Here is a 57,671-nt window from a genome sequence, read left to right as displayed (position 1 = left end):
CCATGCTGGTCCGTGCCGGGTAGCCCCAGGACCGTACGGTGTCCAGCACCGACGTGACGAAGTCGTCGTTGCCGTTCGCCGGTGCGGGTCCCGTACCGGAAAGATCCGGGTCGAGGCCGCCCGCCTCGTGTTCCGCATGGTCCAGGTATGCCGCGAGTTGCCGTACGCCCTCGTTGTCCGATTCGGGAATGTCGCGGGACAGCACCGACGTCACGATCTCCACCCGGTGCCGGGCCCGGGTGATCGCCACGTTGAGCCGCCGCCAGCCGTTGGGACGGTTGAGGGCGCCGAAGTTCGCACTGAACCGGCCGGACTCGTCGTACCCGTAGCCGATCGAGAAGATCATGACGTCGCGCTCGTCGCCTTGGACCGATTCCAGGCTCTTGACGAAGAAGCCGTGCAGCCGATCGTCCGCCACCGCCCGCTCCAGCGCCGGATGCTCGCCGGCAATCCTGTCCAGGGCGCGTTCGATGGCATCGGCCTGGGCCACCGAGAACGTGACCACGCCGAGCGTGTGACCGGGCCGGGTGGTGAAGTGATGAACGATGCGCTCAGCGACGCGCTCGGCCTCGACCGGGTTGTCCCGGCTGGTCGAGCGCCGGTAGACGCCCGCGACCGGGAACAGTTCGACGCCGGCGTCCGGACCGCCTGCGGCCGGGGCGGGGAACATGTTGAGCCGCCCCTGATAGAACGCCTTGTTCGCGAACGCGACCAGGTCATGGTGCCGGCTGCGGTAGTGCCAGGTGAGGCTCATGTCGGGAAAGGCTCCGCAGGCTTTGGCCAACTCCAGCACGGACTGGTAGTCGAGCACATCGGTGTCCTGGCCGACGGCCGAGAAGGAGCGGTCGAAGAAGGACGTCGGTGGCAGCTGGCGGTCGTCGCCCGCGGTGATCAGCGAGCGGCCACGATAGATGCAGTTGATCGCCTCAGCCGGCGTGATCTGTGAGGCCTCGTCGAAGATGACCGTGTCGAAGCCGATGTCCGGAGGCAGTGACTGACTCACGGTCAGCGGTGAGGCGAGGACACAGGGGCGCAGGGCGAGGACGGCGTCCCGGGCGTACCCGATCAGGTCCCGGACCGGGAGCTGACGGTCGGCCTTCATCGCCTCACGCCGCAGCAGGCCGGTCGCCGTGCTCTCGGCCGGAGGCCGGCGTCCGTCGACCGCGGCGATGATCTCCCGTGCCGCGAGCCCCGCGAGTTTTCTGTCGGCCTGCCGGAATTCGGTGACCAGATGGTCGCGGTCCTCGGCCCGCCACGGTTTGAGCCGGCTGTCAGAGCGGACCACCGCGTCGGCCCAGCCGTGCAGCAGCGCCCGTTCCAGGACTGCGGGCACCTGTGTGCCTTCCAGGTTCTGGTCGGCGCAGAACTCCACGGCCGCGTCCAGCCCGTGACCGGTGAGGGCGTCGCGGGCGTCGAGGCAGGCGAACCATTCCTCCTGTCCGCTGCTGTCGTCGCGGAGCTGCCGCAGCAGGGTGCCCGCCCGCCGGTAGTCGCTGAGCGGTTCGCCCAGTTGTTCCTGCCGGTGCGGCGCGAACCCGGCCAGCACTGCCCGGCGAGCCTCGCCCCATTCCGCGGCCCGGCCGGCCAGACCGGGGACCGGCCGCAGATCGCGCAGAGCTTCGACCTGCGTCTCGGTGAGCGGTCCGCCGGCGAACTCCCGTGCGGCCGCGGCCCACGCGACGCACGCCGCGAGCGCCGCGGGATCAGCTTCGAGCAGGGGGTCGGCACGCTCCGTCGCTGTGGCCGCGGCTTGCTCCGCCGCGGCTCGCAGCTCGGCGATACGCATGGCCTCCGCGTAGTCGAGGTTTCGTCCGGTCGCCTGGTGGTAGGCCTGGACGGTCTCCGCCGTCGCGTGCAGCGCCGCGCTGTGCCTCCTCAACCACGTCACAGCGTCGGCGATCTGCCCCGTCACCAGTTCCGGCCGGGCGGCCGGGCTGGGCGCCGGGCGCAATGTCGCCTGCCAGCGCAGCAGCGCGTCGCGTGCCTCGGTCACCACCTGGATCGGTGACGGATCGGACACCGGTGCGCACACGTAGGTGAGCACCGCCTCCAGACCACCGGCCGGAACCGCCGCCAGGACGGTGGCGGCCACCGCGATCGCGTCGTCCAGAGCGGCGAAGTCGGTGCCGCGGCCCTGCCAGTAGCGGCCGAGCACGGTGGCGTAGGCGTGCTCGGCCGCTGCGAGCTCCTGCAGCGCCCGTTTCCAGGCGACCGCGGCGCCGATCCGGGTGATGGCGTCGCCGATGTGGACGTTCGGCAGCACGAATCCGGCCACCTGCCGTTTGTCGCGCCGGTAGGCGGACCCGAGCTTGCGCAGTCCCCGGTGCACGTTGGTGAACCGCTCGGCCAGGTCCTCGACCGGCTGCGCCAGGATGGCCTCGGAGAAGTACGGTCGTGCCTGCATCTCCGCGCCGACCAGGACCTCCAGCGCGCGGCGCAGCACGCCGGCGCCGGTCTGCACCGTGGCGAGCGTGCCCGGCCGGAACCAGAAGGGCTCCGGTTTGTGGGCTCGGGCGCCCAGCTCGACAATCATCGCCACGCGCGGAACGTCGCGGATGGTGGTCGCCGGTGGCAGCCCGAGTCGGGTGGTGACCCGGTCGACCGCGCGCTGATGCAGTTCGAGCTGATCGGCGGCCCGGGTGAAGGAGCGCGCCAGGTCGTCGGCCTCGGCGGCGGTCAGCGTTTCCAGGTCGACCGGTGCGGGAAGCCCGTCGAGCGACGGCACGGCAGGCAGGTCGGCGGCGGCGGGCAACAGAGTCCAGGCCACTCCGGCACGCTGTCTGACCGCGTCGGCGGCGTGCGCCGCGGCGGCGAGTTCGATGCCCCGGCGGTCGACGGCCTGTCGGATCGGTTCGAGGTCGTCGGCGGTCAGCCAGACGTCGGCGACCCCGTCGGGCCGGACGCCGGCATGGTCGGCGAGCCGCGCCAGCAATGCGGCGTCGGACGGCCCGTGCAGCCCGAATGCGCCGGCGGCCGGGCCGGCGATACGGGCGGTACGCGCCAGGGCGGCGAGCGCCTTCTCGGCTCGGCTGAGTTCCGGGTCGAGCGGTTCACGGACGACGACGCCACGCCAGAGGAAGTCGTCGTTGCCGGGCATTGCCCGCCAGCAGCGGGAGAGCTGGTCGGAGGCCTCCCGAACCTGGTTCATCATCTCGGGGGTGAGATCACCCGGGATGATCGCGGGGACGGGCGCGGCCGGCACCCCGGAGAGGGCTGCGCAGCGGCCGATGACCTCGTACAGGCTTGTGCCGAGGGGTAGGCGGGTCTCGTTCATGGCGGAGGCGAAGCCGGTCAGCCGTTCGCGGAGCCGTCGCAGCGCACCCCGGTCGACCGCCGTGCCCGTACCGGCCGGTTCCAGGGTCTCGTCGAGTGCGGCGGCGAGCAGGGTGGCGACTTCGCGGCGACCGGCCTTCTGCCCGTGCAGCTCCAGCAGGTAGCGGCCGAGTCCGGCTTCGGCGAGCCGGTTGTGGACCACATCCAGCGCCGCTACTTTCTCGGAGACGAAGAGCACCCGCTTGCCGGCGTGCAGCAGCGCCCCGATCATGTTGGCAACCGTCTGCGACTTACCCGTGCCGGGCGGTCCGTCCATCACGAAGCTGTGCCCGGCCAGTGCCGCGGCGACGCAGGCCCGCTGCGACGAGTCGGCGTCCAGCACCAGTGGAATGTCTTCGGGCGGCGCGAGCCGGTCCACCTCCCCGGGCATCATCGGGGTGAACCGGAACCGGTCGGTCTGTCGCCGATGATCGGTGATCGTCAGGGCGCGGACCACCGGATGAGCCAGGATGCGTTCCTCGTTCTCCTGCAGGTCCCGGTAGATGGCCTCCCGGTGGAAGGTGAGGCAGGTCAGGATGACGGCCGGCGCGATGTGCCAGCCGTGCCGGCCGGCCACGGTGTCGGTGAAGTCGGTCCAGTACCCGGACACGCTGAGCTCGGCGCCCGGCTCGAGGGTGGGGACGCTGATACCGGCTTGGCCGAGACGCAGTGCCAGAGCCGGATTGAGCACCGGCTCGGCGTCGCGGAGACGCAGCTGCGGCGGGCGGCCCTGCTCACCGGCGACGAGTTCGGCCGGCAGCAGCAACAGCGGGCTGGCGTAACTGGTCACCTCGCTGTCCGGGTCCTCGTTGTCCTCGGGCAGGCGCCAGTGCAGCAGCCCCAGTGTGAGGTGAAGTACGGCGACGCCGCGGTCGAGGTGTTCCTGCTGGGCGCGCCGCATCATCCGCCGTAGCAGCGGTCCGAGTGCGCGTTCGGTGAGCTCGGTCCCGAAGGTGTGGCCGGAGGGGGTGTCACTGCCGTCCGGCCCGGTCAGTGTGCACCGCGTGCCGCGGGTCAGCGTGGCGACCACCTGGTCCGGGTCCGGCGACGTGATGTGCACCAGGTCGGCGTTGCTGCCGGTGAAGTTGATGAGGCGGTTGTTGTCGCCGAGATCGATCAGGCTGTCGCGCCAGACGCGCAGTGCCGCGTGCACGCCTGCCCGGGCCGGCCTCGGCTCAGGCCGGTCGTCGTCACGCCGGGATTCCATGTACCCGATTGCAACAGCACGGGCGCCTTCGCGCTGGAGATTCGGGTTGTTCGCCGTTTGTCGGCTTCGGGGCGGCGGCCCGGAAGATCTTCACGCCTCGCGCGGCCGGCCGGCCGGAGCTTCGGTGACCGCGGGTGATCCGGCCGGCGGGCGAGTCGCGGAACCTGCGGCAGGGCGGTCGCATGTCGCGGCAAGTCGTTCGATGAGCACGGCGGTGTCGGCGCCCAGCGGGATGCGGTGCAGGTCGGCCGGGTCGAGGGGCGGTACTTCGACGTGGGAGATCAGTGGGTTGAAGGGCCGCCGGTCGGTCTCACCTTTGCCGAACAACGACTCCGCCAACTTCTCACCCGGTCGCAGGCCGGTGTACTTGATCGGGATCGACTTCCGGGACAGCGCCACCATCTGCATCGCCACCTCGGCGATCCGGACCGGGGCGCCCATCTCCAGGACGAGCGCTTCGCCGTCCATGCCGATCGCCGCGGCCTGGATCACGAGGTGGACGGCCTCCTGGGTGGTCATGAAGTAGCGGGTCACGTCGGGGTGGGTCACCGTGACCGGTCCGCCCTCGGCGATCTGGCTGTTGAAGGTGGTGATGACCGAGCCCCGGCTGCCCAGGACGTTACCGAAGCGGACGCTCAGGAACGTCCCCCGGCTGCGCCCGGCGGTCCATGCCGTCAGGCGCTCGGTGATTCGCTTCGAGTAGCCCAGCACGCTGGAGGGGTCGGCTGCCTTGTCCGTGGAGATGTTGACGAACCGCTCGACCGAGGAGGCGGCTCGCAGAACGTTCAGGGTTCCGAGCACGTTGGTCTTCACGGCCTCGGCCGGGTACCGCTGCAACAACGCCAGATGCTTGAGTGCTGCCGCGTGGAAGACCAGCTGTGGGCGGCGTTCCCGGAAGATGTCCCGCATCCGGCCGGCGTCGCGTACGTCGGCCAGGATCACCGAGGGATCGTCGAGGCGGCCCTGCGGGTCGATCGACAGCTGGACGGCCAGCAGCGAGGTCTCGTCCCGGTCCAGCATCATCAGCTCGGCCGGCCGGAAGTGGTGGATCTGCCGGCACAGCTCCGAGCCGATCGATCCGCCGGCGCCGGTCACCAGGACCCGTTTGCCGGTCAGATAGTCCCCGATCGTACTGAGGTCCATCTCGATCTGGTGACGTCCCAGCAGGTCGCTCACCTGCACCTCACGGATGTCCCCGACCTCCACGGGGTGATCCATCAGCTCGCTGACCGACGGCACCACCTTGAACGCCGCTCCCGCGGTCAGCGTGCGGTCGCGGATGTCGCGAACCAGCACCGCGTCGGCATTGGCCACCGCGAAGACCAGCATCCCCGCTCCGGTTGCGGCGAGTGCTTCGGCGATGTTGTCACGGCCCCCCAGGACCGGTACGCCCTGAATGCGCAGGCGACGTTTGCCGGGGTCGTCATCGAGCAGCCCGGCGGGAACGTATCGCCCTTTCGGGTCGTGCAGCATCGAGTCGAGGAGTACGGCCGCCGCCGTGCCCGCGCCGAACAGCACGACCGGAGCGGCGACACGGCGGTCCGGCCGCAGGCGGCGGATCAGACGGGCTCGCCAGGCGTAGCGGACGCCGAGCATCAGCACCAGCGCGACGGCGCCACCGATGGCGGGGACGCCCACCGGCACGGGAGGGCTGGACAGCATCACAATGCCGCCGGTCAGCACGAACCCGACCACCGCGGTGGTGGTGGCGACCGAGTTCACCTCGTCGAAGCTGGCGAACGGGGCGATCCCGCGATGCACTTGGCGGGCGTGATTGATCGTGACGTGCAGAAGGACGGCCAGGACGATCATGGTCAGGGCGCCGGCGAGCGGATGGAGACCGGGATCGAAGTCATACCGGGTGAGGACGGCGGCGAGCAGGCCGATCACCCATGCGGCGCCGTCCACGAGCGGTGGCAGCAGGCGAACGCCCCTCATGTTCGGCAGCGTATCAGAACGTTAATCATGATAAATTCTGACTTCGTGGCTATTCCGACAGTATTGCCTCTATAGCAGCGAATCGGGAGGCTCCGGATGGGCCTGCGGGAATACCTCCGTGTCGCCAGGCGGCACTGGTGGTTGCTGGCGGCCTCGGTGGCCCTGGCCCTCGTCGTGGCTCTGATCGTCAACTGGAACACCACACCGGTGTACGCCGCACGCGTCACCTTCTTCTTCTCCACTCCGATCGCCGGTGCCTCCGACCTCTACCCCGCCAGCATGTTCAACGTCAGCCGCCTGTCCACCTACGCCAAGCTCCTGACCAGTGACGAGGTCGCCACCCCGATCGCCGGGACACCGGGCGTCGACATGAATCCGCGGGAGGTTCGCGAGGCGATCTCCGCGGAGACCGTCGCCGACACGGTCATGATGGAGGTCACCGTGGAGGACCGGGACCGCAACCGCGCGATGCTGCTGCTCACGCGGGTCACGCTCCGTTTCGAGACCGCCGTCGAGGACCTGGAGCGCCCGGCACCGGCGCAGCCCTCGACGGTCAAGGTGACCGTCGTCTCCGGGCCGGCACTCGACGAGGACCCGGTGGCGCCGGACCTGCTGAACAACCTGGCCCTCGCCTTGGTCGTCGGGCTCGTCGTCGGCGCTGTCGGCTCGGTCGGGCGGGAGGTCGCCGACCACACCGTACGCACCGCCGAGGCGCTGCAGGCTCTCGCGTCGGCGCCGGTTCTGGCCCAGGTGCCGATGGACCAGGGCGCGCCGTTCGTCTCGCCCAGCGCCTCGGCACGAACAGAGGCGCTGCGCGAGATCCGTACGCAGGTGCAGTGCGCCGCCGCCGCCGCCTCGGTGAAGACGCTGGCGGTGACCAGCGCGGTTCCCGGAGAGGGCCGCTCGGCCACCGCCTGCGGGCTCGCGTGGCTGTTCGCCGAGGCCGGCCAGCGGGTCCTGGTCGTCGACGCCGAATTACGCCGCCCGCGACTCGCCGCGTTCCTGGGCCGCGAGGACTCTGCGGGCCTGAGCACAATCCTCGACGGCACCGCGGTCCTGGAGCAGGTACTGCAGCCATGGGGTGCCGGACTGTGGCTGCTGGCCAGCGGCCGGACCCCGCCGAACCCGAGCGAACTGCTCAGTTCGCCGCGCATGACCGAACTCGTCGACGAGGCGCGCAAGAAGTTCGACGTAGTGATCTTCGACTGCCCGCCCCTGCTCCCGGTCACCGACGCGGGCGTCGTGGCCGCCCGCACCGACGGCACGCTACTGGTGGTGCAGGCGAGAAGGACGACGGCGGCACAGGTCACCGGCGCGGTGCGAGTGCTGCACGCAGTCAACGCCACGCTGCTCGGCTGCGTGCTGAACATGGTCACCAACAAGGGACCGGACGCGGTGCCTACCTACGACGCGTACCTGTCCGGTGCGAAGCCGGCGCGCAAGGGCCGGGGCAGCTGGCGGAGACAGCCGTCATGATCACCGGCCTCGGCCGCGAACCGGCGCATGCCCCGCGGTGACCGGCCCGGCCTGCGGTCGCTGCTGCGCACGGTGCCCTCCGCGGTGCGACACGACTACGCCGCCACGTTTGCCATCCAGTGTTTCGTGCTCGGGACCGGGCTTCTTCTGTTTCACCTGGTCGCCCGCCGGGACAGCGTCGACGGATTCGCCTTCTACCAGATCGCCCGCGGCATGGTGACGACACTTCAGCCGGCACTGCTGCTCGGCCTCGGCGTCGGCCTGTACCGATACCTGCCGCGCGCCGAGCACCGCGGCCGCCGGCTCGCCCGCCAGGTCTGGTATCTCGAAGCGGCGCTGGTCACCGTCGTCACGCTGGCCGGCGCCGCGGCCGGTGAGCAGATCGCCGCCCTGCTGGGGTTACCCGGCGGGCGGTCCGCGGTCACCGCCGTTCTCATCATGCTGGGCGGCAACTGCCTGTGCACGATCACCCTGGCCGCGCTGCGCGGCAATCGTCAGGAGGCAGTCTCGAACGTGGCTCTCGGGGCCGGCTTCGGGTTGACACCACTGATCGCGTTCGCCGCGACGGACCGGCTCGAGGACTTCCTGATCGTCCAGGGACTGGGCACCGCGATGGTGGGCGTAGCCGGGTTGCTCGCGGTTCGGAGCGATCCCGCCCCCGCCGCGACGGCGGAGCCCGGCATCAGAACATTGATCTCGTACGGCGTACGCCGGATGCCGGGGGAATTGGCTCTTCCCGGCTTCTACACGCTGCCGACGCTCGCGGTGGCCGTGACGATGCCCGAGAGCCCGCAAGCGGGTTACGTCGGCTTCACCACCTCCGCGGTCACCCTGATCTGCTCCGTGTTCGCCATGCTCACACCGGTGCTGATGCCTCGGATCAGCCGGCTGTTCCATCGGCCCGAGGAGCACGGGACCGTACGGCAACTACTGACCGTGCTGCCGTTGCTGGCCGGCTCGGCCGCCGCCGTCCCCGCCGCCGTGATCGTGGCGTTCGCGCCGTTGATGGTGCGGGCGTTCCTCGGCCCGGAGTTCGGCGACGCGATCCCGGTGCTGCGGCTGGGCGTGCTGGCCGCCGTCCCACTCGCGATGTTCTACGCGGCCCGGCCGACGCTGGACACCCTGCTCGAGGCCAAGGTGGTGAGCCGGCTCCTGGTGGGGGTCCTCCTTCTGCAGTTCGTGGTGACCGGTATCGGCACGGTGTTCCTCGCGACACCGCACGCGGCGGTACTGGGATTGCTGGTGGCGGCTTTCGTGCTCGGGTGCCATGCGGCGGGTCTCGCCGCGTATGCCCTGCGGCGGCAGCGCTCATGACCGCCGCGGAACCGCAGCGACCCGGACTGGTCGTCCTGATCGCCTTCGTGGTGACCCTGTCCGGCCGCTTCACGCTGGACCGGGTCGGCCTCGACGTCCCGATCATCAACGACGTCCGAGTGCCCCTGTTCCTGGTGCTGCTCCTGGCGCTCGTTCTCGAGGCGCACCACGTCGGCGCACGCCCGGCCGAGGGTGGGCACGTCCTGCTCGGCATCCTGGCGCTGCTCGGCTATCAGGGGCTGTCGGTGCTGTGGGTGCCGCCCGGTGCGGTGACCGGCCCGGCCGTCGCCGATCTGTGCGCGGTCGGCGGGCTGCTGCTGGTCTACTTCACCCTGGCCGCATGGGACCGCGACCGGGTTACGGCCACGACCCTGAAGCTGTTCCACGCCGCGGCCTGGGTCTACTTCCTGGCCGCCGCGTCCGGTCAGGGCCACGAGACCAACGGCCGGTGGGCGGCGCTCGGTGGCGGCCCGAACGTCTTCGTCCGTGTCATGATCCTCGGTGCCATCACCTCGCTCTACCTGTACCTGCGCAGCGGTGAGAAGCTGATCTGGCTGGTTCCGATCCCGGCCTTCCTGTTCGGGGCGGTCGCCTCCGGCTCACGGGGCGGCATCGTCGCGCTCGGTATCACGATCGCCGTCGCGCTGCTGGCCATCCGGCCCAGGTTCGACGTCAACCGGATCGCCAAGCCACTCGCCCTGATCGCCGTGGTCGGCACGGTCCTGGTGATCACGACCGGTCCGCTCATAGCCGGGTTCGTGCAGCAACGGTTCGTCGACTCGACCATCGGTCAGGGGTACGCGTCCTCGCGTGACCTGCTGTTCCAGATGGCGTTACGGATCTTCCTGCAACGACCGATCCTCGGTACGGGTCTCAACGGTTTCCAGACGGTCGTCGATCTGGGATTCGCCGAGGAGTACGTGCACAACCTGCCGCTGTCGATCGCCGCCGAGGGCGGGTTCGTCGGACTGGCGCTCCTGGTGGTGGCGTGGCTGGGCCTGTGGCACGGCTACACCACCGTGCCGCTGCCCGAGCGCAGCCTGGAATGCCGGACAGCAGCCTACTGCGGCATCTTCATCGGGGCCGCCAGCCTGTTCTCCGGCGACTACTACGACGCTCGACTGATGTGGATCTTCCTACTGCTGGCCGCGGTCCGGCCGGCCCGGCCCGCCGCCCCGCTCCCCCGGTAGCCCGCCGCGTCGGACAGGACCCGCTCGAAGTCTTCGAAAAGCAGGTCGCGGTCGAATCGATCGCGCGCCAGCGCGTACGCCGCCGCCCCGGCCGCCCGGCATGCCGCGCGATCGCCGACGAAGCCGGCCACCGACACAGCCGCCGCCGCGGGATCGCGCGCGGGCAGCACCAGCCCGGCACCCGTCTCCGTGATCAGGTCGGCGATCCAGCCGCCGTGATTCACGGCAACCGGCCGGCCCGCGGCGAAGGCGTCGAAGACCTTGTTCGGCGAGTTGTTCCCCAGCTCCGGCACGTCGACGAACACGGAGGCCGCCAGGTCGCACGCGCCGAAGAACGCCACCACCTCGGCTTTGCTGACCGGCCCGAGCATGAACAGGTTCCGATTCAGCACGCCCGACTCGACGGCCAGATCCCGGATGCTGTCGCGCATCCGGCCGTCGCCGAGAATGGCGATCCGCACGTCGGGGGCGATGCCGGCGAGACTGGCGGCCAGGCGTACCAGGTAGTCCACGCCGTTCGCCGGTCCGAGCGTTCCGGCGTACAGCAGCAGTGGCCGGTCACCGAGCCATGGCGTCCGCTGCCGCAGCGACGCGCCCGCGCGGCCGGCCCCGGCGAACAGCTCGAGGTCGGAGCTGTTCGGCACCACGGTGACCGCGACGCCGGGAAAACGGCGCCGGATGCTGGCCGCCATGCCCGGGGACAGTGCGATGACATGAGCCGACCTGCGGTAGGCCCACGCCTCCAGCCGCTGGGCGGCCCAGCGGCTGACCGGCGACCGGAGCACACCCAGCGCGATCGGCAGTTCCGGCCACACGTCGCGGACCTCCAGCACCATCGGTGCACGTCGGCGCAGTGCCGCGTAGACGCCGGGGACAGCGACCGTCAGCGGTGTGCTGGTCGCCAGGACCAGGTCGTGCCGCAGACGGCCGGCCACCACCGCCGACCGGCGGACGAAGCCGAGAAACGCCACGATCCGGCGACGGTACGACATCGCGTTGCTGTAGGGCACCGGGAGCCAGTGCACCACGATCCCGGACTCCCTTGTCACCCGCTCGTGCCGGCTGTCCGGGTCGCCGGTGATCATGTGCACCTCGTGCCCCCGTTCGACCAGGCGCCGGGCGAACTCGTAGGAGCGCGTCCCACCGGACATCCCCGGTGTCTTGAAGTATTGGTGGATGTAGGTGATTCGCATGTGTCACCCTTCGCTACCCGGCCGGGACGCCCTTGACGACCCGGCCGGCGCCGACGTCACGTACGACGCACGCCCCGGCGCCCACCGTCGAGCCGTCTCCCACCGTCCGGCCCTGCAGCACGCAGGAGTTGGTGCCGATCAGCACCTCCCGGCCGATGCCGCAGTTGCCGGAGACCGCCGCGAGCGGGTTCACCTGGACGTAGTCGGCCAGAACGGAGTCATGGCCGACCGTGGCGTTCTGGTTGATGTGAACGTGCCGGCCCAGGGTCACGTTCGTCGTGATCCGGGCTCCGGCGAACAGCACGACCCCGTCGGCCACCTCGTTGTCCAAACCCAACGTCGCCGCGGGATGCACGATGACAGCCGCCGGCCGGCCGAACGGGTCGAGGCGCGCGGCGACCCCGGCACGGATCCGCGGGTCGCCGATGCCGATGACGTAGTGGGCGTCCAGACGTGACAACAGCTCGTTGGGCCCCAGCCAGGCGGCGCCGAGCCGGTCCACACCGCGCAGGTTGGCCTCCGACGGCGCGTCGTCGAGGAATCCCACCACCTTCCACGGATCGCCCGAACTGTCGTTGAGGGCCGCGATGATCCCGAAGATCTCGCGGCCGTGGCCGCCGCATCCGACGATGACGACCGGCTCAGACACTGTTCGCCTCCTGACCGCCGGGCCGCGGCGAACCGGTGAACAGCGGCATCGTGGCCGAGCCCGGCGCGGCGATGCCCACCCGCCGCATCAGCACCAGAACGGTTCGTACGCAGATCCGGGCGTTCAGGGCCAAGGAGCGGTGATCGACGTACCAGACGTCGAGCGCCAGCCGGTCCTCCCAGTTCAGCAGATTGCGTCCGCTCACCTGCGCGAGTCCGGTGACGCCCGGCCGTACGAGATGCCGGCGCGCCTGTTCGGCGGTGTACAGGTCGAGATACTGCATGAGCAGGGGCCGTGGTCCGACCAGGCTCATCTCGCCGCGCAGCACGTTCCACATCGTCGGCAGCTCGTCCAGGCTGGTGGCTCGCAGTGCGCGGCCCAGGCCGGTGAGCCGGTCGGCGTCGGTGACCCGGCCGCGGCTCTCGTCCACGTCGCGCATGGTGCGGAACTTGACCAGCGTGAACGGCCGTCCGTGAAGTCCGGGGCGCTGCTGGCGGAACAGCACGGGACGGCCGAGTCCCGCGGCCACCACAACGGCGACCCCGGCCATGACGGGTGCCGTGGCCACCAGCACGCTGCCGGCGAGAACGATGTCGATCGCCCGTTGCACGACGTCGGTGGTCCGGATGGACAGCCTCACCTTCGGCCGTCCAGGAATTCCGTGATGCCGTCGACGACTCTGCGGATCTGCCGGTCACCGAGTCCGGAGCCCCCCGGCAGAACGAGACCATGGGCGAACAGGGCCTCAGCGGAGCCGTTGAGGAACGCGCGCGCGCCGGCGAAGACCGGCTGGAGATGCATGGGCTTGAAGAGGGGCCGGGTTTCGACGTCACGCGCGGCAAGGAACGCGGCCAGGTCGCTCGCCCGCCAGCCGGTCCGCGCGGTATCGACGATGATCGGGGTGAGCCAGCAGTTCGCCGCTGTGTCGTCACCAGCGAGCAGACTCACCCCCTCGACGTGCGCGAAGACCTTGGCGTACCGGTCCCGGAGCGCCCGCCGGCGTTCGATCATCTCGTCGAGACGGCACAGCTGCGCCCGGCCCAGCGCGGCCAGCACGTTGCTCAGCCGGTAGTTGTACCCGATGTCGGCGTGCTCGTAGTGTGCCGCCGGCAGACGCGCCTGCCCCGCCAAATAGCGCGCCCGGCCGGCCAGCGCCGCGTCGGCGGTGAGAAGCATGCCGCCTCCGGATGTGGTCATTATCTTGTTGCCGTTGAACGAGAACGCCGCTGCCCGCCCGAAGGAACCGGCCGGCCCACCGGCGCAGCTGGACCCGACCGCTTCCGCGGCGTCCTCGATGAGAGGAACGCCAAATCGTTCACATATCGGGCTTATACCTTCATAGTCGGCGCAACTGCCGTAGAGGTCGACGGTCATCACCGCGCGGACCCGGACCCCCTCGCCCGTCAGCTGGACGAGCAGATCGGAGAGCAGGCCGGGGTCCAGGTTTCCGGTCGCCGCGTCGCAGTCGGCAAAGACAGGTGTCGCGCCGGTGTACACCACGGCATTGGCCGTGGCGGCGAACGTGAGGGTCGGCACGACGACCACGTCGCCGGGACCGAGGCCGATACCCAGCAGGGCCAGATGCAGCGCAGCGGTTCCCGAGCTGACCGCGACCGCATGCGGCACCGCGGCCCGGCGGGCGATCTCGTGCTCGAAGAGGTCCAGATCAGGACCGGCCGGTGCTACCCACCCCGACCGGAGTGCCGCCAGAACGTACTCCTGCTCCAAGTCACCGACGTCGGGAGCGGACAGCAGAACTGCGTGATCATCGGCATGCATCCCCCACCACCCATCCGGACCGGGACCAGGGGGGATTTGGCTCGACCGTTCTCCCGCCATGGTAACCCGCCGTAGTCACGGTGGAGGACGGTGCCGCGGATCAGTGACGGAACCGGCCGACGAGCTGGGTCAGATCGCTGGAGAGGCGGGTCAGCTCGGCTGCGGCCTGCCGGGTGGCATCGGCACCGCCGGCGGTACCGCTGGCGACATCGGCGACATCGGCGACGGTGCGGGCGACCTCGCCACTGGTGGCTGCCGCGTCAGCCACCGAACGACTCATCTCCGCCGTGGTGGCGGTCTGCTCCTCCACCGCGGAGGCGATCGTGGTGGTGTAGTCGCTGACCTGCTGAATGACGCCGGTGATCTCCCCGATGGCCTCGGCCGCGGTGCGGCTCGACGACTGGATCGCGCCGATCCGGGTGGTGATCTCCTCGGTGGCCTTCGCGGTCTGTTGCGCGAGCTCCTTGACCTCACCGGCGACCACGGCGAAGCCCTTGCCGAGTTCACCGGCGCGCGCGGCTTCGATGGTCGCGTTCAGCGCCAGCAGATTCGTCTGCTCGGCGATGCTGGTGATCAGCCGGACCACGTCTCCGATCTCGGCGCTCGCCGTACCGAGCTGGGCGACCTGCGCTGTGGTGCGCTGGGCGACGACCATGGCCTCCTGCGCGACCTGCGCGGCCCGCCCGGCGTTGGAGGCGATCTCGCTTATCGAAGCGCTCATCTGCTCCGCACCAGCGGCGATGCTCTGCACGCCGGCGTTGACCTGCTCGGAGCCCTGCGAGGCGGCACCGGCCTGGGCTGCGGCGGACGCGGCCCCGGACTGCAGTTGGGAGCTGACCGTGGAAAGTTCCTCGGACGCCCCGGCCAAAGTGATCGCCGACCCGCCGATCGTGGTCACCGTCTCACGCAGGTTCGTGATCGCGGTGTCCAGAGCGCGGCCCATCCGCCCGGTCTCGTCGCGCGTCGTCAAACCGGTGGTGGAAGTCAGATCCCCGGCGGCCAAGCCGGTCAGCACCTCGACGATGCGAGCGATGGGCCGGGTGATCGACCGGGTGATCAGCAGCGACAACAGGACGGCCAGCAGCAGGCAGGCGGCACCGGCCACGGCTGTCCACATCTGCGCCCGGCCGCTGTCGGCCTCCGCAGCGGTGGCCACCTGGTTCTGCACCTGCACCGCGTCGGCCGACAGCTGGCCCACACCGTCGGCTACCTGGCCGAACGCCTCAAGCGATTCGCCGGAGGCCAGTTCACCGCCCGCCCGCAGGCTGGCCGGCGTGCCGGTCCGGTACAGCGCGACGATCTTCTCGTCCAACTGCATGAATCGCTCGTACGCCGCTGTCGCATCGGTGACCATGCCGCGCTGGCCATCGGTCAATGGCTGCCTGCCCAGGTCGGTGAGCTGCTGGCGCAGGCGCTGCGCCGAGGCAAGGAACTGCCGGCGCTGGCCGACGTCGTCACCGGTTGCTCCCGGCACCCCCCGCAACGCGTCGAACAGGTAGCCGGTCTGCCACCCCGCCATGTCCGCGGCCTGGAACTTGGCCTCGCCCGCCAGGTTCGCGACCGCTGCCGTGCTGCGCATCCGGGCAGTACCGTCGCGGGCCGCAGCGATGCCGTCGAGGCCCACCCCCACGGCGATCACCATCAGCACGGCGACCACTCCGAAGGCCATCCCGAGCCGGGCGCCAAGCCGAAGGTCTCTCCACATGCGCATGCCAACCACAACCTCGTAGACCGGGGCCCATCAGCGCGGCGGAACGCACGCGCAGTACACCCACCCATCGGCTGCCCCGCCTGAGCCCTTAGCCAGAGTGGTGAGCCTTGATCCCGTCGTACGGTCACCGAGCCCGCAAGATCAATCAGCCTTCGGAGCGGAGATAGCTCCTATGAGCTGCGGTCGCGTGGCCGAATCGGTACGGTCAAGGTCTGACGCATCGACGTCGTTCGCTCGCATCGATGCTCCAGAATCTTCGGCGTCTCTGCCCGCCTGGCAATAGCTGAGCAGGTTCGCTGAATGATGGGGCCCCGCCGCTTGGCGGGGCCTCTTCCCGTGGGAGGGCCGGGAGTGACGAGACATGGGCGAAGGGGCCGCCCGCCTGGCGTGCTGAGCGGCCCCTCGCTCTGATGGAGCCCTGCCTCTAGGCGGGACCTCCTCCCGAACACGAACTGAGCAACGTAGCGACCGTCGCCACCACGGTGGCCCCCGCGGTGATAGTCCCCGCGTTGCGTCGCAGCCACCGTCCGAAGAGGCGGCCCTTCGTGTTCTCGTTGCCCTGGCCCATCCTCGCCGTCCTTTCGTCCGGCTGCGCAGCTCCCTCCAGTGGACGATCGTTCGGCTATGTGGCCAGTGCTGACGTGACGTCAGACTCTCATGGGAAATGCGTCCTCCGCTGACGAACGCCGAGCTGAGCGGAGGGCAAACTCGCCGAATCGGCTGCCCTGCACCCGTAACGTCCTAACATGGGGCCTGAATTGCGACTATCCGCCACTAAGGTCGCATGCTGACCTCTGCAGGACCCTGGCGACCGGCCCGCGCGATCAGGCGCTGCGACCGGGTTCACCATGCTGACATGGTGTGGCCTACCACCGTGGGGGTGGCCTGGAACACGTCTCGATCGCTCCCGCTCAGCACGGTCCCGGAATCTGCCGATGAGCATCGTGGCGGGACGTCCGGCGCCGGCGGAAGCCATGCGTCACTGGGGGTCATACGCACCCATCGGCCCGGACGCCACCGCGCCGCGTCCCGCGACGGCGTTGCAGGATGTACGGTCCGATCAGCTCGCGTATGCCTCCAGCGCCGACAGCTGCCCGGCCGGCCATCCGGAGTTCCCGGTCGCGGTGACCCGCAGGTATCGGGTGGCGGCGGCCGGGAAGCTGACCGTCACCGTGTTGCCGGACGCGGGGTTGAACGCCCGCCCGGCGGCTCCGGCGAGCGTGGTGAAGGTGGCACCGTCGGTGCTTCCGGAGATGGCGAGCGTCTGTGTCCGGGCGCCCCACGACGGCGGCAGTTTCAGGACCGCCCGCCCGACCGGGACGGCCGAACCCAGGTCGACCTGGATCCACTGCGGGAAGGCGTTGTTCGCGCTCTCCCAGTAACTGCCCGCGTCCGTGTCGACCGCGTTGCCCGGCCCGTACGCCTGGACCTGGCTGCTGGCGGTGGCCGGTTTGCCGCGTGCCAGGTCGGTGACGGGCGGTGGTGTGGCCGGCGGGGCGTCCTCGCCGTACACCTGGAGCTGGGCCATCTGAGCCGCCGGCCAGGCGGTGTTGGCCGCGAAGGCCAGCCGCACGTGGCGGGCGGTCGCGCCGGACAACGCCACCGTCACCGTGTTGCCGGAGCCGGGGTCGAAGACGTAGCCGGCGGAGGCGGCGAGAGTGCGGTAACTCGAACCGTCGCTGCTGCCCTGCACGGTGACCGTCTGCGTGCGTCTCTCCCAGCCGGCGGGCAGGCGCATGACCAGGCTCTTCACGGTGTAGGCGCCGCCCAGGTCCACCTGGAGCCACTGCGGGAGCGCGCCGCTGGACTCCCAGTAGCTGCCGGTGCTCGCGTCGACCGCGTTGGCCGCGGCGTACGGGCCGTTCACGCTGCTGGCGCTCACCGCCTTGCCGGCGGCGAGATCACCGGTGGGTTGCGGCGGCGGGGTGGTTGCGGTGGTCGGCTGCGTCGGGCGTACGGAAGTCAGGGGAAGTTGCCCTTTGAGCATTTTCCCCGCGTCCGTGGTGATCCGCAGGTAGTAGTCGGCGGAGCAGAAGGTGCCGTCCTCGTCCAGCGCGCGGATCCCGGTGCCGGCCGGTACGGACGCGGCCGTCTCGGCGGTCTTGGCGATCTGGTTACCTTCGTTGAACTCGTCGAACATGGACACGTAGAGGCCCTGCGCGCCCAGCCGCACCATGTTGTAGACGCTGCGCCAGTAGAAGTCGCCGTGCCGGCGGTGCCCGGCGGAGAGATCGCCGGGCAGCACACACGGCTGGTAGTCGATGCCATGCGCGTTGCAGTCGGCCTGGTCGGCGGCGTTGACGTTGGTGGCGAACCAGTCGAGCCCGGCGAGGTCACCGGTGCGCCCGACCATCCACGGCGACAGCATGTGGAAGGCGTGATAGACCTCGAGGAACCCGGTCCGGCTGTCGTTCTTACCCTCGCGCCAGTAGGTGGGTACGCCGCCGATCACGTAGCAGCCCTGCGCCTTGAACCAGTTGACCACGTCGAGGCACTGCGCCGGGGTGAACGGGCGGCCGTCGTCGTTGAAGCCGAAGCCCCAGACGCAGACGACGGGTCTGCCGTTCTGCCGGGCGTAGGCGCTGGACGCGGTGTGCGCCGACATCTTCGTGGTCCAGTCGGTCTTCAGCTCGGACTGCATGTTCGTCCAGCCGGTGACGTCGTACATGATGTAGAACTTGCGGCCGGTCCGCTCGGCCGCGGCCCGCACCTTCCGGGTCATCGCGTCGCGGGTCGGGCCCTCGTCGCCGAACGGGTTGAATCGCTGCAGCGCGGCGGTGTCGATGCTGTAGGTCCGCATCCAGTCGAAGTGCGTGTCCACGGTCTGCTGGTCGTAGGACGAGAAGAGCGTGGCGGGCCGGCCGTCGCCGAGATTCGGGTACGCCGTCGGGTACGCGTGTGTGAAGTCGCGCAGGTCGGGCCAGGACACGATGGTGGTGTTGGCAGGTGAAGGCGGCTGGAAGCGGTCGCGGCTCCAGTGCCACCAGCCGCCGATCGGCGCACCGTCGCCGGGGCAGGCGAACCAGCCCTGGTAACCGACGCTGACCTTGCCGACCACGTCACCGGCGGGCGATGCGGCACGGCCCGGCGCGGCGGCGAGGAGGGCGGCCGGCGGGCCGAGGGCGGCTGAGGACAGCAGGGTACGGCGAGTGACTGTCATGGGGACTCCAGTCGATCCGGGTGTCGGGGAGGGATCGACGGTCATCGTGACAGTCTCAGTCACACAACCGCAATAGTTGAACGATTCTTTGCAAAATTGTGGAACGCGTCCGGAAATACGCGCTGGCCTGCAGCGGCGTACCTTCGAGCGACTCGGAAGTATCGGCGGCCCCGAGACGGCCGCGCGCAGTCGTCGAAGTCGGCGGCGCGTACACTGGGAGTGACCGGTGACGCCGTCATCGGTGCCGGCCTCGGCCGGTGCGCAGCCCGCCTGCCGGAGGCCGCGCCGCTCACCGGACTCGGTGGACCTCGTCCTCGCCTGTTGACTTTCAGGCTGGGTCCCGCGCCTGCGTCGGTCCTGGACGATGGGATCTCGTCATGGCCCTGTACATCCGCCACCCTGAATTCCTGTCCCCTGCCGAGCGCCTCCGGGCGCGGGAACTGACGCGGCTCGATCACGCTTCGTTCGACGGCAGTTGGTGGCCCAAGTCGCCCGATCTTGACACTGAACTGCGCGTTCTGCTGCCGATGCTCGATCACGTCCGTGGACCGGTGCGACGGCTGGTGCTCAGCGCCGGAGACTGGGCAGCCGCACCTGACCGGATCGTCATGGACCGGCGCACGGTCGGCATCGACTATCGGACGGGCCAGTCGCCGAGGAGTATGACCGTCGTCTGCGTCGACGGCGGTACCTTCACGATGCGCGTGGTCCCGCCCGCCCCGGGCCCCGCAGCCCCGGACGCCCCGGAAACGGGGCGGGAACTGGCGACCGGGACATCGACTGGTTCGTGGCACCGCCCTCGAGCCGGGTCCGGTCCCAGCGAGCACCATGAGTGACCGGGCCACCGTGATCCGAGATCTCATCGCCGCCCAGCCGGCCCGAAACGGCGGAGTCGTTGATCACTTACGATGCGTCTGCCGGGCCGCGGCGTCAGCATTGTCGGCCTCCGGAACGGGGATCAGCGTGCTGACCGACGACGGGACCCGCGGGGTGTACGCCGCATCCGACCCGGCCAGCGAGCACGTGGAGGAACTCCAGTTCCTGCTCGGCGAGGGTCCCTGCCTCGATGCCTTCGACCGCCGCCAACCGGTGCTGATCGCCGATCTCGCCGACGAGGTGACACGGTGGCCGGTGTACGCACCCGAGGTCCACGACCGTGGTGTCCGCGCTGTCTTCGCATTCCCGCTGCAGATCGGCGCGGCCCGGCTCGGTGTCTTCGACGTGTTTCGTGACCAGGCCGGCCGCCTTTCCGAACAGCACCTGACCGACGCCCTCTGCTTCGCGGACGTCGCGGTCGAGGCTCTGCTCGACCGCCAGAGGGAGGACACCGGCACACTGGGCGGGCCGGCGTACGACAGCGTGATCGACGGGGTCGGGAACCGAGCGGAACTGTTCCAGGCCCAAGGCATGGTCATGGTCCAGATTCAGGGCAGCATCACCGACGCCGCGGCCCGCATCCGGGCGTACGCCTACGCCGAGAACCGCAGCCTCGGCGACGTGGCCCGCGATATCGTCGCCCGCAACTTGCGCTTCGAGGCCGACCGCCCATGACCATGCCACCGCACCGCCCAGCAGCCAGGAGGCAGGGATGACCACCGTTTCGGCACAACGGCTGGCGTCGATCTTCGTCGAGGTCGCCGACACTCTCGTCGAAGAGTTCGACCTGATCGATTTCCTGCACATGCTGACCGACCGCACCGCAGACCTGGTCGGCGCGGCAGCCGTGGGACTGATGCTCGCCGACGGGCGCGGCAACCTCGAGTACATGGCCGGATCGGACGAGAACGTCAAACTGCTGGAGCTGTTCCAGCTGCAGACGCGGGAAGGCCCGTGCCTGGAGGCCTACCGCACCGGACATCCGGTCATCAACGTCGACCTGAGCGCCGCGACCTCCCGGTGGCCCCTGTTCGCACCCCGCGCCACCGCGACCGGGTTCCAATCCGTGCACGCCTTCCCCTTGCGGCTGCGCAGCCAGGTCATCGGAGCGTTGAACGTGTTCGGTGACACCAAGGGCGGGGACTTCAGTGGTGCGGACGTGCCGATCGTGCAGTCCCTCGCGGACGTGGCCGCCATCGCACTTCTGCAAGAACGTTCGTTACGGCGCGGCGAGGCACTCACCGAACAACTCCAGGGCGCGCTCAACAGCCGGATCATCATCGAACAGGCCAAAGGCGCGGTCGCCTATGCCCAAGCGGTCAGCGTCGACGAGGCATTCACGCGGATCCGCAACTACGCCCGGAATCACCACCGCAAGCTGACCGAGGTGGCACAGGCCATCGTCACCGACCGGACGACCCCACCGGAACTTCACTGACTCCCTGGCTGCTCGGCTGCCTGTTCGGAGGCGGTGCCGTCCGGGTATGGACCCCTGTGGGCCGCCGGGCCCCCCTCCGCAGCGGCCCACAGGACTCCCCTTCTCGAGGAAAGCCTGAGATTCCTACCGATTTCCGGCCGGACCTGAAACCTTTGAGCCCGCGCCGACCCCGTTGAGCATCGGCGACAACGCCCATCCGTATCGCGGAACAGGCGAGTCGTCGTTCGAGCAGCCCGGTCTCGGTGATCTGGCGGTTCGGCGCGGGGAGGTCGCTACCAGGGAACGCTGTACCCCAGCCGCCGGCCGGCAAACTGGCCGATCCGTGGCCGCCTGCTCCCGCGGGAGTCGTGACGGCCGCGTTCCCGGCAGAACCTGTGCGGCCGTGCCGTGGCAGCGGCTGCACCGGCTGGTCGTCCAAGGTCAAGCGTTCTGGGGAATGCGATCGGTCTGGCTCAGGACGTCAGCGTCGATCTCGAGGTTCGCCAGCAGGCTGCTGTTCTTGCCGGTGTCGACAATGTCGGGCAGCGTGCGTTCGAACCAGTCGGCGCGTGCGGACTTTCCTTTGGACCGGAGAATGGCGACGATCTCAGATCTTCTGACATGTGTGGCGGTCACGACGGTCCCTCTTCCAATGGTGAGGCCGGCACGCCACGTCGCCTGTCGGAAAACTTCCGTGATCGGCGACCGGCATGGTCAGCAAAGTAGATCTGCGGTGAAACGGCCTTGACCGGAGGTGCGCCACCGACGCTCCTCGAGAACGCGGACGTGGTGAGTTCGGCCAGATCCGCGGCGCATCTCGCACGAATCATAGTTCCTGATACCCGCCGAACGCAGATACGACGCGGGCCAGCCGTCGTGCTGTGGGACACGTGCCGGCAGCGTGGCCTACTTCGGGATGACGACGGTGGGGCAGGTGGCGTGCTGGACGCAGTGCTGACTGACCGAACCGAGCAGCATTCCGGAGAAGGCTCCGTGACCGCGGCTGCCGAGGACCATCAGTTCCGCCCCCTTGCCGGCATCCAGCAGGACCTGTGCGGCGGGACCCTCCATGACCCGGGTGGTGACGGGAATCGGGTGGTCATCCTCGCCCTGCACCTGTGCCACCGTTTCCGCCAGAGTCTTCTCGGCGTACCGCACGATGCCGGCATCGTCGATACCGGTCGGTGTCCAGCCGTACGTGTAGGCGTACGCGGGCGGCACCTGCCACGCCGTGACAGCCTCGACGGAGCCACCGGTCAGCCGTGCGTGCGCGAGCGCCCACCGCAACGCCTCAGCAGAGCCGGCGGAATTGTCGATGCCCACGACAATGCGATGATCCTGTTCCAATTCCTGATCGATCATATGAGCTCCTGAAATGAGAATCCCGCTCGAAAGGGCGGGCGTGGTGCAGCGGCCGGCCAGGACGGCAGGCTTGCTCCTGTGCGGGCTCCGAGGCAGGCCGAGGATGCGTCAACCACAGCGGGATCCACGAATGTCGGAAGATGTCGGCGGCGGGCGGGCGGGCGGCCACCGGGTCTCGGGCGACACCTTGACCGTACGCGCATTTCGTCGAAGCCGCTGACGGGCGCGCTCCCGTGGCCGGGGGCAGGCGTAGGGTTGGGGTGTCGCCCGAGACCCCGGTGGCCTGATACCTGGCCGTTGTGTGGGCGCCGGCGTTCTCTCGCCCGCTGCAGCGATCCGGTGCGTTCGCACAGAACTGTTCCCGGGCGCGAAGGAAACCCCGCATGAGCAGCACTGACGGTCCCCCACGAGCCGCCGGTACCCGCGCCGAGGCCCGGGCCCTGTTCGCCGCCGCTGCCATGGCGGGGCGCGCACCGTCGATCCACAACACCCAGCCGTGGCGATGGCGCCTTACCGCCGACGAACTGAACCTGCACCTCGACCACAGCCGGGCACTCGACGTCACCGACCCCGACTCCCGGCTCGCGATCATGAGTTGCGGCGCCACCCTGCATCACGCGCTGGTCAGCCTCGCCGCCGACGGCTGGCACGCCGGCCTCGCGCGCATGCCGGACCCCGCGCACCCCGATCATCTCGCCCGATTGCGGCTCGGCCGCCGGATCCCGGTCCGCCTCGAAGCGCGCCGCCATCGGCAGACCATCGGCCTGCGGCACACCGGCCACCGGTCCGCCGTGAGCGCCGCGGTCGACACCGGCAACCTGCACGCCGTAAGCGTGGCCGCCGAGTCCGCCGGCGCCGGACTGCACCTGCTGCACCCCGACCAGGTGCACGGCCTGGCCCGCGCCGCCGTGCCGGACCGCGATTTCGGCCGCCACGGCGACCTACCGGTCTCCGAGACGCCGGGGAGCGCCGCCGCCCTCGCGATCCTCTACGGATCCGGTGACGACGAGGCCGCGTGGCTCCATTCCGGCGAAGCCCTGTCCGCCGCCTGGCTCACCGCCACCGAACTGGCCTGTCGCTCCTGCCGCTGAGCGCGACGATGGAACTGGTCGTCACTCGCGAGCGCATCCGCCGCCTGCTCTCCGGCGTCGGCCACCCACACCTCGTACTGCGCATCAGCACCGCGGATCCGGCCGGCGGCGCCGTCCCGAACACCCCGCGGCGAGCCCGGTGAAGCGGCATGGTCGCGGCCGGCGGTCATCCACCGTTTTGGTGTGGTTCGAGGAGGGAAACCAACAAGCCATGCAGCCAATCGATCAGTACGAGACCGCCGAACCCACCGAGAGCTCGCTCCTCACCCGGGTCGGACCCGGCATGGCCGTCGTGGACTCCGCGGGCGACGACGCCGGCAAGGTGAGCGCCGTGCAGCTGCCCGGCACGGACGTCCGCCCGGACACCGTGGTCGGGCTCGCGGAAGTGCTCATGGGCTCCGGATATCTGCGCGTCGACGGCACCGGGGCGCTGTCCAACGACACCTACGCATCCGGCGACGACATCGCGGACGTCATCGACGGCGAGCCCGGAACCGTACGGCTGCGCGTGCGCCGCGACGAGTTGCCGCGTTCGGCCAGCTGAAGCCGCCCCGGGCCTTCGGTACGAGGTCGCGTACCGGAGGCCCCGCACGCCCGCCCGACGAGTCCTACCGCAGGAGGAGCCGGTGGCCCGCCGCCGGCGCCGGAAACCACTCTTGATGGTGACGACCCGGCACATGGCCCGCGGTTAGCGTCTGCTCACGCCGTTGATCAACGGCGACGTGGGGAGACGACGATGAGTGCGGTGAATGTGGCATCCGGCGGTCCGGCGACCGGCACGGACGACCGGCCGGGACGGTATCCGTGGTGGCTGATCCTGGTGATGTTCCTGGTGCCGGGCGTTCTGAGTACCGCCTTCGCGGCGCTGCTCGCGCCGGTGCTGCGGGAGCACGGACTGCCCGGCCATCTGGCGCTGGATCTCAGCCCGGTGGTTCTGGTCGGCGAACTCGGCTTGCTGCTGGCCCTGGGACGGCGGCGCAACGGCCGGCTGAGCCTGCGCGGGGTCGTCGGCTTCCGGCAACGGCTTCCGCTGCCCCGGCTGCTCGGCGTGCTGGCCGGGCTGTACCTCGCGATGCTGGCCCTGTACCTGCTCATGCGGCCGCTCACGGAGAACCTGGCGACGCATGTCTTCGGATGGGTGCCCGACTGGCTCGGCGGGGAACCGGCGCACGAACCGGGCCGGGCCGGTCTGGTCCTGCTCGTCGTCGGCACCGCCGTCTTCAACACCGTCGTCGACCCGATCATCGAGGAGATGTACTTCCGCGGGCATCTGCTGCCCCGCATGCCGATCGCCGGATTCGCGGCCGTCGTGGTGAACGCGGCACTGTTCTCGGTCCAGCACTTCTGGCAACCCGAGTTGTACCTGTTCGTCTTCGGCTGCCAGGTGCTGCTGATGACCGCGCTGGTCCGCTTCGGGGACCTGCGCATCTCGATGGCGGGACACTGCCTGGTCAACGGCACCGGCGCGGTCCTCACCCTGCTCGCCTACGCCCATGCCTGACGGGACGGTGGCCCGGCTGCGGCGGGACCTCACGCTGGCCGGAGCGGCGGCGGCGCCGGCGCTTCTCGAGCTCGCCATCGCGGTACGGCAGGGCTGGCGTACCGTCCTGGCGGCGGCCATCGTGCTGGTCCCGGCATTGCTCCTGGCGCTGCGCCGGCGCAGCCCGGTTCTCGCGTTCGCGGCGGTGCTGTCGGTCAACGCCGGGGGTCTGCTGCTCGCTGTCGCCGCCCGGGCGGAGACCAGCGCCTGGTCGGGCGTACCCGCGGTGGTGGTCACGTTCTTTCTGGCGGTGTACCTGCAGGCCCGCCAGGCCTTGATCGTCGCCGGAGCCGGGCTGGCCGTCGTCGTGATCGCGATTCTCAACACCCATCTGGCTCCGGCCGGGTTCCGGGGTGGGGCGGAGTTGCCGCTGACGCTGCTCGCCGTGGCGGCCGCATGGGCGCTCGGCGGGCAATGGCGGGCGGTCCGGGTCGAACTCTCGCTGGCCGGCGAACGGGCCGGCCGTGCGGTCCGTGAGGAACGCGAACGCATCGCCCGGGACATGCACGACGTGACCGGCCACCACCTGACACCACTGGTGGTACGGGCGGAGGCTCTCCGTGCCCGGCGCGCGGACCTGCCGGGCTGGGCCGCCGCGGAGATCGACGAGTTGGCGGCCGATGCGCGCCGGGCGGTCAACGACGTGCGGGGCACGTTGCGGCTCCTGGGATCGCCGGCCCCGGCCCCGGGCCTCGGTGACCTGGCCGAGCTGGTGGGACGGGTTCGCTCGGCCGGGAACAGCGGTCGACTTCCGGCAGTCCGGGGACACCACCCCGGTACGTGGCGCTCGTCGACATCCGCATGCCCGGAACCGACGGGCTGGCCGCGGTGGAACGGCTCGCCGCCGAGGACCTCCTCGGGCCGGGCGGCACCCGGGTCATCATCCTGACCACCTTCGACCTGGACGATTACGTGGACCGGGCGCTGCGGGCCGGCGCGGCGGCGTTCCTGCTCAAAACCCTCACCCATGAACAGCTGGTCGCGGCGGTACGGTCGGTCGCCGGCGGGGAGGCGATGCTCGCACCCTCCACCACCCGGCGGCTCATCTCCCGCTACCTCGACCACATCCCGTACCGGGACCCTGGCGCGGCACGACGGCTGGACGATCTCACCGCGCGCGAGACCGACGTCCTCCGGTCGCTGGCGCGGGGACGGTCCAACGCGGAGATCGCCGGCGAACTGTTCATCACCGTGCACACCGTGAAAACGCACGTCGCACGCCTGTTGGCCAAGACCGGCGCACGCGACCGGACCCAGGCGGTGATCCTGGCGTACGACGCCGGGCTGGTGGCCCCGGGCGCCTGACCGGCGCCACCTTCAGGCGCCTGTTCCGTACGGGCAGAGGCCGGTCCGCAATTGCGGCCCCGGTGGGTCACCGCGGCCGGTATGCCTTGGGCAGTCGCATACCGCGTTCGGCCATGATGTCGCGGATCCGGTGGGGGTAGTTGGTGATGATGCCGTCCACACCCAGATCCATGAGCACCTCGACGGTGGCCGGATCGTCACAGGTCCAGGGAACCACCCGCAGGCCGCGCGCGTGCGCCCGGGCGATCATGGCCGCATCCGGATAGAACCGGAAGCCCGCGTCGCCCACTTTGCCGTTCTGCGGGAAGCCGTAGACCGGCGACAGCGTCCGCACGCCCGGGACGGCAGCGGCCGCGCGCACCACGTCGCCGTCGTAGTCGTCCACGTCCAAGCCGCCCAGCCACGGTGACGCGCCAGGCTTGCCGATCTCCAGGAAGTCGTAGTTGGTCAGTGCCACCAGCGGCCAGCGCGGCGCCAGGCGGTGCATGGCGGTGAGGGCGCCCCAGTCGAAGGACTGGATGGTGACCTGCCGCTCCAGACCGGACGCGCGGATCTCCTCGAAGACCCGGCGCACGAACAACGCCCTGGGCGCGGTTTGCTCGGGCGCGCCCGCCTCGACCTTGGTCTCGATGTTGAGCGTTACCTGCTTGGCACGGTAGCTTTTGACCAGATCGAGGACGTCGCGGAGTTCAACCATCCGGAAGCCCGGGATCTGCTCCTGCTCGGGAAAACCGGGCAGCTGCTGGAAGCCGCAGTCGACGGTCTTGATCTGCGCGAGGGTCAGGTCCTTGATGTAACCGCCCACGTACGGGTACATCGGGTCGCCCGGCGTCACCGGTCCGATGTCACGGCATTTCTGGGCGCTGATCCGGCGGTCGTGCGTGACGACCACCTTCAGATCCCGGGTGACCTGGGTGTCCAGTTCGAGTGTGCTGACCCCGAGGCGCATCGCTTTGCCGAAGGCCTCCAGGGATCCTTCGGTGGTCATGCCGAGGCCACCGCGATGGGCCTGGAGGTCGAAGTGCGATCGGTGCGGTGGGCCATCGCTCGCGTGGGCGACGCCCGGCACAGCGGCCACGGCCAGAAATGCCAGAGTGGTCATCAGGGTACGGCGCATGACGATCACAGCCTCCATCGCGGGACATCGATGTCACCTTCACGGTAGGCGGCGTACTCGGCATCGACATGAGTTGGTGGTGAACAGTCGGCCACACCGCCGAGCGCGCCGGTCCGGGCCCGGGGGTCCGGATCCCGCTGGTCACAATGCGGCGATGAGCTGCGGGCGGGCGGCGGCGAAGCGCGTGTAGAAGGTGTCGACCGGCATGCCGAACGCCTCCGCGAAGGCGTCCCGCCACGGCTGCCCGGTGCCGACGGCGCGGCAGAAGTCGACGAGCGCCGTTGGCCGGGCGGCCTGTTCGTCCAGATAGCGGGTGGCCAGATGAAACAGGGCGTACGCCGGGTCTCCGACCCCCGTGCCGTCTGTCGCGTAGTCCGGCAGCGGTCCGAGAACCGGATCGGCCACTCCCCAGCGACGGATCTGCTCGGTGGCCGTGGCATCCGGCCACCGGCCGGCGGTGACGAGGGACTGGAATCCCAGGTGGACGGCCGTTCCTTCGAACAGCCACAGCCACTCGTGGTCCTGCCGGGCGCGGTGACAGCCGAGTTGACCCTGCAGATTGTGAATGTGCTCGTGAGCGGCGACGTTGGCGGCGAGAGCCGGATCCCGGGCGTACTGGCTTCGCCATGCGGGTGCCCTGGTGTTGAGGCACAGCAGCCGATCGGTGGCCCACCCGGTCGGCGGTCCGGCGGGCGACGCCAGCGGCTGACAACCTTGGCTGCGGGCGATGCGAACCTCCACCCGCTGGGTGACCCCCGTGCCGAGTACGGTGCGCAGGTGCCGATCGGCAGCCCGCAGCCCGTCCCGGACGGCGGCCACCTCACCGTCGCTGACGCCGGCCTGGACGAGCAGGTCGAACGGCGCGTCGGGCAGTGCTTCGAGTCGTGCGTCGAAATGCGTCTCCCGCCACACGACGCCCGCCACCGTGGCCAGCGTCAGCAGCAGCGCGGCAAGGAAGGCGGCTCGTTTCGGGGGACGGCGAGATTCGGCGGGGGTCGTGGTGGTGGTCACGACAGCTGCTCCGCTGCCCGGTCCGGCAGCGCGTCCGGATGGCCCGCCGCGGCCAGTGCGCTGGTGGTGACGGCGGCGGTCCGTACGGGGCACGGGCCGACTCTACCCGAACTACTGAGCCGGCCTCAGTTGCTACTGATCCACACTCACCAATGAACGCTGCTCAACGTCGGCGACACAGCCGCCGGACGTTCTCGGCTGAAGGCGGGACCGTCCGGTCGGGACTCCCGCTGGTCAGCAGATCGGCAGCGTGCGGGCGGGCGGACCGCCGGAGCGGTCCGGGTGGATCAGCAGCACATCACCGTCGCGAGACACCGTCGGGTCCGTCCACCGCTCCCCCGGCGTCGGCACCAAGACGATCGTTGTCCCCTGGCCGGCGTCGTGCACGACCAGCGACCGGATCGTGGAGACCAGCGAGTCCCACACGAACGACTGGGCCGGATGATCGTTCGGTCCCTCCGCCGCGATCACGAAGAACCGGTCGTCGAGCCACATCCCGTAGTCGTCCAGAGTTTCGTGCTCGGCGATCGCGATTCCGTCGATCCACAACGATCTGTCCCACTGAATCGCACAATGCCGATCGCCGGGGCCGAACGTGATCCGCAGCGTGAACCCGTCGCCCCACCAGCCGTAGTAGTCGGCGCATCCGCCGGGAACCGGCCCTTCCCGCCGGGCCGCCTCCGCCGCAGCCACGGCCGCCACGCGTCGTCCAGCCGGCGCCACTTCTCCGCGGCCCGGACGTCAGCGGGCTGCGGCGGCGGGTTCTTCTTCCTTCGCAGGAACACCGTCACTCCTCACGGCCCGTCGCCCGCCCGGCGGATACGCGGGAGTTCTCCGGCCGCCGGGCACGCGGGAGGGTCTCCGGGCCGCCCGGTACGCGGGAACGTCTCCGGCCGGCCCTCAGACTCGGCTGCGCCTGGCGCGCTTGACCGCGAGGAGAACCAGGCCGACACCGAGGACCGCGGGAACGCCGATCAACGCCGCAGCGTCCAGCCGGGCGTTCGCATCCATGTCGAGATACTCCTCGTCGAGGATCAACGTGTAGAAGAGGAACCCGGCGGCGAGCATCAGCGCGGCGCCCAGGCCCACCAACGTCCTTCGCGTCGACACTCGCATGCCCACGATGACGAGGATGACGAAGGCGGCAACCACACCGAGATGCCAGTACTGGAATTCCATCGGTCCCCGCCTAACCCGGATCAACTCGCCGACCGGCACCATAGCAGCGGGACACACGCCGCCTGCCGGCGTCAGCCGCCGGTCACCCCGACCGGGATGTCGCCGCTCGGTGGAGCCGTCTGCGCGAAGCGCGGCCTTCTCGTCGTGGACAAATGCCCGCGACGGAAGCCGGTCGCTTCGCTGCAGATCGGCGCGTCGGAGGGGAAACTACTTCTTGCCCGCGGAACGGGCCGGCTTCGTACCGGAAGTCTCGAGCTCGATCAATCGCTTGACCAGCTCAGGCTTCTTCAGATCAGCCGTACCCTTCACACCACGACCCTGCAGACTACGGCGCAACTCACCGACCTTCATCGCAGCGATCGCACTCTCACTCACCTCAGGAGTATTCGGAGTGTCGTTACCGCTCGTCGGATTGTTCCGGCCCGCCCCCGACTTCTTCGCCGACCCGCCCTTCACGGCAGACGTCGACTTCTTCGCCGACGCGCCCTTCGCCGCGGACGTCGACTTCTTACCCGCGGAACGCGCCGCCTTCGTACCCGAAGTCTCCAGCTCGATCAATCGCTTGACCAGCTCAGGCTTCTTCAGATCAGCCGTACCCTTCACACCACGACCCTGCAAACTACGGCGCAACTCACCGACCTTCATCGCAGCGATCGCACTCTCACTCACCTCAGGAGTATTCGGAGTGTCGTTACCGCTCGTCGGGTTCTTGGCGTTCCTGGTAGCAGCCACGCCGGCCCACCTCGCATTCCATCGTCGTCTTTACCTACGTCACTGAACGTACCCAGCCGTCCCGTACTCACACGGCGACCGGACAGGCATGCACGAAAGGCTGTCGCGTGACTTCCGGCGCGTTGCCGGCGCGGCTGTCCGCGCCCGCCGCCAGCAGGAGGAACCGATTCTCCGCGCGGCCGGCGTCCCTGCTAGCTGATCACCGGTCGTCCCGCGGCCGGGGCCGGGCGCCGGGGCCGGGGCCGGGCTGAGTGTCGGGACGTCCGGGAACGGGTCGATCAACGTCGGCGCTTCTTGCGAGGTGAACACGTGTCTCAGCGGATCACTGAAGTTGCCGAACGGTACAGCGGGCCCTCCTGTGCCCGGGATCGAGCTGTTGCATGCTCAGCAGGATTGATGAGGTTGAGTGTTGTGGGCGGTCACGCTTCGGTGCTACGGACACTCGGTTTCACGCTGTTGTACCTGGCAGCGACGTATGCGGGCCGGTTGACGGTCATGGACGAGACCAACCTCAGCCTGGTGTGGCCCGCAGCCGGCGTGTCCGCAGTGTGGTTCTTGGTCCAGTTCACGTCGCCGTGGCGCGGCTTGGATGTGGCGGCGCTCGCCGTCGTGACCGTCGTGGTCAACATGGTTACCGGGGCTCCGGCATCACTGGCGATGTGGTTCGTGATCGCGAACATCGTCCAGGCGGGGCTGTTCGCGTACCTGCTGCGGCGCTGGGCACCCCACCTGTGGGGTTGCGGCGGTGAGCGACCTTTGTCCCGGGTCTCGGACCTTTGGCATCTCGTGTCCGCAGCGTTCCTGGGTACGGTCGGCGGGGCGCTGATCGGCCCGACCGGGCTCTGGGCGATCTCCGGGAACTACTCCTGGTCGGCCACGGCGGTGTGGCTGACCCGTAACACCGTCAGCATTCTGCTCATCGGCGTGGCGGGGCTGCGTCTGGGGCAGCTGCTGCGCGACCACCGTGCCGGCCGCGGCCCCGATCACGTGGCGTGGCGACAGACATGGGCCGACACCGGCATGCCGCGCAAGCTCGAGTATTTGACGGTGGTCGTGCTGTCCGCGGCCGCGTACACCATCGTCTTCGGTATCAACGATGATCTGCCACTGGCGTTCGCGGTGATCGGCATGACCGTGTGGGCCGCCTCGCGGCTGCACACGGTCTTCGTCGTACTGCACGATCTGGTCTTCGGCTCTGCCGCGATCCTGTTCACTCTGAGCGGTCAAGGCGTGTTCGCGCAGATCGAGTCGCATCCTGCCCGGGCACTGGTCGCCCAGCTGTTCGTCGGGCTGATCGCCGTGGCCGGGCTGGCGCTTGCTCTCGGGCGCGACGAGCGAAAAGAGCTGGTGCACGAACTACGTGAAGCGCAGCAGGCCGCCGACCGTCAGGCCAAGCTGATGAGCACGATCGTCGACTCGATGCGCGAGGGTTTGGCCGTCGTCGACGAGCAGGGACGCTTCCTGCTGCGCAATCCGGCTCTGCGGGAACTGGTCGGCGGAGTGGTCAGTTCGTCCGACCGGATGGCGCGACCGGCCTTCTACGGGTTGTTCCACCCCGGTGGCACACCGCTGGAACCCGAGGAGATGCCGCACCGCCGTGCCTTCACCGGGGACGACGTGCACGACATGGACATCCTCATCCGCAACCCGGGGCTGCCCGACGGGCGCATCGTGAGCGTCAACTCCCGGGCGCTGCCGCTGGACCTGGACGGGACAAGATGCGCGGTGACGGTCTTCCACGACGTCACCGCCGAACGCCGGCACCGCGACGAGCTCGCTTCCTTCGCCGGCTCGGTCGCCCACGACCTGCTCAATCCGCTGGCCACCATCGAAGGGTGGACCGACGCGCTGACCGACACCTTCCGAGCGGAGGCGTCGCATCCCGAAGCGGCCGAAGCCGCCTCAGGGCTGGCCCGGATCAGCCGTGCCGCTGCCCGCATGCGGGAACTGATCAACGATTTGCTGGCCTACACCACCGCCCGTGACGCCACCCTCTCCCCCGCGATGATCGACATCGACGAGATGGTCCGGGACCTCGCGACCGCCCGGATCGACCAGGCGGAGAGCACCGGCCGGCCGGTACCGGAGTTCCGGATCGGGGACCTGCGGCCGGTCTACGCCGACCCCACCCTGATCCGGCAGCTGCTGGACAACCTGATCAGCAACGCCATCAAGTACACCGCCAACGGTGTCACTCCACGGCTGCGTGTCGACAGCGAACGCACCGGCGACCTGATCACGGTGACCATCGACGACAACGGCATCGGGATCCCCGAGGGCCAGCACGCCAGCATCTTCGACAACTTCCACCGCGCCCACACGAACGCCGGCTACACGGGCACCGGACTGGGCCTGGGAATCTGTAAACGCATCGTCGAACGCCACGGCGGCACCATCACCGCCACCGGCAACCCGGGCGGCTCCGGATCACGTTTCACCTTCACGCTGCCCGCCGAGACCACGACCCTGCCCAGCCAACAACAGCCGCGGCAGAATCCGGCCCCCTTCCGGACACCCGACCCGGTCACGCCGCCGGCCGCCGCCGCGGAACTCTCCCTGCCCACGTCCGGTGTCTTCGAACACGCGGCCCAGCTCGTCCTGGACTACCTGCAACAACGGATGCCGCTCGCATTGTGGGCCGTCACCCGCGTCGAGAACGGCCGTCAGATGTACCTGTACCTCGACGGCGACAACGGCTACGGCCTCCGTCAAGGGCAGAGTCACCCCTGGCAGGACAGCTACTGCGTGCACATGGCCACCGGACAGGCGCCCGCCGTCGCCCGCGACGCTCAGGCCGTCCCGGTCTACGCCGCCGCCGACATCAACAAGCTCATCGACATCGGCACCTACGCCGGAGCCCCGATCACCGAACCCGACGGCAGCCTCTTCGGCATCATCTGCGGCCTCGACCCGCACACCCATACCGAAGATCCCCGCATGGCCGACGCCGAACACCTTCTCGTGCTGCTCGGCCAGCTGCTGACCGTGGCATTGTCCGCCGACCGCACGCAGGACCGCTCCGCCGACGCCCTGCTGCGCGAGCAACTCAACGCCGACACCGACGAACTCACCGGCCTGCCCAACCGGCGGGCCTGGCAACGCGCCATCGACCAGGCACAGGAACGCTACCAACGTCTGGCCGACCCCACCGTGGTCGCCATCCTCGACCTCGACCGTCTCAAGACCATCAACGACACCCTCGGCCACGCCGCGGGCGACGCCTACCTGCAGGCCGCGGCCCGCGCCGCGCAATGCGCACTGCGCGACACCGACATCATCGCCCGCCTCGGTGGCGACGAGTTCGGGCTGCTGCTCCCGAAGTGCGAACAGGCCAGCGTCGAAGCCGTCATCGCCCGCCTGAACACCGAACTCGAAGCCGCCGGCGTCACTGCCTCCATCGGCTGGGCCCCGGTCACCGCGGAGCTCGGTCTCGCCGGTGCATTGCACGACGCTGACACCGCCATGTACCGCGCCAAGCAGCAACAACGCCAGAATACGGCTCCGTCGGGGCCGCTCCAGACCGTGAAGCCCCGCTGAATCCTGCCGCGTCGTCCGGCTCGCGTCCGGCCGGACAACGGACCTGGTTATGCCGCTGCACCCCGGGTATGCCGCCTCGGCGGCCGGCACGGGGCCGGCCACCCACGAACCGGAGGTGATGACCATGACCAGCGAACCGATGGACACCGCGGTGCCGGTCCAGCCCCGGGACCGCGGTGCGCACGGTGGCGCCGCGAGTCCGAGCGACGACGGCCTTGCGGTACGCGTCGAGCGCGAACGTGTCGCGGCGGGCCTGAAGCCGTACGCGTCGCAAGGAGGTCGCTCGACTACCGGCTGTGCCCGGACATGAGGGCCGGGTCGTCGAGGTTCGGGTAGAGCCTCAGTTCAGCACGGACACGTTTGCCGCCCTGGTGGTCCTCAATGTGCCAACGTTGGGTCAGTGCTTCGACCAGGAGCAGTCCTCGCCCTCCGCGACCGTCCGGTTCTCTGCGTCGCGGGATGACCGCGGACCCGTCGGCGACCGTCACCACGACCTGACGACCGTAAGCCATCGATCGGGGTGAGGCTGCCCGCATAGCGTCGGCAAAGGGCGGCGATCAGGACGCCGCCCGCGTACAGTCCGTCTGCTGCGGCTAGAACTCGGTGACCCGTGGCGCCTGGCCGGGGCACGACGTGTCGATGGCCAGCTTGATCACTTCGTTGGCGGTGGCGGTGTCGATCGGCACCCCGTCGCGCGAGCCCATCGAACGGGTCGCGTCGACGACGTCCTCACCCTTCGCGTCCTTCGCCAGCGCGTTGCAGATCACATCCGCCATGGCCTGGATCTCGTCGTCGCCGCGGCCGTTCGCCAGCTCCGGCAGCTTCTCCCGGACCACGCCCACGAAGGCGTACGTCTGCGCGGTGGCCGGGTCGAGCGCCGGGTCGGCCGCGGGTGGGGTGGTCGTGGCCTCCGTGGTCGCGGGCCGGGTGGCGGGCGTCGTCGCCCCCTGCTCCGGCACGTTCACGTTGATGGTGCATCCGCTCAGAGCGACGATCGTGGCCATCACGGTCACTGTCGGCCGGAGTATCGGCATCGTGTTGCCATCCTTCAAGATCATAAGCGTGCGAGGAGGGAGACAGTAGAGGACGCCCGCCAGCGACTCGACCGGATAGCCGGCAGGTCACTAGCCTGCCCGGGGCGTACGGGCAGGGCCGCGCACGCCGCCGGCGACGACCTCTCCCCGGCGGACCGTGCGCACCCGCCTATTCGGGTCCCGGCCGGGTGCCGCTCTGCGCCAGCCAGCGTTCGATACAGCTGAGCAGGTCCTCGGCGTCGACGGGTTTGGTCACGTAGTCGCTCGCCCCGGAGGAGATGCTCTTCTCCCGGTCGCCGTGCATGGCCTTGGCGGTGACGGCGATGATCGGCAGGTCGGCGTACTTCGGCATGGCGCGGATGGCGGCGGTGGCGGCATAGCCGTCCATCTCCGGCATCATCACGTCCATCAGGATCAGGTCGATGTCGTCGTGCCGGGTGAGTACGTCGATGCCCTTGCGGCCGTTCTCGGCATAGACGACCTCCATGCCGTGCAGTTCGAGGATGTTGGTGAGGGCGAAGACGTTACGGGCGTCGTCGTCGACCACCAGCACCTTGCGCCCCGCGAGGTTCTCGGCGATGGCCGAGACACCGGCGATCGTGTCGACCGCCATCGGTAGTGGCATCACCTGCTGACCGGCCTCGGTCGACAGGTGCAGGGTGATCCGCTCGCGCAGATCGTCCAGGCTCGACAACGACTCCAGCGGACGGGTCTGAGCGAACGCCTGCAGCAGGGTGTCGTTGCCCAGCGGCGCGTTGTGGGTGCGGAAGACCAGGACGGGAACGTGCCGCAGGTCCGCCTCGTCGTGCAGTGCCTTCAGGAAGTTGGGCCCGTTGTCGGCGGGCATCGCCAGGTCGAGCACCACGGCGTGGAAACGCTGCGACCGTAGCTCCGCGACGGCAGCGTCCGGATCGACGGCGGTCACCACATCGGTCAGCCCGTGCGTGTCGGCCACGGTGGCGGCGGCGCCGCGGGCGATCAGCGTCAGCAGGCCTTCCGTGTGGCTCTCCACCACCAGAAGCCGGCGTGGCGCGTACGGGTCGGCGAACGCCGGCGTGATCAACTCTGGATCGACGGGCGCCACCAGGACCGGTGGCACGGTGTCGATCACCCGCTGGACCGGCATGTACAGGGTGAAGGTGCTGCCCTGACCGAGGACGCTGCGCGCCCTGATCTCGCCGCCGAGCAGCCAGGCGATCTCCCGGCTGATCGACAGGCCGAGGCCGGTTCCGCCGTAGCGGCGGCTGGTGGTGCCGTCGGCCTGCTGGAACGCGTCGAAGATCGCGGTCAGCTGCTGCTCGGCGATGCCGATACCGGTGTCGGTCACCCGGAACGCGATCACGGTGGCATGGTCGGCCAGATCCGGCGACAGCTCGCCGGGCGTGGCGCGCTCGATACGCAGTCGTACGCTGCCCTGATCGGTGAATTTGACGGCGTTGGAGAGCAGGTTGCGCAGCACCTGACGCAGCCGCTGCTCGTCGGTGAAGAGTCCCAGCGGCACGTCGGCGGCGGTGGACACCTCGAAGTCCAGCCCGCGCGAGGTGGTCAGCGGCCGGAACGTCGCCTCCACGTAGTCGACCAGGTTGCGCAGTTCGAAGGCCTCCGGCGCGATGTCCATCTTGCCGGCCTCGACCTTCGACAGGTCGAGAATGTCGTTGATCAGCTGCAGCAGGTCGGTACCGGCCGAATGGATGACGGTGGCGTATTCGACCTGCTTGGCGGTCAGGTTCCGGGACGGGTTCTGCGCCAGGAGCTGAGCCAGGATCAACAACGAGTTCAGCGGCGTACGCAACTCGTGGCTCATGTTGGCGAGGAACTCGGACTTGTACTTCGACGCCAGCGCCAGTTGCTGGGCCCGGGCCTCCAGTTCCTGGCGGGCCTGCTCGATCTCGGAGTTCTTCGTCTCGATGTCACGGTTCTGCCGGGCCAGCAGGGACGCCTTGTCCTCCAGCTCCGCGTTCGAGCGCTGCAACTCCTCCGAACGGGCCTGCAGTTCCTCGGACCTGGCCTGCAGCTCGGCCGCGAGTCGCTGCGACTCGGTGAGCAGCACATCGGTACGGGCGTTGGCGACCATCGTGTTCACGTTCACGCCGATGGTCTCCATCAGCTGGTCCAGGAAGTCGTGATGCACCTGGGTGAACGGTTGCATCCCGGCCAGTTCGATGACGCCGAGCGCCTGGTCCTCGACCAGGATCGGCAGCACGACCACCTGCATGGGGGTGGCGCTGCCGAGGCTCGAGGTGACGGTGAAGAACCCGGGCGGCATCTCGTCGACGACGATGCGCCGTTTCGCGACGGCGGCCTGACCGACGAGCGACTCGCCGAGGGCGTAGCGGCGGGCGGCGCCGTTGTGCCCGTAGCTGCCGACCACGCGCAGGTCCGCGCCCGAACCGGTGTCGTCGACCAGCAGGAACGTGCCCAGCTGTGCGCCGACCAGCGGAACGAGCTCGTTCATCACCAGGGACGCGACGACCTCGAGGTCGCGGTGCCCCTGCATCAGCGACGAGATGCGGGCCAGGTTGGTCTTGAGCCAGTCCTGTTCCTGATTGGCCCGGGTGGTCTCGCGCAGGGACTCCACCATGAAGTTGATGTTGTCCTTGAGCTCGGCGACCTCACCGGAGGCGTCCACGGTGATCGACCGGGTCAGGTCACCGGTGGCGACCGCGCTGGTAACCTCGGCGATCGCCCGCACCTGCCGGGTCAGGTTGCCGGCCAGTTCGTTGACGTTCTCGGTGAGCCGTTTCCACGTACCGGAGACCCCCTCGACCTCCGCCTGACCGCCGAGCCGGCCCTCGCTGCCGACCTCGCGCGCCACCCGGGTGACCTCGGCGGCGAAGCTGGAGAGCTGGTCGACCATGGTGTTGATGGTGGTCTTGAGCTCCAGGATCTCGCCGCGCGCGTCGACGTCGATCTTCTTGGTCAGGTCGCCCTGAGCCACCGCGGTGGTGACCTGGGCGATGTTGCGGACCTGCCCGGTCAGGTTGTTCGCCATCGAGTTGACGTTGTCGGTGAGGTCCTTCCAGGTGCCGGCGACGTTGGGCACCCGCGCCTGGCCGCCGAGCCGGCCCTCGGTGCCGACCTCGCGGGCCACCCGGGTCACCTCGTCGGCGAACGCACTGAGCGTGTCGACCATGGTGTTGATCGTCTGGGCCAGGACCGCGACCTCGCCCTTGGTCTCCACGGTGATCTTCTTGCTCAGGTCACCCTGCGCCACACCGGTGGCCACCAGTGCGATGGAGCGCACCTGACTGGTCAGGTTGGAGGCCATCACGTTGACGTTGTCGGTCAGGTCCTTCCAGGTGCCGCCCACGTTGAGCACCCGCGCCTGACCGCCGAGCCGGCCCTCGGTGCCGACCTCCCGGGCCACCCGGGTCACCTCGTCGGCGAACGCGGAGAGCTGGTCGACCATCGTGTTGATGGTCTCCTTCAGCTCCAGGATCTCGCCGCGGGCGTCGACCCGGATCTTCTGGGTCAGGTCGCCGCGGGCCACCGCGGTGGTGACCTCGGCGATGCTGCGTACCTGGGCGGTGAGGTTGTCGCCCATCACGTTCACCGACTCGGTGAGGTCCTTCCACGTACCCGAGACGCCCTTGACGTCGGCCTGGCCCCCGAGCCGGCCCTCGGTGCCGACCTCCCGCGCCACCCGGGTGACCTCGTCGGCGAACGACGACAGCTGGTCGACCATCGTGTTGATGGTGTTCTTCAGCTCCAGGATCTCCCCGCGGGCGGTGACGGTGATCTTCTGCGACAGGTCACCGCGGGCCACCGCCGTGGCCACCTGGGCGATGCTGCGGACCTGGTCGGTGAGGTTGCCGGCCATCGAGTTCACCGAGTCGGTCAGGTCGCGCCAGGTGCCGGCGACGCCACTGACCTGAGCCTGGCCGCCCAGTCGCCCGTCGGTGCCGACCTCCCGGGCCACCCGGGTGACCTCGTCGGCGAACGACGACAGCTGATCGACCATCGTGTTGATCGTGGACTTGAGCTCGAGGATCTCCCCGCGCGCGTCGACGGTGATCTTCTGCGACAGGTCACCGCGGGCCACCGCCGTGGTGACCTGGGCGATGTTGCGGACCTGGTTGGTCAGGTTGCCGGCCATGAAGTTCACCGAGTCGGTGAGGTCGCGCCAGGTGCCGGCGACGCCGGGCACCTCGGCCTGACCGCCGAGGCGGCCCTCACTGCCGACCTCCCGGGCCACCCGGGTCACCTCGTCAGCGAACGACGACAGCTCGTCCACCATCGTGTTGATGGTGTTCTTCAGCTCCAGGATCTCCCCGCGTACGTCCACCGTGATCTTCTGCGACAGGTCACCCCGGGCCACCGCCGTGGCCACCTGGGCGATGTCACGGACCTGGTCGGTCAGATTCCCGGCCATCGCGTTCACCGAGTCGGTCAGGTCCTTCCACGTGCCGGAGACACCCGGCACCTCGGCCTGGCCGCCGAGTTGTCCCTCCGTGCCGACCTCCCGCGCCACCCGGGTCACCTCCGAGGTGAACAGGGACAACTGGTCGACCATGCCGTTGAACACGGTGGCGATCTCCCCGAGCAGTCCCTCCCCGTCCTCGGGCAGGCGGGTGCCGAAGTCGCCGTCCCGGACAGCGGTCAGACCCGCCAGCAGCTGCCTCAGGTCACGATCGGCCACCGCGGCATCCGCCACGGCTCCGGCCGGCAAGTCCCGTGTCATCATGCCGTCGCTCACTGAGGTTTCCTCGCCGCTCGTCGTGTTCCCATCACGCCTGCCACGTACGTGATGACCGGCGGCAATTATGCACGTCAACCCGGCGACCGCCCCCATCGAGGGAACACCGATCGGTGGAGATGCCTCCAGCTACTCCGCTCCGGCCCGCTTCCCCATGGCAGCGCGGATCACCGCAGCGAGGGGCTTACGGATCACGCTGCCGCAAACCCGGCTGGGCATCGCCTCTATGCTGCGTAGCTGTGACCGATAGCGGGACCAGCGGTATGGATCTGAGCGACGTGTTGCTCCAGGTGGAGAAGGCCGCACCGGTCGACGCAGTGGCGGCGGTGACTCGCCGAATCGGGGCGCGCCTGGGCGCGTTGTGGGTGTCGTTCCTGGTCGCGGACATGAGCGGCCGCGCCCTGGTGCGGCTGTCGCACGTCCCGATCGGCGCCGTGCCGGACGGGCGTCAGCACGACGAGGACGTCGCGTTGGTGATGCCTTTCAACGGCGGGCCTCAGGAGCAGGCGCTGCGCACCCAGCGCGTGCTGGTCGAGGAGTCCGATGGCATGTTCCTGGTGAGGGCGCCGGTGACGCAACGCGGTGAAGCCATCGGCCTGCTCGAGGTCGCCCTGCCGGTCGCGCCGGCGGAGGCAGCTGTGCAGACGTTGTCCCGGGCTGCACACACCCTGGCCTTCGTGATCATCGCCAACCGCCGGCACACCGACCTGTTCGAATGGGGCCAGCGCACCACGCCATTCACACTCGCCGCGGAGATCCAACGGCGGCTGCTGCCGTCGTCGTTCACCTGCGAAGCCGATTCGTTCACTCTGGCGGCATGGCTGGAACCGGCGGCCAGCATCGGCGGCGACACCTTCGACTACAGCGTCGCCCGCGACGAACTGCACCTGAGCATCACCGACGCCGTCGGCCACGGCATCCAGAGCGCACTGATCGCCACCCTGTGCGTCGGCAGCCTGCGCAACACCCGCCGCGGTGGCGGCACCCTGCTCGACCAGGCAGAAGCCGCGAACCAGGCGCTCCTCGACGACGCGCCGGGCAATGCTGCCTACGCCACCGGCCTGCTCGGCCGCCTCGACCTGCGCACCGGGGTCCTCGCCGTCGTCAACGCCGGGCACCCGCTCCCGCTGCTGATCCGAGACGCCAACGCCCAGCCCGTGGCGTTACCGGCGAACCGGCCGTTCGGGGTGCTACGTCACCGTGCTTACCTGCCGGCCGAGATCGCGCTGCAGCCCGGCGACCGGCTCGTGCTGGTCACCGACGGCATGCTGGAACGAGGCGCGGCCAACCTGGACCTGCCGGCGCGGCTGCACGACCTGAGCGGACTGCACGCCCGTGAAGTCGTACGTGTGCTCGGCGACCTCGTCCTCGAGGTCGCCGGACCCACTCTGCCTGATGACGCCTGCCTGCTGGTGCTCGACTGGCACGGCAACCACGGCGGCACCCGGCACACCGTTGCCGGCGCCGACCCTCAGCGTGCCAGCACGCCGATCACCGTCTGAGCACCCGGCGTCCTTCGTACGACGAGCAGGTCGATGCGGTCCCGGCCGGAATCGCAGATCAGAGTGACCAGTCCGGCCGGTTGGGCGGTGTACCAGCCCGGGCGGACGGTTTGGCCGTCGACGGTGATCCGGCCCGGGTGGGGCGCACCCCACTGGGTGCTGTTCAGCAGCACATGGGAGATGTGCCCCGGGTGTTCTCCAGTGCCGTGATCAGCGGCGGGAGTTCAGCGCCGGCATCATCGGAGTGTGGCCACCAGCCCCCGTCGAGCGGGTTGGCACGTGAGGACGTCGGTTCGAGCTCCAGTCGGAGCGCCGATGCCGCATTCGGGCGGCGGAGCTCGGTGACGGACACGGTGAATTCTTCCCTCACTGTTGGTGGAACTGGTCTCCTGGGCGGGAGCCGGTGTGGCGCACCTCAGCAGGGATGGTCGTCAGCAGGGAGGTCGTCGATTCCGGATTGCGCTGATCGTACGCTTGTTCGGGCCTGCCGAACCGATTGGCCGCCGACCGATATATCGGCGGCCGAGACCCACGGAATCACCGGGAAGGTGACCCCATGGGTCTCGCCAGGACACGAGCGGTCAGGCCGCGATCGACTCCTGCCGTTCGGCCGCCATCACCGCGATCGCGGCGGCCGGCAGGGGCCGCGCGAAGTGGTAGCCCTGCGCGTGCCGGTATCCGAGGCCGGTCAGCCGTGTCGCCTGGTCGTCGGTCTCCACACCTTCGGCGACCAGGTCGAGCCCGACCGCCTGCGCCAGGGCGATCACCGCGGCCGGCATGGTGTCACGGCGGCCGGTGTCCGTGCCCTGGGTGAACGACCGGTCGAGTTTCAGCTGGTCGACCGGCAGCTCGTGAAGCAGGGTGAGGGTCGACTGCCCGGTGCCGAAATCGTCCAGGGCGATCCGGATGCCCATCCGGCGCAGGTCGTCCAGGCGGGTGACGGCTTCCCCGAGCTCGACCGCCGCACTCTCGGTGATCTCCAGGGTGAGCCGGTTCGCGGCCACGCCGGTCTCCGCGAGGATCGCGGCGACCCGGTCGACGAAGCCGGCGTCGCGAAGCTGACGCGCGCTGACGTTGACGTTGAGCACGCCGGGCGCGCGGTCGCCGAGTTCCTCCCGCCATGCGGCGAGCTGCCGGCAGGCCTCGCGCAGCACCCAGTCGCCGAGCGGGACGATCAGGCCGGTACGTTCGGCGACCGGGATGAACTGGACCGGCGGGACGACGCCCTGCACCGGGTGCGCCCAGCGGACGAGAGCCTCGACTCCCCGCAGGCGGCCGCTGTCGAGGGCGACGATCGGCTGATACATCAGGAACAGCTGGTCGCCGGCGATGGCGTGCTGCAACTGGGCACCGACGGCGGCGGTGTCCGCGACGGTGACGGCCATCCCCTCGGTGTAGCGCTCGACGTTGCTGCCGCCGCCGTGCTTGGCCGCGTACATCGCGATGTCGGCGCGCCGCAGCAGGTCCGCCGCGTCATCGCCGCTGTGCCCGTCGGCGAGCCCGATGCTGGCACGAACCAGCAGCTCGTGACCCGTGGCGGTGACCGGCGGGGCGAGCGCGGCGATCATGCGATGAGCGGCCGCCTCGGCGGCCTGCGGGTCGATGCCGTCGAGCACCACGACGAACTCGTCACCGCCGAGCCGCGCCACCGTGTCCTCCTTACGGAGCGTGGCGCTGAGCCGTTCGGCGATCGCGACCAGCAGGGCGTCGCCGATGCCGTGCCCCAGGGTGTCGTTGACGGTCTTGAAGTCGTCCAGGTCGATCAGCGCGACGCTGACCGGGCGGCCGGAGCTGTGATCGGCGAGAGCCTGCTCGAGCCGCTCGTTGAACAGCGCCCGGTTCGGCAGGCCGGTCAGGCTGTCATGGGTGGCACTGTGGTCGAGACGGGACACCAGGTTGGCGTTGTCCTGGAACACGGTCTGCTGGCGGGCCACCACCAGGGCGGTCAGGACGACGGCCACCCCGGCCACCGGCAGCGCGTCGGCATCGCCGTCCGCGATGCAGGCGATCAGCAGGGCGTCGACCGCGGCGATGGCGAGGTAGGGCATCCAGACCGGCAGCCGGCGCCCGGCGGCCCGGCGCGTCACGGGCCGGGCGGCGGCGCGCAGCTGGGCACGGGCGGCCAGCGCCGCGCCGAGCATGGAGATCGGCACGGCGATCTGCGCCGACGCCAGCCACGTCTTGTCCATCACGAACTGCTGCGCGGTCGAGAACACCGCGCCCGCGACCATGCCGAGGGTGAGCATCGGGATCACCCCGGGTGCCAGGTGCCCGCGGCCGGCCATCGCCACCTTGCCGAGGGCGACGAGCGACAGCAGGGTCAGCGCCAGGAACATGACGCCGTAGACGGCGGCCGTCGCGCCGGAAGCGGCGCCCACCAGGGTGGGGCGGGTCACGTAGTGCCAGGAGAACACACCGGCGGCGAGGACCACGACGCATCCGTCCAGGCCGGCGCGCAGCATCTCGCCACGGCTGTTCAGCAGCAGCGGCAGCCGGGCCATCCCCCACAGATTGGCCACGATGGCGGCGCCGTATCCGAGCCCGGCCACCGCCGAGACGTAGGTGGCGGGCATGCCCCGCACCACGGTGTCGTAGGCGTTCAGTACCGAGCCGAGCAGCGCGAGCAGGGTACCGGCGGCCAGGTGGCGCCAGAACCGGCGGGCCGCCGGCGACTGGTCGGCCCGGCGGGCCACGGACATCATCGCGGACAGGCCGATCAGCGTGGTCAGTGGTGCGGGGAGCCACAGCAGAAGGGCCGGCGTGTGCGGGCCGCTCAGGCTGACCGACATGCCCGCGGCGGCCGCGAGGGTCAGCAGACCGCAGAGTGCGACATGGCCGTGTGCCATGCGTGACCGCATCGACGATTCGCTGCTCATCTGTCTCCTCGCTCGCGTGACTGTCCGGGTCTCCCTTCGGCTCGATCGGCTGCGGCATGAGTGAACGGCCCGGCGGCCCGTGTGTCCCGGCAGACCGCGGCCGTCAGACGGCGAAACCGGCCCTGAGGGGCCTGACCTGCCGTTACCGGGATGCCATTCTGCCAGGCCGGCCCGATCCGCACCTGGCGCCATGACTACACCCTCGTCATCCGGTGCCGCGATGACGGCGGCGTACCGTTGCCAGTCACCGCCGGGGACAGCTCCGGTGGCCGCGGCCGTTCCACCTCGGCCCGGCCCCACCGTAAGGATGCGACGACGCCATGCCCAACAGCTCTGCTGTACTGCAGGTCCTGCTCGTGGAGGACGACCTCGGCGATGTCGCCCTGATCGAGAACGCCTTCTCCGAGCATGACGTGCCGACCACGTTGCATCACGTTCCGGACGGTGCCGCCGCTCTCGTCTTCCTCCAGCAGCAGGCGCCCTACACCGAGGCGCCGCGCCCGGACCTCATCCTGCTGGACCTGAACATGCCCCGGCTCGACGGCCGGCAGGTCCTCACCACCATCAAAGCCGACGAGCAGCTCAAGACGATTCCCGTCGTCGTGTTCACCACCTCGGCCACTCCCGCCGACATCCTGACCAGTTACGGCGCGCACGCCAACGCGTACGTCACCAAGCCCATCGACCTCGACGACTTCGATCGGGCCCTGACCCAGATCCGGAAGTTCTACGGGCACACCGTCACCCTCCCCCGGACCCCCGGCGGCTTCGAACGGCCCGACGGGGCGTAGTCAGGCCGGGGGCCGCGCGCTGGTGGACAGGCCGTGCCGCTGGGCGAGCAGGGCGGCGTGCACCCGGTCCGTGACGCCCAGCTTGGCGATCAGCAGACCCACCAGATTGCGCGCCGTCTTCTCGGCCACCGCCATCTCGGTGGCGATCTCCCGGTTGCCGTACCCCGCCCCGATCAGGGCGAGCAGCCGCAGCTCGCGGGGAGTGAGCCCGGCCGGGCCGGGCGGGGTTGCCGCTGCGTCGGCGCTCTCCGAGACGCCCGGGCCGAGCACCCGGGCCCCGGCTGCCGCCGCGGTCAGACAGGCGACCACCGCGTCCGGGTCGGTGTCCTTCAGCAGATAGCCGCGGGCACCGTCGCTGAGGGCGGCCCGGACCACATCGGGGTCGTTGGTCATGGTCGCGACGACGATGACGCAGGCCGGCACGGCGGTGTGCAGGCGGCGGATCAGCTCGGTGCCCTCGGTGTCGGGCAGGCCGAGATCGACGACCGCCAGATCGGGGCTCTCCAGCGTGGCCAGCCGGCCCGCCTCCGCGGCTGTACCGGCCTGAAGCACCCGGCCGGCCCACGGCTGGGCGGCAAGGATGCCGGCGTAACCGGCGCGCACCACCGGGTGGTCGTCGACGACCAGGATGACACTGCCGGCATCGGCGCGGATCCCCACAGTCCGGAACTCTACCGATCCGTTGCGCTTCGCCGCCGTGACGGCAAGCGTTGGCCGGGTGAAGAACACCGATATCAAGACCGACGGCACGATCGTGCTGGTCAGCGACGGGGAACCCGTGGACCAGCGGTTCGTCGACCTGCTGGTGACCGCCGGGCAGTCCGGCGAGGGTGACTGGCCGCACGCCCATCCGAGGATTCCGCGCAGCGTCATCACGCGGGCTCAGCTGTGGCGGGCGGTCGCCGAGAACTTCCGCTTCGACGGTGAGCCGTGGTCCGTACCCGATCATGGTTATCCGTCGCTCGTCGGGCCGCCGGCGACGTCCGTGGTCGATCCGCCGCCCGAGGAGCCGAACAGGAGTTCGGTCAGCCACAACCTGCTGCACAGCATTCTGGGGGACTTCCACTGACCGCGCTACCAGGGCGGATTCCGGCATCCCGGCAGGCGACGGGCGCCCGGTGGAGCCGGGCCGCCCTCCCCGCCCGCCTGGCATGGGCTGTCGCGGGTGCCGGATTCGCTCTGGTGGCCGGCACCGCGCTGGTCTCGCCGGCGGTCGCCCCCGGCGCCCTGCCAGCGGAGTGGCGTGACTGGCTGCTGGCAATCGTCTGCCTGCCGATCGGCGTGCGGGTGGCCGCCCACGCCGGCCGCAACGCCTGCGGATGGCTCGTGCTGGCCGTCGGGCTGCTGGCGGCGGCGACCGTGGCCGCGTCACTCGGCGACACCGGGTGGCCGGGCTGGCTGCGGGAATGGCTGTGGTGGCCGGGATACGGCCTGCTGATCATCACGGCGCTGCTGTTCCCGGACGGCCGGCCGGCCCGGCGCGGATGGCGGTGGATCGTCGCCGGGGCGGCGGCCGCCACCGCGGCGGGCACGGTGGCGCTGGCGGCCCTTGCGGTACGGGCCCCGCGCGGCTACCTCGCCGACGGCTCTCCGGTGCGGCCGTCCTGGGACACCGTCACCGTTCTGGTGGCCATGCTCATCCTGCTGGCCGCGGCGCTGCTCGCGCCCGTCGGGCTGGTGCTGCGGGCCTGGCGGGCGCGGCCGGCCGGCCGGGGCGTGCTGATCTGCGGGGCGGTCAACGCCGCGCTGCTGATCGTCGCGTCGGTGCTGGACACGGTCGAGGGCGTGCCGCTGGCGTGGCTCGGCGGTGCACTGGCCATCCCGCTGGCGACCGCGATCGGTGTCGTCCGGTACGGGCTGTACGACATCGACCTGCTGGTGCACCGCTCACTGGTGCTCGGGCTGTCGTCGGCGGCACTGATCGCCACCTACGCGGCGACCGTCACCCTGGTCGCCGGGCAGGTACCGGCCGGTGCCGAACCGATCGCCGCGGCCGTCACCGTGCTGGCGCTGCTGCCGCTGCGGCGGGGTGTCGACGCGGGGCTGCGCCGCCTGCTGTACGGCCTGGGCGCCGACCCGTACGCCCTGTCGACCCTGCTCGGCACCCGGGTGGGCCGGGCCCGTACCCCCGAGGAGATGCTCGCCGACGCGGCGGAGGTGATCGGCGCCGGCCTGAAGGTGCCCTACGTCTCCCTGCACCTGGGCGAGCGCGAGTCCCCGGAGGCCGTGCACGGCCGTCGCCGGAGCTGGCCGGTGACATCGTTGCCGCTGGAGCACCAGGGCCGCCAGGTGGGTCGCCTGGTGGTGCAGCAGCGTGGCCCCGACGAGCCGTGGTCGCGCCGGGAGCAGGCCCTGATGCGGCACCTGGTGTCCCAGCTCGCGCCGGCCGCGGCCTCGGTGAACCTCACCCGGGACCTGCAGGCCGCCCGGGAAGATCTGGTCCGGGCCCGCGAGGAGGAACTGCGGCGCCTGCAGCGCGACCTGCACGACGGGGTCGGCCCGCTGCTGACCGGCACCCGGATGCTGGCCCGGTGCGCGGGCACCGGCGAGGACGCCGCTCAGGTGCTGCGCCGCATCGACGACAACCTGGCCGACGCGGTCGGGGAGGTACGGCGCATCGTCGACGGGCTGCGCCCCCGCGCCCTCGACCACGGCCTGGTTCCGGCACTCACCCATGCGGTGCAACGACACCGGGCCGGCGGGCTGACCGTGGTGCTGCAGACCGCCGGTGAGCTGTCGGATCTGCCGGCTGCCGCGGAGGTCGCCGCCTACCGGATCGTCGACGAGGCCCTCACCAACGTGGTGAAGCACGCCCTGGCGACGACCGCCCTGGTCGACGTGTGCCGTACCGGCGAGGTGCTGTGTGTGGAGGTCGCCGACGACGGCACCGCCGGGCTGAGCGAACGCGACGACGGCGTCGGCATGGTGTCGATGCGGCACCGCTGCGAGGAACTGGGCGGCACGTTCGCCGTCACCTCCCTGGCGCCGGGCACGCAGGTGTCCGCGACCATCCCGGCCGGCTGACGCGCCCACCGGGCGCTTGTCCGCGACCATCCCGAGCCGGCTGACGCGCCCGCCGGCCGGGCGCTTGTCCCGGCCGTCCCGGGCCGCTGTCCCTGTCCGCCCGCCGGGCCGGGGCGGCAGGCTCAGGACGACGCGTCCGGGCCGGTGAAGGGAGTCGCACGTGCCACAGCGGGAAACGGCAGATCAACTCGTCGCACGGGAGCCGCATCGGCGGGCCGCCATCGCGGCGCTGGCCTCCGGCCGGGGCGTCGCCGTGCTGGGGCGGCCCGGCACCGGCCGCACCGCTTTCGCCCGCTCGCTGACAGTCGCCCTGCCCACCGGCCGGTACGCGGTCAGCTGGACCACCGCCACGGCCGCCCTGCCCGGCGCAGCGTTCACCGTGGGTACCCCGGAGGCCGCGACGGCACCGGCCGGTCCGCGCGGGTGGGCCCGCGACCGGATACCGGTAGTGGTGGTGGACGACGCTCACGAACTCGGCGACGCCGACGCCGCCACGCTGCTCGCGCTACCGGCCCGCGTCCGGCTGATCGTCACGGCGCGGACCGGGCGGCCCTGGTGCGGCGCGTTGCGCGCCCTGGTCAAGGACCACCTGAACGCCTGCACTCTCGGCGACTTCACCCCGGACACCACCGGGCTCGCGACGGTGACCGCCCTCGGCGGCGCGGTGGCCCGCCCGGCGGTGGACCTGCTGCACCGCTGGACCGGCGGCAACCCCCGGCTGCTGGCCGGGCTGATCGAACACGGCCACGCCACCGGTCGCCTGGAACGCCGGGCCGGCCTGTGGTGGTGGCGCGGCGACACCGGCTCGCCACCGTGCCTGCCGGACCTGTTCGCCGAGGAGCTCGGCGGCGTGAGCCCCGCCGACGCCGACGTGATCGCCGCACTGTCGCTGGGTGTGCCGCTGGACCTGGACGACGCGGAACGCCTCGCGGCGGGCGCCGCCGAACGGCTCGAGGAACATCGGATCGTACGGCCGGAGACCGCGGCCTGCCGGACCGTGCTGCACTGGGCGAACCCACTGCTGGGGGCCGCTTTCGCCGGCGGTGTCCCGGCGACGCGGCGGCGCCGGGTCGCGGCCGTCCTGCTCGCCGCGGACCCGGCCGGCGACGAGCGAAACCCGGTGGCGTACGCCCGGTGGCGCCTGGCCGCGCCGGACACCGCCGGTCCCGGATCGCTGCTGAAGCTGGCCTGGCGGGTACGCGACACGGACCCGCGCGCTGCGGCACTGCTGACCGGGCAGGTGGCCGGGCGCACCGGCACGGCCGCCGCAACGCTCGCCCATGCGGCGGCACTGCTGCGGCTGGGCGACTACGAGACCGCCGCATCCGTGCTGGCGATGTGCGATGCCCGCGAGCCCGCCGACCGCGCCGGGGCAGCGGTGCTGCGCGCATGGCTTCGCCGGTGGGCCGGACCGGACCCGTCCGGTGCCCGCGCCGAGCTGCCGGCCGTGGACCACCCGGAGGTGACCGCCTGCGACGGTGCGCTGCTGCTGTTGGCCGGCCGGCCGCGCGAGGCACGCGACCGCATCGCCCCGCTGATCGGTGACCCGGGCCTGCCCGAGGACGTCACCGCCGAGGCCCGGGCCGTGCACGCGGCGGCGTCCGCGCTGGCCGGACACGCGGCCGGATGGACCACCCCGGCGGACAGCGCCACGCCGGTCGCGGCAGTGCACGCCTGGACGCTGCTGTGGCAGGACGCGGGCGGCGTACCGGCGGGACTACCGGACGGCGTCGCAGCCGCCGCCCTCGACGGCTACGCCCGATGGCTGGACGGCGACCCGGACACGGCGATGCACCGCTGGCGTGAGGCGCTCGGCAACCCGGCCGCCGGGCCACGGCCGCTGCGTACCGAGACCACCGCCTGGCTGGCGACCTGCCTGGCCGAACAGGGGCGCGCCGACGAGGCGGCCGCGGTGCTGGCCGGGGCCGTCCCGGCAGGGCCGGGACTGTGCGCCCTGCCCGGCGTCGTCTCTGCGGCCCGCGCAGCGATCGCCGCCGCTCTCGGTGACCTGCCGGCCGCCGGCGAGCACATCGAGACCGCGATCGCCGCGGCCCACGAGACCGGCGCCACCCTGGTGGAACTCGGCCATCTCGTGCACGCCGCCCGGCTCCGCGGGGCGACCGGACCCGCCACCGTCGCCGACCGGATCCACGCCCTGCTCCCGGCGGTGCGGGCACCACGGCTGGCGTTGCTCGGTGCCGCCACGATCGCGCTCACCCGCGCCGACGGGGCGGAACTGCTGTCGTTCGCGCGGCAGCTGGCCGAGGCCCGCCTGCCCGAGCCCGCCGGCCGGTTCGCCGAGGCGGCCGCCGCCCTGCTCTCGGGCACCGGGGACCCACGCCGCGCGCAGGCTCGAACCCTGCTGTCCACCCTGCACGGCACCGGGACCGGTGCCGAGCCGGCGGGGGCACCTCAGCTGACGGTACGGGAGGCCGAAGTGGCGGGGCTGGCCGCGTCCGGGCTGACCGACCGGGAGATCTCGCACCGGCTCACCGTCTCGGTCCGTACCGTCGAAAGTCACCTGTCGCGGGTCTACCGCAAGCTCGGCGTCAGCTCCCGCCGGGCGCTGCGGGTCCGCGTGGCCCACGGTTGAGCCTGCCGTTCAACCTCCGGCTCCAGCAGAGTGAACGTGATCATCGTTGGACTGGACGGCTCCCGAACCTACACCACAAGCCGATCTTTAGGAAAGCCCTTTCCGGCAGGTAGACGGCTTGCTCAAGAGATCCTCAAGATGCGCCGGAATCTGTGATGATCGATTGACCGCATCGACGTACTCGCACCAGGATTCAGCCACATCGCATTCCTGCCACGACATTTCAAGGAGTCGAACAATGCCTGTCAGAACAAAGACGGTTGGCGCCCTTTTCACGATGGCCGCCGCCGCGGTCGCGGTCCTCGCCGCACCTTCGCCGGCCAGCGCCTCCCCCCTGGGCTGCGCGACCTACCCGCATCCGATGGGCTTTGCCGACGCCCGGATGGCCCGCTGCACCGCCGGCGACGGGCAGTACCGCATCGTGCTGCGGTGCACCAAGGGGTTCCCGGGTCTGCCGGACTACTACATCTACGGCGACTGGAAGTCCCCGTCGGCGACGAGCTTCTCCGCGGCCTGGTGCTACTCCGGCACGACCAGTGGGTTCCTGAGGGGGTACTCGATCGGTATCCGGTAGCCGCCGCTCGCGGCCGAATCGGGCGCAACGGCTCCGAACACCCCGCCCGGATCACCGGGCGGGGTGTCGCATTCGCCGATCAGCGGCCGCCGACTCGCCCCCCGACAGCAGCCGGCCAGGTTTTCCTGGTCGCCTTGACGGTCACTGGTCCGTGACGGTTTCAGTGCCAGAAGAGGGCTTTGCCGGGGTTACCGGCGTCGCTCAGCGGCTGACGGGCCGGAGTACCGCCGCCGTCGAGGGTGGTGGTGTACCAGCCGGTCGAATCATGGATCGCGATGGTCTTGCCATCGGGTGCGATGAGGACCTTGGGGCTGCGAGCTTTGCTCTTCGGCGCGATCTGTTCGAACGTGGCGGTGCCGACGCCCAGATCGAGGGTGAGCATGGCGACGCTGCCGTACAACTGCCGGTCGTCCTCGTATTCGGAGCCGCACAGCCGACGGGTGTCGTCCAGCCGGGCCGAGCAGCGGTAGGAGAAGCTGTCCAGGGTTTCGCTGCCGGGAATCCGGCCCTCTGCCGACACCGAGAAGATCTGCTCGCCGGCCTGCTGGAGGCGGACCCGTCCGTCGGTCACCCCGGGAATGCGGAGGATCTTCTCCTTCCGTTCGCTCACGTCACCCTCGTCCTTCGGCGCCGTCGCCGGTGCGGCCGGGTCCACCGCCATGATCCGGCCGGGCGTGCGACCCTCCCCGACGCGTACGCGGATCAGGCCGTCGTCACTGAATTCCGGGTCCTCGAAGCACTGGGGGCCCTCGCCGTAGGCCTGCGAGGGCTCCCAGCGCGCAGCCTCGACGTATTCCTCACCGGCCAGCACGGCAAGGCGCAGCTCGCAGTCGACCACATAGGCCAGACGACCCATGGTCGCGTCGAACGCTCCCGCGTCCAGGAACAGGACGCCCTTGGGGACCGCTGCGCGGGCGAGCAGACTTCCGGTGGTGATGTCGTGGACGGTCACCATCGTCCGTCGCGCGCTGAGGTTGTCGGTGAAAACGATCCCGGACGGCATGCTGGCCTGTTGCGACGGTTCGACGACGCCGTCGTTGCCGGGTTTCGTCGGCGGTCCCGGTGTTGCCGGCGTGCCGGGCCCGCCGCATCCGCTGAGCAGCAGCACTACGGCAGCTGCCATGTACATGATCCGTCGCATGACGGCCCTCCCCCAAGGCCCGGGCGGCAGGACGCCGCCCGCGATCGATCATGGTAGTTGGTCGCCGCGGGAACGTCGGACCGGCGTCCTGATTGGTCCCACCGACAGGCTGAGTCTGAGGTCAGCCGTAGCTGGGCGAGTAGGGCGCCGCCTGCAGGGCGTGCATCTCGGCGTACGGCCCACCGGCGGCCAGCAGCTCCTGGTGGGTGCCCGACTCGGCGACGCGGCCCTCGTGCAGCACCACGATCAGGTCGGCGTCACGGACGGTGGCCATCCGGTGCGACACGATGACCGTGGTGCCCGGATGGCTGCGCGCGCCGGAGACGTATCGCTGCAACACCGCGGCCTCGGTCTCCGGGTCGAGGCCGGCGGCCGGTTCGTCCAGCAGCACCAGGTCGGCGCCGGGACGCATCCGGGCGCGGGCCAGGGCCACCCGTTGCCACTGGCCGGACGACAGGTCGGTGCCGCCGGGGAAGGTACGGCCCAGCTGCGTGTCAAGCCCGTCCGGCAGCGCGTCGGCGATCCCCGTGGCGCCGGACAGTTCCAGAGCCCGCCGGACGGCGGCGTCGTCGTCCGGTCCGGCCGTGACGTCACCGAGGCCGACCGCTTCGCGCAGCGTCAACTGGTAGCGGAAGAAGTCCTGCAGACAGGCCGTCACCCGGGACCGCCACGACTCGGCGGGGACAGCGGCCAGGTCGACGCCGCCGACGAGGATCCGTCCCGATGTCGGCCGGTAGAGGCCGGCCAGCAACGCGACCAGGGTGGACTTGCCCGCACCGTTCGTGCCGACGAGTGCGACGGTCGCCCCGGCCGGCAGGCGCAGGCTGACGTCGTCCAGCACCGGTGAGGCCGATCCGGGATAGCTGAACGACACCCGGTCCAGCACGATCTCGGCCGGTCCGCGGGGCAGGGCCTGCGGCGGTGCGGCGGCCGGGACCGGCTCGGCCATCACGGTCAGGTACAGACCGGCCGTGTTCAGGGCGCGGCGCAGCCAGGCGACCAGCTGGGCCAGCCCGGACGTGGCGGCGCTGAGGCGGGTGCTGAGCACCACGACGAGGGCGGCCTGGCCGGGCGACGCCGTGCCGGTACGCACCGCGTGCACCGTGACATACAGGCCGGCGGTCAGCGCGACGACGAACACCGCCCAGCCGGCGGCCACCACGGCCGTACCCCGCAGCCGGGCCTTCTCGCGCAGCGCGATCACTGTGGTGGCCGCCTCCCGGTGCCGTCGGGCGATCTCCGCGCCCAGCCGGTAGACGCGTACCTCGCGTGCCGCGGCCGGGTCGCAGGCCAGCTGGAACAGGTCACGCCGGCGCCGGTCGGCCTCGGCGCCGGCCATCTCGGCCCGCGACACCAGCCGTTCCTGCAGCCGGACCGCCCCGACCAGCGGCAGCACCCCGACCGGGAGCAGGGCGAGCAGCGGGTTGGCGGTGGCGAGCAGGATGGTGGCGCCGGCGAACCGGGCGAACACGTTCACGTTCTCCACGACGGCAGCGAACGCGGTGCCGAGTTCGGCGCGGCGCTGGCGCAGCACCGCCGCCGTGTCCAGGAACGCCGGATCGTGAAAATGGTCCAGGTGGGCACGGCCGGCGAAGAACCGCATCAGGTTGCGGTCGAACTCCAGCCCGACCCGATGTTGAAGGCCGTTGCGCAGGTCCGAGCCGATCGCGCTGACCTGGTGGATCACCACCGTCACCACGGCCAGCACGACCGCACCCCGGATCAGCGGGGACGGCCCGTCCCGCAGGGCCCCGTCGACCATCCATTGCAGGCCCAGCGCCTGCCCGGCCGACATCACGCCGAGCAGCGGAGCGAGCACCAGCACCGCGGTGGCGCGAGCGGGCGCGGCCCGTACCGCGGTCATGACGAGCAGACGGGCGGCGGCGACGGCCTTGGTCATGCCGCTTCTCCTTCTGCTGTGACGAACGGCCGGGCCTGGACGGCGAACATCCGCGCGTACCGGCCGCCCGCGGCGACCAGTTCGTCATGGGTACCGAACTCGGCGACCCGTCCCTGCTGGAGCACGGCGATCCGGTCGGCGAGCCGTACGGTGGCGAACCGGTGCGACACCAGGATCGTGGTGATACCGGCGGTGATCTCGAGGAACCGTGCGTACAGCGCCTGCTCGGCGTGCACGTCCAGATGTGCGGTGGGTTCGTCGAGCACCAGCACCCGCGCTCCGCACCGCACCGCGAACAGGGCGCGGGCGAGCGCGAGCCGCTGCCACTGCCCGCCGGACAGGTCGCTGCCGCCGTGGTAGCCGGGATCCAGGGGCGTGTGCCAGCCGTCCGGCAGGTCCGGCGGCACCACGAACCCGGCGAGCTCGGCGGCCCGTTCGACCGCCGGGTCGCCGGCTCGGGCGTCGATGTGGCCGGCCGCGATGTTGTCGCGTACCGAGAACGGGTATCGGGTGAAGTCCTGGAACACCACCGCGAGCCGGCGGCGCCATGCCTGTGGGTCGAGGTCGCGCAGATCCGTGCCGTCGATGAGGATCCGGCCGCCGGTCGGATCGTAGAGGCCGGCCAGCAGTTTGGTGAACGTGCTCTTGCCGGTGCCGTTGTCACCGACGATCGCCAGCGACGACCCGGCCGGGATGCTCAGGTCCAGCCCGTCCAGCACCGGCCGGCCGGTGCCCGGGTAGGTGAACCGCACCTCGCAGAACCGGATCTCCCGCCGCGGCGGCGCGGCCGTGCCGGTGGGCATCGGTGTGGTGCGGGACTCGGGTGACGGGCCGTCGTCGAGCGCGGCGATCCGCAGGGCCGCCGGCACCGCCGCGGCCGCCGTGTGCAGCAGCCATTGCAGATCCCCGGCCCAGCCGAGTGCGGACAGCCCGAGGATCGCCTGGAGCGCCACGACGATCGCTTGCGGGCTCACGTCGCCGTGCACCGCGGCGCGCGCCAGCGGGATCAGCACGGCCGCGTGCCCGGCCGTCAGCACCGCCACGCCGGCGAGATGCCAGCGCCAGCCGGCGGACGCACCTCGCAGCTCGCGCATGCCGTCCCACCAGGAGCGGGTGAAGCGGTGTACCAGCCAGCCCTGCAACCCGAACAGGCGGACCTCCTTCGCGGGGGCCGGATCGAGAGCCAGATCACGCAGGTACGCGGCGCGGCGTAGCGCCGGGGTCTCCGCGGCGTGCGCGGCGACCGCCTGACGCAGGCCCCGCTCGTGCCAGTGGCCGGTCAGCACCCAGGCGGTGCCGAGCACCAGCGGCATCCACCACTGCCCCGCGAAGCCGAGCAGGACGGCGGCACCGACCGCGGCCAGCCGCATCGGCACCAGGTAGGCCAGGGCGAGCACCGCTTGGCCGGGGGGAACACCGCCGAGACCGACCGCGCGGGCCAACTCGATACGGTCGCGGACCACCGGATCGTCGAGGTGCGCGATACCGGCCGGGCGCAGGACACCTTCCACGGTTCGCTGGGCGGTGACCATGTCCACGGCGGCGCCGAGCCGTTCCGCGACCAGGTTCCGGAGCGGGTCGCCGGCCACATCGACCAGCACCAGCACACCGACCAGGGCGACGGCACCCGCCACGGCCCGCGGCGCGGTCCCGGCGGGAGCCGCCAGCAGCTCGACCAGCCGGCCCACCTGCAGCGGCAGGAGCACCGACGCCACCACCGCGGCACCGCACAGCAGCGCCAGCAGGACGGTCAGCCGGGCAGACACCCTGGGCAGGAGCCGGACCACGGCGGCAACCGGGCCCGGCCGCGTCGCCGCCGTCATCGCAGACCGATCTGCGCCAGCCAGCCACGGTCCGCGCCGGCGACAGTCAGCAGCGCGGCGAGCGTCCCGGGGGCCCCGGTCAGCAGCGCCTGGTGCGATCCGGCCCGGTCACGCATGTCCGGCAAACGCCGGTGCAGCCGCGCCTGGATCAGGTCCCGGGCGGCGCCGGCGGCGGCCAGACCGGCGTGCCTCGCGAAAGCGTCGCACAGCAGCAGCAGACCGGCGTCGCCGTGACAGACCGCTAGTCCCTCCCACAGCGACGGATTCAGGTTGGGGCAGCCGGCGTCCACGAACGACGTGAACGCCGCCTCCGCGGTGGCGCAGCTGGCGGGGTCGCCGAGGATCCGGCCGGCCTCCCACAACGCCCATGCCACCCCGGGGGTGCCGTAACACCACGCCTGCCGGATCACCGGTGCGACCGCCTCCGTGCCCGGCTCGGCGCCGGGCTCCTCACGGGCGACCGCGGGCCAGGTCAGCACGCCGTGGGCGTCACGGAACACCTCCGCGGTCAACCGGTCGGCGATGGCGGCGAGTGCCGCCCGGTCGCCGGGCCGGAGGTCCTGCCGGCCGGCGGTGGCGCACAGGGCCAGGGCGACTCCGGCGATGCCGTGCGCCACGCCGAGATTGATCCGGCCGAGGTTCCACGGGGACCGGCCGGGTTCCGCGCCGGTCCGCAGCCGCAGGCGTTCCAGGCCGGGGCCCGAGCACAGGGTGACGAGCTGATCGAGAGCCGGCGCACGGTCGGCGGGAGTCGCACCGGGGTCGGCGGACAGCGCCAGCAGGACCCCGGCCGGGCCGGTGACCAGGTCGTAGTCCTCCCAGCCGATGCCGTCGGTGCGCCACACGCCCGGCGCCGAGCAGTGCCCGGCCAGCACGCGACGGGAGGCGGCGGCCAGCCGGGCCAGTTGCGGCCGGACCCGGCATGCCGCCAGGACGCCCAGGTGCCGGGCGGTCAGACCGTCGCCGTACGCGCCGAGATGGGCGGCGGGACGTGCGGTGGTGAGCCAGCCGGCGACCGCCCGATCGGCGGTCGCGGCCGCCTCCGGTGGCACGGCCGAGGCGGGCAGCCCGAGCAGCAGCGAACCGAGCACGCCGGGCCAGTTGTCGCCGGGGTGACCGGCAGCCTCGCCGAGCAGACCGACCGCCGCCGCGACGGCGGGTGGCAGCAAGGGGTTGCAGTTCTCCGGGGCCGGACGCGCCGCGAGCATCGCCATCACCTTTCCGGTTGCATCACGTTCGAGGGGGTGCGGTGGCTGCCCGGTGGGGGCAGCCAGCGCGGGGTGTCAGCAGGCGCAGCTCATCACCGTCGTGCAAAACTTGGTCATAACATCCGGGTACGCCGCTTTCGGCAGCATCCGCTGTTCACCGAACTGCGCCTCCAGCTCACCGATCAGCTCGTCCACCTCGGACAGCGTCACGGAGTCCTCGGTCGTGATCGCGGCCTTCTCCATCTGGTTCACCTCCTCCCGGCAGCTGGTCGCGGCGCGCCGGACACTTGCCGGTCGCCTCGCGTTCGAGGAGTGCGGTGGGGGGCGCCGGGGGGGGGGGCCCCCCCCCCCGGGGGGGGCGGGGGGCCGGAAAACCCCCCGGGCGGGGGGGTGGGGGGGGGGGGGACCCCCCG

The 57,671-nt window shown here is 70.7% G+C and carries 44 protein-coding genes and 1 pseudogene (1 of these 45 running past the window's edge); 20 read left to right on the top strand and 25 right to left on the bottom strand.

The features are described from left to right. Both AB0G04_RS33175 and AB0G04_RS33170 read right to left on the bottom strand, forming a co-directional pair. On the bottom strand, nt 1–4,519 hold the 5' portion of the coding sequence (locus AB0G04_RS33175; RefSeq protein ID WP_360990933.1) for a DUF4011 domain-containing protein. It extends 350 nt beyond the left edge of the window; 4,519 of the gene's 4,869 nt are visible here — the first part of the coding sequence; its start codon is at nt 4,517–4,519; its stop codon lies off the left edge, out of view. 90 nt (nt 4,520–4,609) lie between these two features. Then, nucleotides 4,610–6,457 (bottom strand): polysaccharide biosynthesis protein, encoded by a 1,848-nt coding sequence (locus tag AB0G04_RS33170; protein ID WP_360990930.1) that lies wholly within the window; start codon nt 6,455–6,457, stop codon nt 4,610–4,612. A gap of 96 nt (nt 6,458–6,553) precedes the next feature. Here AB0G04_RS33170 and AB0G04_RS33165 point away from each other — a divergent pair, with 96 nt between their 5' ends. The 3 genes from AB0G04_RS33165 to AB0G04_RS33155 are packed head-to-tail and all read left to right on the top strand — an operon-like array spanning nt 6,554 to nt 10,437. After that, the gene (locus AB0G04_RS33165) at nt 6,554–7,933 is read left to right on the top strand and encodes a CpsD/CapB family tyrosine-protein kinase (protein ID WP_360990928.1); all 1,380 of its coding nucleotides are present in this window, start codon (nt 6,554–6,556) and stop codon (nt 7,931–7,933) included. Between the two features lie 27 nt (nt 7,934–7,960). Continuing rightward, nucleotides 7,961–9,247: a hypothetical protein gene (locus AB0G04_RS33160; RefSeq protein ID WP_360990925.1), complete on the top strand. Its 1,287-nt coding sequence runs from the start codon at nt 7,961–7,963 to the stop codon at nt 9,245–9,247. Next, nucleotides 9,244–10,437: an O-antigen ligase family protein gene (locus AB0G04_RS33155; protein ID WP_360990922.1), complete on the top strand. Its 1,194-nt coding sequence runs from the start codon at nt 9,244–9,246 to the stop codon at nt 10,435–10,437. The genes AB0G04_RS33160 and AB0G04_RS33155 overlap by 4 nt, the downstream gene beginning before the upstream one ends. Here AB0G04_RS33155 and AB0G04_RS33150 read toward each other — a convergent pair. From AB0G04_RS33150 to AB0G04_RS33125, 6 genes are all read right to left on the bottom strand, one after another. Further along, nucleotides 10,356–11,630 carry a glycosyltransferase family 4 protein gene (locus AB0G04_RS33150; RefSeq protein WP_360990919.1) on the bottom strand — a complete coding sequence of 425 codons (1,275 nt, stop codon included), beginning with the start codon at nt 11,628–11,630 and terminating at the stop codon, nt 10,356–10,358. The genes AB0G04_RS33155 and AB0G04_RS33150 overlap by 82 nt on opposite strands. 13 nt (nt 11,631–11,643) lie before the next feature. Next, nucleotides 11,644–12,279: an acetyltransferase gene (locus AB0G04_RS33145; RefSeq protein WP_360990917.1), complete on the bottom strand. Its 636-nt coding sequence runs from the start codon at nt 12,277–12,279 to the stop codon at nt 11,644–11,646. Beyond that, the gene (locus tag AB0G04_RS33140) at nt 12,272–12,919 is read right to left on the bottom strand and encodes a sugar transferase (RefSeq protein WP_360990915.1); all 648 of its coding nucleotides are present in this window, start codon (nt 12,917–12,919) and stop codon (nt 12,272–12,274) included. The genes AB0G04_RS33145 and AB0G04_RS33140 overlap by 8 nt, the downstream gene beginning before the upstream one ends. Beyond that, complete coding sequence (locus tag AB0G04_RS33135) at nt 12,916–14,058, bottom strand: aminotransferase class I/II-fold pyridoxal phosphate-dependent enzyme (protein ID WP_360990912.1); 1,143 nt, start codon at nt 14,056–14,058, stop codon at nt 12,916–12,918. The genes AB0G04_RS33140 and AB0G04_RS33135 overlap by 4 nt, the downstream gene beginning before the upstream one ends. Before the next feature lie 100 nt (nt 14,059–14,158). Next, nucleotides 14,159–15,769 carry a methyl-accepting chemotaxis protein gene (locus AB0G04_RS33130; RefSeq protein WP_360990909.1) on the bottom strand — a complete coding sequence of 537 codons (1,611 nt, stop codon included), beginning with the start codon at nt 15,767–15,769 and terminating at the stop codon, nt 14,159–14,161. A gap of 1,060 nt (nt 15,770–16,829) precedes the next feature. Beyond that, a complete protein-coding gene (locus tag AB0G04_RS33125) occupies nt 16,830–18,929 on the bottom strand; it encodes a discoidin domain-containing protein (RefSeq protein WP_360990907.1) in 2,100 nt (699 codons plus the stop codon). 377 nt (nt 18,930–19,306) lie between these two features. Here AB0G04_RS33125 and AB0G04_RS33120 point away from each other — a divergent pair, with 377 nt between their 5' ends. From AB0G04_RS33120 to AB0G04_RS33110, 3 genes are read left to right on the top strand one after another with little or no spacing between them, the layout of a single operon-like run. Further along, nucleotides 19,307–19,765, top strand: coding sequence for a DUF5994 family protein (locus AB0G04_RS33120; protein ID WP_360990905.1), 459 nt, complete (start codon nt 19,307–19,309; stop codon nt 19,763–19,765). Then, nucleotides 19,758–20,480, top strand: coding sequence for a GAF domain-containing protein (locus tag AB0G04_RS33115; RefSeq protein ID WP_360990902.1), 723 nt, complete (start codon nt 19,758–19,760; stop codon nt 20,478–20,480). Before AB0G04_RS33120 ends, AB0G04_RS33115 begins: the two co-directional genes overlap by 8 nt. Before the next feature lie 37 nt (nt 20,481–20,517). Beyond that, the gene (locus AB0G04_RS33110; RefSeq protein ID WP_360990899.1) at nt 20,518–21,243 is read left to right on the top strand and encodes a GAF and ANTAR domain-containing protein; all 726 of its coding nucleotides are present in this window, start codon (nt 20,518–20,520) and stop codon (nt 21,241–21,243) included. A 420-nt stretch (nt 21,244–21,663) separates the two neighbouring features. Here the strand turns inward: AB0G04_RS33110 and AB0G04_RS33105 are convergent, their stop codons facing one another. Beyond that, a complete protein-coding gene (locus AB0G04_RS33105) occupies nt 21,664–21,858 on the bottom strand; it encodes a hypothetical protein (protein ID WP_360990896.1) in 195 nt (64 codons plus the stop codon). Nucleotides 21,859–22,128: 270 nt separating this feature from the next. After that, nucleotides 22,129–22,584 carry a universal stress protein gene (locus tag AB0G04_RS33100; protein ID WP_360990893.1) on the bottom strand — a complete coding sequence of 152 codons (456 nt, stop codon included), beginning with the start codon at nt 22,582–22,584 and terminating at the stop codon, nt 22,129–22,131. Nucleotides 22,585–22,967: 383 nt separating this feature from the next. Here AB0G04_RS33100 and AB0G04_RS33095 point away from each other — a divergent pair, with 383 nt between their 5' ends. From AB0G04_RS33095 to AB0G04_RS33070, 6 genes are all read left to right on the top strand, one after another. Next, entirely contained in the window at nt 22,968–23,675 is a 708-nt protein-coding gene (locus AB0G04_RS33095; RefSeq protein ID WP_360990890.1) for a hypothetical protein, read from the top strand. An 8-nt stretch (nt 23,676–23,683) separates the two neighbouring features. Continuing rightward, the gene (locus tag AB0G04_RS33090) at nt 23,684–23,818 is read left to right on the top strand and encodes a hypothetical protein (protein WP_360990887.1); all 135 of its coding nucleotides are present in this window, start codon (nt 23,684–23,686) and stop codon (nt 23,816–23,818) included. Nucleotides 23,819–23,886: 68 nt separating this feature from the next. After that, entirely contained in the window at nt 23,887–24,219 is a 333-nt protein-coding gene (locus AB0G04_RS33085; protein ID WP_360990884.1) for a hypothetical protein, read from the top strand. A 192-nt stretch (nt 24,220–24,411) separates the two neighbouring features. Further along, nucleotides 24,412–25,176, top strand: a complete 765-nt coding sequence (locus AB0G04_RS33080) for a CPBP family intramembrane glutamic endopeptidase (protein WP_360990881.1) — start codon at nt 24,412–24,414, stop codon at nt 25,174–25,176. Then, entirely contained in the window at nt 25,169–26,104 is a 936-nt protein-coding gene (locus AB0G04_RS33075; protein WP_360990878.1) for a histidine kinase dimerization/phosphoacceptor domain-containing protein, read from the top strand. The genes AB0G04_RS33080 and AB0G04_RS33075 overlap by 8 nt, the downstream gene beginning before the upstream one ends. Next, the gene (locus tag AB0G04_RS33070; protein ID WP_360990875.1) at nt 26,044–26,520 is read left to right on the top strand and encodes a response regulator transcription factor; all 477 of its coding nucleotides are present in this window, start codon (nt 26,044–26,046) and stop codon (nt 26,518–26,520) included. Before AB0G04_RS33075 ends, AB0G04_RS33070 begins: the two co-directional genes overlap by 61 nt. A 67-nt stretch (nt 26,521–26,587) precedes the next feature. On the opposite strand, the gene AB0G04_RS33065 is transcribed toward AB0G04_RS33070, so the two are convergent. The 5 genes from AB0G04_RS33065 to AB0G04_RS33045 form a co-directional block, all read right to left on the bottom strand. Further along, on the bottom strand, nt 26,588–27,655 hold the full coding sequence (locus tag AB0G04_RS33065; protein WP_360990873.1) for a glycerophosphodiester phosphodiesterase family protein: 1,068 nt from the start codon (nt 27,653–27,655) through the stop codon (nt 26,588–26,590). Between the two features lie 123 nt (nt 27,656–27,778). Continuing rightward, nucleotides 27,779–28,648, bottom strand: coding sequence for a hypothetical protein (locus tag AB0G04_RS33060; protein ID WP_360990870.1), 870 nt, complete (start codon nt 28,646–28,648; stop codon nt 27,779–27,781). 234 nt (nt 28,649–28,882) lie between these two features. Further along, complete coding sequence (locus tag AB0G04_RS33055) at nt 28,883–29,350, bottom strand: hypothetical protein (RefSeq protein ID WP_360990867.1); 468 nt, start codon at nt 29,348–29,350, stop codon at nt 28,883–28,885. A 198-nt stretch (nt 29,351–29,548) separates the two neighbouring features. Next, complete coding sequence (locus AB0G04_RS33050) at nt 29,549–29,827, bottom strand: hypothetical protein (protein ID WP_360990865.1); 279 nt, start codon at nt 29,825–29,827, stop codon at nt 29,549–29,551. Nucleotides 29,828–30,034: 207 nt separating this feature from the next. Continuing rightward, a complete protein-coding gene (locus AB0G04_RS33045) occupies nt 30,035–30,559 on the bottom strand; it encodes a hypothetical protein (RefSeq protein WP_360990862.1) in 525 nt (174 codons plus the stop codon). Between the two features lie 396 nt (nt 30,560–30,955). Here AB0G04_RS33045 and AB0G04_RS33040 point away from each other — a divergent pair, with 396 nt between their 5' ends. Continuing rightward, nucleotides 30,956–34,096: a diguanylate cyclase gene (locus AB0G04_RS33040; protein WP_360990860.1), complete on the top strand. Its 3,141-nt coding sequence runs from the start codon at nt 30,956–30,958 to the stop codon at nt 34,094–34,096. A 49-nt stretch (nt 34,097–34,145) separates the two neighbouring features. Then, nucleotides 34,146–34,406 carry a hypothetical protein gene (locus AB0G04_RS33035; RefSeq protein ID WP_360990857.1) on the top strand — a complete coding sequence of 87 codons (261 nt, stop codon included), beginning with the start codon at nt 34,146–34,148 and terminating at the stop codon, nt 34,404–34,406. 283 nt (nt 34,407–34,689) lie between these two features. On the opposite strand, the gene AB0G04_RS33030 is transcribed toward AB0G04_RS33035, so the two are convergent. Together AB0G04_RS33030 and AB0G04_RS33025 are read right to left on the bottom strand one after the other, a co-directional pair. After that, a complete protein-coding gene (locus tag AB0G04_RS33030; protein ID WP_360990854.1) occupies nt 34,690–35,100 on the bottom strand; it encodes a hypothetical protein in 411 nt (136 codons plus the stop codon). A 199-nt stretch (nt 35,101–35,299) separates the two neighbouring features. Further along, nucleotides 35,300–39,814, bottom strand: a complete 4,515-nt coding sequence (locus AB0G04_RS33025) for a HAMP domain-containing protein (protein WP_360990852.1) — start codon at nt 39,812–39,814, stop codon at nt 35,300–35,302. A 251-nt stretch (nt 39,815–40,065) separates the two neighbouring features. Between AB0G04_RS33025 and AB0G04_RS33020 the strand changes: the two genes are divergently transcribed. After that, nucleotides 40,066–41,328: a PP2C family protein-serine/threonine phosphatase gene (locus AB0G04_RS33020; RefSeq protein WP_360990850.1), complete on the top strand. Its 1,263-nt coding sequence runs from the start codon at nt 40,066–40,068 to the stop codon at nt 41,326–41,328. On the opposite strand, the pseudogene AB0G04_RS33015 reads toward AB0G04_RS33020, so the two are convergent. Both AB0G04_RS33015 and AB0G04_RS33010 read right to left on the bottom strand, forming a co-directional pair. Then, a pseudogene (locus AB0G04_RS33015) lies at nt 41,298–41,680 on the bottom strand (DUF5994 family protein). The gene AB0G04_RS33020 and the pseudogene AB0G04_RS33015 sit on opposite strands and share 31 nt — an antisense overlap. A 229-nt stretch (nt 41,681–41,909) precedes the next feature. After that, complete coding sequence (locus AB0G04_RS33010; protein WP_360990847.1) at nt 41,910–44,204, bottom strand: EAL domain-containing protein; 2,295 nt, start codon at nt 44,202–44,204, stop codon at nt 41,910–41,912. 320 nt (nt 44,205–44,524) lie between these two features. Here AB0G04_RS33010 and AB0G04_RS33005 point away from each other — a divergent pair, with 320 nt between their 5' ends. Then, complete coding sequence (locus AB0G04_RS33005; protein WP_360990844.1) at nt 44,525–44,995, top strand: response regulator; 471 nt, start codon at nt 44,525–44,527, stop codon at nt 44,993–44,995. On the opposite strand, the gene AB0G04_RS33000 is transcribed toward AB0G04_RS33005, so the two are convergent. Then, nucleotides 44,996–45,655 carry a response regulator transcription factor gene (locus AB0G04_RS33000; RefSeq protein ID WP_360990841.1) on the bottom strand — a complete coding sequence of 220 codons (660 nt, stop codon included), beginning with the start codon at nt 45,653–45,655 and terminating at the stop codon, nt 44,996–44,998. A gap of 58 nt (nt 45,656–45,713) precedes the next feature. Here AB0G04_RS33000 and AB0G04_RS32995 point away from each other — a divergent pair, with 58 nt between their 5' ends. The 4 genes from AB0G04_RS32995 (at nt 45,714) to AB0G04_RS32980 (ending at nt 51,186) form a co-directional block, all read left to right on the top strand. Further along, entirely contained in the window at nt 45,714–46,064 is a 351-nt protein-coding gene (locus AB0G04_RS32995; protein WP_360990838.1) for a hypothetical protein, read from the top strand. Nucleotides 46,065–46,177: 113 nt separating this feature from the next. Continuing rightward, the gene (locus AB0G04_RS32990) at nt 46,178–48,019 is read left to right on the top strand and encodes a GAF domain-containing sensor histidine kinase (RefSeq protein WP_360990836.1); all 1,842 of its coding nucleotides are present in this window, start codon (nt 46,178–46,180) and stop codon (nt 48,017–48,019) included. A 160-nt stretch (nt 48,020–48,179) separates the two neighbouring features. Next, a complete protein-coding gene (locus AB0G04_RS32985; RefSeq protein ID WP_360990833.1) occupies nt 48,180–50,612 on the top strand; it encodes a LuxR C-terminal-related transcriptional regulator in 2,433 nt (810 codons plus the stop codon). 238 nt (nt 50,613–50,850) lie between these two features. Continuing rightward, on the top strand, nt 50,851–51,186 hold the full coding sequence (locus AB0G04_RS32980; protein ID WP_360990831.1) for a hypothetical protein: 336 nt from the start codon (nt 50,851–50,853) through the stop codon (nt 51,184–51,186). Between the two features lie 160 nt (nt 51,187–51,346). Here the strand turns inward: AB0G04_RS32980 and AB0G04_RS32975 are convergent, their stop codons facing one another. The 5 genes from AB0G04_RS32975 to AB0G04_RS32955 all read right to left on the bottom strand — a co-directional run bounded on the left by AB0G04_RS32975 (nt 51,347) and on the right by AB0G04_RS32955 (nt 57,501). Further along, a complete protein-coding gene (locus tag AB0G04_RS32975; RefSeq protein ID WP_360990828.1) occupies nt 51,347–52,309 on the bottom strand; it encodes a hypothetical protein in 963 nt (320 codons plus the stop codon). A gap of 139 nt (nt 52,310–52,448) precedes the next feature. After that, nucleotides 52,449–54,227: an ABC transporter ATP-binding protein gene (locus AB0G04_RS32970; protein ID WP_360990826.1), complete on the bottom strand. Its 1,779-nt coding sequence runs from the start codon at nt 54,225–54,227 to the stop codon at nt 52,449–52,451. Further along, nucleotides 54,224–56,050 carry an ATP-binding cassette domain-containing protein gene (locus tag AB0G04_RS32965; protein ID WP_360990823.1) on the bottom strand — a complete coding sequence of 609 codons (1,827 nt, stop codon included), beginning with the start codon at nt 56,048–56,050 and terminating at the stop codon, nt 54,224–54,226. The genes AB0G04_RS32970 and AB0G04_RS32965 overlap by 4 nt, the downstream gene beginning before the upstream one ends. Next, nucleotides 56,047–57,258: a lanthionine synthetase LanC family protein gene (locus tag AB0G04_RS32960; protein ID WP_360990820.1), complete on the bottom strand. Its 1,212-nt coding sequence runs from the start codon at nt 57,256–57,258 to the stop codon at nt 56,047–56,049. Before AB0G04_RS32960 ends, AB0G04_RS32965 begins: the two co-directional genes overlap by 4 nt. A 75-nt stretch (nt 57,259–57,333) precedes the next feature. Then, nucleotides 57,334–57,501: a hypothetical protein gene (locus AB0G04_RS32955; protein WP_360990817.1), complete on the bottom strand. Its 168-nt coding sequence runs from the start codon at nt 57,499–57,501 to the stop codon at nt 57,334–57,336. Nucleotides 57,502–57,671: the final 170 nt, after the last annotated feature.

Source organism: Actinoplanes sp. NPDC023801 (assembly GCF_040639655.1).
GTDB lineage: Bacteria > Actinomycetota > Actinomycetes > Mycobacteriales > Micromonosporaceae > Actinoplanes.
The sequence above is the reverse complement of the archived record's forward strand: the minus strand, read 5'-3'. Positions and strand labels throughout refer to the sequence as shown.

Excerpts from the sequence above, each read along its gene's own strand:
- AB0G04_RS32955 (WP_360990817.1), bottom strand. The coding sequence starts at position 57,501 with ATGGAGAAGGCCGCGATCACGACCGAGGACTCCGTGACGCTGTCCGAG.
- AB0G04_RS33090 (WP_360990887.1), top strand. The coding sequence starts at position 23,684 with ATGGAACTGGTCGTCACTCGCGAGCGCATCCGCCGCCTGCTCTCCGGC.
- AB0G04_RS33135 (WP_360990912.1), bottom strand. The coding sequence starts at position 14,058 with ATGCATGCCGATGATCACGCAGTTCTGCTGTCCGCTCCCGACGTCGGT.
- AB0G04_RS32970 (WP_360990826.1), bottom strand. The coding sequence starts at position 54,227 with ATGACCAAGGCCGTCGCCGCCGCCCGTCTGCTCGTCATGACCGCGGTA.
- AB0G04_RS33170 (WP_360990930.1), bottom strand. The coding sequence starts at position 6,457 with ATGAGGGGCGTTCGCCTGCTGCCACCGCTCGTGGACGGCGCCGCATGG.
- AB0G04_RS32980 (WP_360990831.1), top strand. The coding sequence starts at position 50,851 with ATGCCTGTCAGAACAAAGACGGTTGGCGCCCTTTTCACGATGGCCGCC.
- AB0G04_RS33075 (WP_360990878.1), top strand. The coding sequence starts at position 25,169 with ATGCCTGACGGGACGGTGGCCCGGCTGCGGCGGGACCTCACGCTGGCC.
- AB0G04_RS33165 (WP_360990928.1), top strand. The coding sequence starts at position 6,554 with ATGGGCCTGCGGGAATACCTCCGTGTCGCCAGGCGGCACTGGTGGTTG.
- AB0G04_RS33085 (WP_360990884.1), top strand. The coding sequence starts at position 23,887 with ATGCAGCCAATCGATCAGTACGAGACCGCCGAACCCACCGAGAGCTCG.
- AB0G04_RS33150 (WP_360990919.1), bottom strand. The coding sequence starts at position 11,630 with ATGCGAATCACCTACATCCACCAATACTTCAAGACACCGGGGATGTCC.
- AB0G04_RS33120 (WP_360990905.1), top strand. The coding sequence starts at position 19,307 with ATGGCCCTGTACATCCGCCACCCTGAATTCCTGTCCCCTGCCGAGCGC.
- AB0G04_RS33110 (WP_360990899.1), top strand. The coding sequence starts at position 20,518 with ATGACCACCGTTTCGGCACAACGGCTGGCGTCGATCTTCGTCGAGGTC.
- AB0G04_RS33100 (WP_360990893.1), bottom strand. The coding sequence starts at position 22,584 with ATGATCGATCAGGAATTGGAACAGGATCATCGCATTGTCGTGGGCATC.
- AB0G04_RS33025 (WP_360990852.1), bottom strand. The coding sequence starts at position 39,814 with ATGATGACACGGGACTTGCCGGCCGGAGCCGTGGCGGATGCCGCGGTG.
- AB0G04_RS33130 (WP_360990909.1), bottom strand. The coding sequence starts at position 15,769 with ATGCGCATGTGGAGAGACCTTCGGCTTGGCGCCCGGCTCGGGATGGCC.
- AB0G04_RS32965 (WP_360990823.1), bottom strand. The coding sequence starts at position 56,050 with ATGACGGCGGCGACGCGGCCGGGCCCGGTTGCCGCCGTGGTCCGGCTC.
- AB0G04_RS32975 (WP_360990828.1), bottom strand. The coding sequence starts at position 52,309 with ATGGCAGCTGCCGTAGTGCTGCTGCTCAGCGGATGCGGCGGGCCCGGC.
- AB0G04_RS33080 (WP_360990881.1), top strand. The coding sequence starts at position 24,412 with ATGAGTGCGGTGAATGTGGCATCCGGCGGTCCGGCGACCGGCACGGAC.
- AB0G04_RS33160 (WP_360990925.1), top strand. The coding sequence starts at position 7,961 with ATGCCCCGCGGTGACCGGCCCGGCCTGCGGTCGCTGCTGCGCACGGTG.
- AB0G04_RS33050 (WP_360990865.1), bottom strand. The coding sequence starts at position 29,827 with ATGGAATTCCAGTACTGGCATCTCGGTGTGGTTGCCGCCTTCGTCATC.
- AB0G04_RS33125 (WP_360990907.1), bottom strand. The coding sequence starts at position 18,929 with ATGACAGTCACTCGCCGTACCCTGCTGTCCTCAGCCGCCCTCGGCCCG.
- AB0G04_RS33040 (WP_360990860.1), top strand. The coding sequence starts at position 30,956 with ATGAGGTTGAGTGTTGTGGGCGGTCACGCTTCGGTGCTACGGACACTC.
- AB0G04_RS32960 (WP_360990820.1), bottom strand. The coding sequence starts at position 57,258 with ATGCTCGCGGCGCGTCCGGCCCCGGAGAACTGCAACCCCTTGCTGCCA.
- AB0G04_RS33115 (WP_360990902.1), top strand. The coding sequence starts at position 19,758 with ATGAGTGACCGGGCCACCGTGATCCGAGATCTCATCGCCGCCCAGCCG.
- AB0G04_RS33065 (WP_360990873.1), bottom strand. The coding sequence starts at position 27,655 with ATGGAGGCTGTGATCGTCATGCGCCGTACCCTGATGACCACTCTGGCA.
- AB0G04_RS33035 (WP_360990857.1), top strand. The coding sequence starts at position 34,146 with ATGCCGCTGCACCCCGGGTATGCCGCCTCGGCGGCCGGCACGGGGCCG.
- AB0G04_RS33010 (WP_360990847.1), bottom strand. The coding sequence starts at position 44,204 with ATGAGCAGCGAATCGTCGATGCGGTCACGCATGGCACACGGCCATGTC.
- AB0G04_RS33095 (WP_360990890.1), top strand. The coding sequence starts at position 22,968 with ATGAGCAGCACTGACGGTCCCCCACGAGCCGCCGGTACCCGCGCCGAG.
- AB0G04_RS33030 (WP_360990854.1), bottom strand. The coding sequence starts at position 35,100 with ATGGCCACGATCGTCGCTCTGAGCGGATGCACCATCAACGTGAACGTG.
- AB0G04_RS33005 (WP_360990844.1), top strand. The coding sequence starts at position 44,525 with ATGCCCAACAGCTCTGCTGTACTGCAGGTCCTGCTCGTGGAGGACGAC.
- AB0G04_RS33155 (WP_360990922.1), top strand. The coding sequence starts at position 9,244 with ATGACCGCCGCGGAACCGCAGCGACCCGGACTGGTCGTCCTGATCGCC.